The sequence below is a fragment of the Empedobacter sp. 225-1 genome, assembly GCF_030328185.1.
Lineage (GTDB): Bacteria > Bacteroidota > Bacteroidia > Flavobacteriales > Weeksellaceae > Empedobacter > Empedobacter stercoris.
On record NZ_JACALO010000005.1, the window covers coordinates 1 to 57,671 of the forward strand.

General features: G+C 31.8%; 59 protein-coding genes and 1 other RNA gene (1 of these 60 running past the window's edge). 29 read left to right on the forward strand and 31 right to left on the reverse strand.

What is annotated here, in order from left to right:
* Window positions 1-156 precede the first annotated feature (156 nt).
* The gene (locus tag HX088_RS02435; RefSeq protein ID WP_171623231.1) at window positions 157-1,188 is read right to left on the reverse strand and encodes a quinone-dependent dihydroorotate dehydrogenase; all 1,032 of its coding nucleotides are present in this window, start codon (window positions 1,186-1,188) and stop codon (window positions 157-159) included.
* Between the two features lie 137 nt (window positions 1,189-1,325).
* Between HX088_RS02435 and obgE the strand changes: the two genes are divergently transcribed.
* On the forward strand, window positions 1,326-2,312 hold the full coding sequence (obgE, locus tag HX088_RS02440; protein WP_171623232.1) for a GTPase ObgE: 987 nt from the start codon (window positions 1,326-1,328) through the stop codon (window positions 2,310-2,312).
* Window positions 2,313-2,334: 22 nt separating this feature from the next.
* Window positions 2,335-2,655 (forward strand): YbaB/EbfC family nucleoid-associated protein, encoded by a 321-nt coding sequence (locus HX088_RS02445; RefSeq protein WP_038333099.1) that lies wholly within the window; start codon window positions 2,335-2,337, stop codon window positions 2,653-2,655.
* Between the two features lie 34 nt (window positions 2,656-2,689).
* Here the strand turns inward: HX088_RS02445 and HX088_RS02450 are convergent, their stop codons facing one another.
* The 3 genes from HX088_RS02450 to HX088_RS02460 all read right to left on the reverse strand — a co-directional run bounded on the left by HX088_RS02450 (window position 2,690) and on the right by HX088_RS02460 (window position 5,011).
* On the reverse strand, window positions 2,690-3,463 hold the full coding sequence (locus HX088_RS02450; protein ID WP_286483244.1) for a rhomboid family intramembrane serine protease: 774 nt from the start codon (window positions 3,461-3,463) through the stop codon (window positions 2,690-2,692).
* Window positions 3,464-3,536: 73 nt separating this feature from the next.
* Window positions 3,537-4,517, reverse strand: a complete 981-nt coding sequence (locus tag HX088_RS02455; protein ID WP_260542185.1) for an ATP-grasp domain-containing protein — start codon at window positions 4,515-4,517, stop codon at window positions 3,537-3,539.
* Complete coding sequence (locus tag HX088_RS02460; RefSeq protein ID WP_171623235.1) at window positions 4,514-5,011, reverse strand: hypothetical protein; 498 nt, start codon at window positions 5,009-5,011, stop codon at window positions 4,514-4,516. The genes HX088_RS02455 and HX088_RS02460 overlap by 4 nt, the downstream gene beginning before the upstream one ends.
* A gap of 50 nt (window positions 5,012-5,061) precedes the next feature.
* On the opposite strand from HX088_RS02460, the gene HX088_RS02465 reads away from it, so the two are divergent.
* From HX088_RS02465 to rnpB, 3 genes are all read left to right on the forward strand, one after another.
* Window positions 5,062-5,712: an NRDE family protein gene (locus HX088_RS02465; RefSeq protein ID WP_286483245.1), complete on the forward strand. Its 651-nt coding sequence runs from the start codon at window positions 5,062-5,064 to the stop codon at window positions 5,710-5,712.
* 119 nt (window positions 5,713-5,831) lie between these two features.
* Window positions 5,832-8,357, forward strand: coding sequence for an ATP-dependent Clp protease ATP-binding subunit (locus HX088_RS02470; RefSeq protein WP_286483246.1), 2,526 nt, complete (start codon window positions 5,832-5,834; stop codon window positions 8,355-8,357).
* Window positions 8,358-8,440: 83 nt separating this feature from the next.
* Window positions 8,441-8,750: RNase P RNA component class A (gene rnpB / locus HX088_RS02475), an RNA gene on the forward strand.
* Here rnpB and HX088_RS02480 read toward each other — a convergent pair.
* The 7 genes from HX088_RS02480 to HX088_RS02510 form a co-directional block, all read right to left on the reverse strand.
* Window positions 8,748-9,521, reverse strand: a complete 774-nt coding sequence (locus tag HX088_RS02480) for a LuxR C-terminal-related transcriptional regulator (protein WP_171623238.1) — start codon at window positions 9,519-9,521, stop codon at window positions 8,748-8,750. The two genes, rnpB and HX088_RS02480, sit on opposite strands and share 3 nt — an antisense overlap.
* A 186-nt stretch (window positions 9,522-9,707) precedes the next feature.
* Entirely contained in the window at window positions 9,708-10,649 is a 942-nt protein-coding gene (locus HX088_RS02485) for a transketolase family protein (RefSeq protein ID WP_188320221.1), read from the reverse strand.
* Window positions 10,649-11,347 (reverse strand): hypothetical protein, encoded by a 699-nt coding sequence (locus HX088_RS02490; protein ID WP_286483247.1) that lies wholly within the window; start codon window positions 11,345-11,347, stop codon window positions 10,649-10,651. Before HX088_RS02490 ends, HX088_RS02485 begins: the two co-directional genes overlap by 1 nt.
* Window positions 11,348-11,369: 22 nt before the next feature.
* Entirely contained in the window at window positions 11,370-12,851 is a 1,482-nt protein-coding gene (locus tag HX088_RS02495) for a hypothetical protein (protein ID WP_225539771.1), read from the reverse strand.
* A 26-nt stretch (window positions 12,852-12,877) separates the two neighbouring features.
* Window positions 12,878-13,723: a transketolase gene (locus HX088_RS02500; protein ID WP_171623241.1), complete on the reverse strand. Its 846-nt coding sequence runs from the start codon at window positions 13,721-13,723 to the stop codon at window positions 12,878-12,880.
* Between the two features lie 244 nt (window positions 13,724-13,967).
* The gene (locus tag HX088_RS02505) at window positions 13,968-14,210 is read right to left on the reverse strand and encodes a hypothetical protein (RefSeq protein WP_225539772.1); all 243 of its coding nucleotides are present in this window, start codon (window positions 14,208-14,210) and stop codon (window positions 13,968-13,970) included.
* Between the two features lie 3 nt (window positions 14,211-14,213).
* Window positions 14,214-15,743: a sodium:solute symporter gene (locus HX088_RS02510; protein ID WP_260542201.1), complete on the reverse strand. Its 1,530-nt coding sequence runs from the start codon at window positions 15,741-15,743 to the stop codon at window positions 14,214-14,216.
* 109 nt (window positions 15,744-15,852) lie between these two features.
* Here HX088_RS02510 and recR point away from each other — a divergent pair, with 109 nt between their 5' ends.
* Both recR and HX088_RS02520 read left to right on the forward strand, forming a co-directional pair.
* Window positions 15,853-16,467, forward strand: coding sequence for a recombination mediator RecR (recR, locus tag HX088_RS02515; RefSeq protein ID WP_171623245.1), 615 nt, complete (start codon window positions 15,853-15,855; stop codon window positions 16,465-16,467).
* Entirely contained in the window at window positions 16,468-17,544 is a 1,077-nt protein-coding gene (locus HX088_RS02520) for a glycosyltransferase family 2 protein (protein WP_284583291.1), read from the forward strand.
* A 13-nt stretch (window positions 17,545-17,557) separates the two neighbouring features.
* On the opposite strand, the gene HX088_RS02525 is transcribed toward HX088_RS02520, so the two are convergent.
* The 6 genes from HX088_RS02525 to rsfS all read right to left on the reverse strand — a co-directional run bounded on the left by HX088_RS02525 (window position 17,558) and on the right by rsfS (window position 22,533).
* Window positions 17,558-17,812, reverse strand: coding sequence for a hypothetical protein (locus tag HX088_RS02525; RefSeq protein ID WP_286483248.1), 255 nt, complete (start codon window positions 17,810-17,812; stop codon window positions 17,558-17,560).
* Window positions 17,813-17,897: 85 nt separating this feature from the next.
* The gene (locus tag HX088_RS02530) at window positions 17,898-18,548 is read right to left on the reverse strand and encodes a phosphatidylserine decarboxylase family protein (RefSeq protein WP_171623248.1); all 651 of its coding nucleotides are present in this window, start codon (window positions 18,546-18,548) and stop codon (window positions 17,898-17,900) included.
* On the reverse strand, window positions 18,545-19,393 hold the full coding sequence (locus HX088_RS02535) for a phosphatidate cytidylyltransferase (protein WP_260542207.1): 849 nt from the start codon (window positions 19,391-19,393) through the stop codon (window positions 18,545-18,547). Before HX088_RS02535 ends, HX088_RS02530 begins: the two co-directional genes overlap by 4 nt.
* Window positions 19,394-19,395: 2 nt before the next feature.
* Entirely contained in the window at window positions 19,396-20,001 is a 606-nt protein-coding gene (locus HX088_RS02540) for a hypothetical protein (RefSeq protein ID WP_171623250.1), read from the reverse strand.
* A 129-nt stretch (window positions 20,002-20,130) separates the two neighbouring features.
* Entirely contained in the window at window positions 20,131-22,143 is a 2,013-nt protein-coding gene (ftsH, locus tag HX088_RS02545; RefSeq protein ID WP_284583292.1) for an ATP-dependent zinc metalloprotease FtsH, read from the reverse strand.
* 21 nt (window positions 22,144-22,164) lie between these two features.
* Window positions 22,165-22,533: a ribosome silencing factor gene (gene rsfS / locus HX088_RS02550; protein ID WP_171623252.1), complete on the reverse strand. Its 369-nt coding sequence runs from the start codon at window positions 22,531-22,533 to the stop codon at window positions 22,165-22,167.
* Between the two features lie 93 nt (window positions 22,534-22,626).
* On the opposite strand from rsfS, the gene HX088_RS02555 reads away from it, so the two are divergent.
* From HX088_RS02555 to HX088_RS02570, 4 genes are read left to right on the forward strand one after another with little or no spacing between them, the layout of a single operon-like run.
* Window positions 22,627-23,340, forward strand: a complete 714-nt coding sequence (locus HX088_RS02555) for a biotin--[acetyl-CoA-carboxylase] ligase (RefSeq protein ID WP_286483249.1) — start codon at window positions 22,627-22,629, stop codon at window positions 23,338-23,340.
* Window positions 23,341-23,367: 27 nt separating this feature from the next.
* Complete coding sequence (gene idi / locus HX088_RS02560) at window positions 23,368-23,883, forward strand: isopentenyl-diphosphate Delta-isomerase (protein ID WP_171623254.1); 516 nt, start codon at window positions 23,368-23,370, stop codon at window positions 23,881-23,883.
* Window positions 23,884-23,895: 12 nt separating this feature from the next.
* Entirely contained in the window at window positions 23,896-24,306 is a 411-nt protein-coding gene (locus HX088_RS02565) for a 6-pyruvoyl trahydropterin synthase family protein (RefSeq protein WP_286483250.1), read from the forward strand.
* Window positions 24,303-24,755 (forward strand): peroxiredoxin, encoded by a 453-nt coding sequence (locus HX088_RS02570; RefSeq protein ID WP_260542217.1) that lies wholly within the window; start codon window positions 24,303-24,305, stop codon window positions 24,753-24,755. Before HX088_RS02565 ends, HX088_RS02570 begins: the two co-directional genes overlap by 4 nt.
* Before the next feature lie 270 nt (window positions 24,756-25,025).
* Here HX088_RS02570 and HX088_RS02575 read toward each other — a convergent pair whose 3' ends face one another.
* The gene (locus HX088_RS02575; RefSeq protein ID WP_225539779.1) at window positions 25,026-25,337 is read right to left on the reverse strand and encodes a GIY-YIG nuclease family protein; all 312 of its coding nucleotides are present in this window, start codon (window positions 25,335-25,337) and stop codon (window positions 25,026-25,028) included.
* 319 nt (window positions 25,338-25,656) lie between these two features.
* Window positions 25,657-26,331, reverse strand: a complete 675-nt coding sequence (locus HX088_RS02580; RefSeq protein WP_286483251.1) for a YiiX/YebB-like N1pC/P60 family cysteine hydrolase — start codon at window positions 26,329-26,331, stop codon at window positions 25,657-25,659.
* A 43-nt stretch (window positions 26,332-26,374) separates the two neighbouring features.
* Between HX088_RS02580 and HX088_RS02585 the strand changes: the two genes are divergently transcribed.
* Window positions 26,375-26,737: a hypothetical protein gene (locus HX088_RS02585; protein WP_286483252.1), complete on the forward strand. Its 363-nt coding sequence runs from the start codon at window positions 26,375-26,377 to the stop codon at window positions 26,735-26,737.
* Between the two features lie 80 nt (window positions 26,738-26,817).
* The gene (gcvT, locus tag HX088_RS02590; RefSeq protein WP_171623259.1) at window positions 26,818-27,894 is read left to right on the forward strand and encodes a glycine cleavage system aminomethyltransferase GcvT; all 1,077 of its coding nucleotides are present in this window, start codon (window positions 26,818-26,820) and stop codon (window positions 27,892-27,894) included.
* A gap of 81 nt (window positions 27,895-27,975) precedes the next feature.
* Here the strand turns inward: gcvT and HX088_RS02595 are convergent, their stop codons facing one another.
* The 5 genes from HX088_RS02595 to HX088_RS02615 form a co-directional block, all read right to left on the reverse strand.
* A complete protein-coding gene (locus tag HX088_RS02595) occupies window positions 27,976-28,941 on the reverse strand; it encodes a hypothetical protein (RefSeq protein WP_260542223.1) in 966 nt (321 codons plus the stop codon).
* 11 nt (window positions 28,942-28,952) lie between these two features.
* A complete protein-coding gene (locus HX088_RS02600; protein WP_225541200.1) occupies window positions 28,953-29,993 on the reverse strand; it encodes a cytochrome-c peroxidase in 1,041 nt (346 codons plus the stop codon).
* 42 nt (window positions 29,994-30,035) lie between these two features.
* A complete protein-coding gene (locus HX088_RS02605; RefSeq protein WP_286483253.1) occupies window positions 30,036-30,881 on the reverse strand; it encodes an MbnP family protein in 846 nt (281 codons plus the stop codon).
* Between the two features lie 84 nt (window positions 30,882-30,965).
* Complete coding sequence (locus HX088_RS02610; RefSeq protein WP_286483254.1) at window positions 30,966-31,313, reverse strand: hypothetical protein; 348 nt, start codon at window positions 31,311-31,313, stop codon at window positions 30,966-30,968.
* 88 nt (window positions 31,314-31,401) lie between these two features.
* A complete protein-coding gene (locus HX088_RS02615) occupies window positions 31,402-31,770 on the reverse strand; it encodes a hypothetical protein (protein WP_171623434.1) in 369 nt (122 codons plus the stop codon).
* A 449-nt stretch (window positions 31,771-32,219) separates the two neighbouring features.
* Here HX088_RS02615 and HX088_RS02620 point away from each other — a divergent pair, with 449 nt between their 5' ends.
* Window positions 32,220-32,597 carry a GreA/GreB family elongation factor gene (locus HX088_RS02620; protein ID WP_188319103.1) on the forward strand — a complete coding sequence of 126 codons (378 nt, stop codon included), beginning with the start codon at window positions 32,220-32,222 and terminating at the stop codon, window positions 32,595-32,597.
* A gap of 67 nt (window positions 32,598-32,664) precedes the next feature.
* Here HX088_RS02620 and murI read toward each other — a convergent pair whose 3' ends face one another.
* Window positions 32,665-33,474: a glutamate racemase gene (gene murI, locus HX088_RS02625; protein WP_286483255.1), complete on the reverse strand. Its 810-nt coding sequence runs from the start codon at window positions 33,472-33,474 to the stop codon at window positions 32,665-32,667.
* A 212-nt stretch (window positions 33,475-33,686) separates the two neighbouring features.
* Between murI and HX088_RS02630 the strand changes: the two genes are divergently transcribed.
* The 4 genes from HX088_RS02630 to HX088_RS02645 are packed head-to-tail and all read left to right on the forward strand — an operon-like array spanning window position 33,687 to window position 37,748.
* Window positions 33,687-34,259, forward strand: coding sequence for a helix-turn-helix domain-containing protein (locus HX088_RS02630; RefSeq protein ID WP_286483256.1), 573 nt, complete (start codon window positions 33,687-33,689; stop codon window positions 34,257-34,259).
* A 4-nt stretch (window positions 34,260-34,263) separates the two neighbouring features.
* Window positions 34,264-35,088, forward strand: coding sequence for a DUF3347 domain-containing protein (locus HX088_RS02635; RefSeq protein WP_171623438.1), 825 nt, complete (start codon window positions 34,264-34,266; stop codon window positions 35,086-35,088).
* Window positions 35,089-35,094: 6 nt separating this feature from the next.
* Entirely contained in the window at window positions 35,095-35,529 is a 435-nt protein-coding gene (locus HX088_RS02640) for a hypothetical protein (RefSeq protein WP_171623439.1), read from the forward strand.
* A gap of 5 nt (window positions 35,530-35,534) precedes the next feature.
* Window positions 35,535-37,748 carry a multicopper oxidase family protein gene (locus HX088_RS02645; protein ID WP_286483257.1) on the forward strand — a complete coding sequence of 738 codons (2,214 nt, stop codon included), beginning with the start codon at window positions 35,535-35,537 and terminating at the stop codon, window positions 37,746-37,748.
* Window positions 37,749-37,828: 80 nt separating this feature from the next.
* On the opposite strand, the gene HX088_RS02650 is transcribed toward HX088_RS02645, so the two are convergent.
* The gene (locus HX088_RS02650; protein ID WP_284583301.1) at window positions 37,829-38,299 is read right to left on the reverse strand and encodes a copper resistance protein NlpE; all 471 of its coding nucleotides are present in this window, start codon (window positions 38,297-38,299) and stop codon (window positions 37,829-37,831) included.
* A gap of 153 nt (window positions 38,300-38,452) precedes the next feature.
* Here HX088_RS02650 and lipA point away from each other — a divergent pair, with 153 nt between their 5' ends.
* The 5 genes from lipA to HX088_RS02675 all read left to right on the forward strand — a co-directional run bounded on the left by lipA (window position 38,453) and on the right by HX088_RS02675 (window position 43,221).
* A complete protein-coding gene (gene lipA / locus HX088_RS02655; protein ID WP_171623442.1) occupies window positions 38,453-39,322 on the forward strand; it encodes a lipoyl synthase in 870 nt (289 codons plus the stop codon).
* 80 nt (window positions 39,323-39,402) lie between these two features.
* Window positions 39,403-40,191 carry a GLPGLI family protein gene (locus tag HX088_RS02660; protein ID WP_225541206.1) on the forward strand — a complete coding sequence of 263 codons (789 nt, stop codon included), beginning with the start codon at window positions 39,403-39,405 and terminating at the stop codon, window positions 40,189-40,191.
* A gap of 2 nt (window positions 40,192-40,193) precedes the next feature.
* The gene (locus HX088_RS02665; RefSeq protein ID WP_260542239.1) at window positions 40,194-40,952 is read left to right on the forward strand and encodes a GLPGLI family protein; all 759 of its coding nucleotides are present in this window, start codon (window positions 40,194-40,196) and stop codon (window positions 40,950-40,952) included.
* 48 nt (window positions 40,953-41,000) lie between these two features.
* Window positions 41,001-42,263 carry a CinA family nicotinamide mononucleotide deamidase-related protein gene (locus tag HX088_RS02670; RefSeq protein ID WP_286483258.1) on the forward strand — a complete coding sequence of 421 codons (1,263 nt, stop codon included), beginning with the start codon at window positions 41,001-41,003 and terminating at the stop codon, window positions 42,261-42,263.
* A gap of 121 nt (window positions 42,264-42,384) precedes the next feature.
* Window positions 42,385-43,221, forward strand: a complete 837-nt coding sequence (locus HX088_RS02675; protein ID WP_260542241.1) for a hypothetical protein — start codon at window positions 42,385-42,387, stop codon at window positions 43,219-43,221.
* A 65-nt stretch (window positions 43,222-43,286) separates the two neighbouring features.
* Here the strand turns inward: HX088_RS02675 and HX088_RS02680 are convergent, their stop codons facing one another.
* From HX088_RS02680 to HX088_RS02690, 3 genes are all read right to left on the reverse strand, one after another.
* The gene (locus tag HX088_RS02680) at window positions 43,287-44,519 is read right to left on the reverse strand and encodes a DEAD/DEAH box helicase (protein WP_171623446.1); all 1,233 of its coding nucleotides are present in this window, start codon (window positions 44,517-44,519) and stop codon (window positions 43,287-43,289) included.
* A 92-nt stretch (window positions 44,520-44,611) separates the two neighbouring features.
* On the reverse strand, window positions 44,612-45,706 hold the full coding sequence (locus tag HX088_RS02685; RefSeq protein ID WP_260542244.1) for an RluA family pseudouridine synthase: 1,095 nt from the start codon (window positions 45,704-45,706) through the stop codon (window positions 44,612-44,614).
* 9 nt (window positions 45,707-45,715) lie between these two features.
* On the reverse strand, window positions 45,716-46,705 hold the full coding sequence (locus tag HX088_RS02690; RefSeq protein ID WP_225540103.1) for a PASTA domain-containing protein: 990 nt from the start codon (window positions 46,703-46,705) through the stop codon (window positions 45,716-45,718).
* Between the two features lie 70 nt (window positions 46,706-46,775).
* Here HX088_RS02690 and HX088_RS02695 point away from each other — a divergent pair, with 70 nt between their 5' ends.
* The 3 genes from HX088_RS02695 to HX088_RS02705 all read left to right on the forward strand — a co-directional run bounded on the left by HX088_RS02695 (window position 46,776) and on the right by HX088_RS02705 (window position 50,524).
* A complete protein-coding gene (locus HX088_RS02695) occupies window positions 46,776-47,765 on the forward strand; it encodes a D-alanine--D-alanine ligase (RefSeq protein WP_286483259.1) in 990 nt (329 codons plus the stop codon).
* Window positions 47,753-48,214 (forward strand): pantetheine-phosphate adenylyltransferase, encoded by a 462-nt coding sequence (coaD, locus tag HX088_RS02700; RefSeq protein ID WP_171623451.1) that lies wholly within the window; start codon window positions 47,753-47,755, stop codon window positions 48,212-48,214. The genes HX088_RS02695 and coaD overlap by 13 nt, the downstream gene beginning before the upstream one ends.
* Before the next feature lie 111 nt (window positions 48,215-48,325).
* Window positions 48,326-50,524 (forward strand): T9SS type A sorting domain-containing protein, encoded by a 2,199-nt coding sequence (locus HX088_RS02705; protein ID WP_260542249.1) that lies wholly within the window; start codon window positions 48,326-48,328, stop codon window positions 50,522-50,524.
* 57 nt (window positions 50,525-50,581) lie between these two features.
* On the opposite strand, the gene rnhB is transcribed toward HX088_RS02705, so the two are convergent.
* On the reverse strand, window positions 50,582-51,178 hold the full coding sequence (gene rnhB / locus HX088_RS02710) for a ribonuclease HII (RefSeq protein WP_260542251.1): 597 nt from the start codon (window positions 51,176-51,178) through the stop codon (window positions 50,582-50,584).
* Between the two features lie 102 nt (window positions 51,179-51,280).
* Here rnhB and HX088_RS02715 point away from each other — a divergent pair, with 102 nt between their 5' ends.
* From HX088_RS02715 to HX088_RS02725, 3 genes are all read left to right on the forward strand, one after another.
* Window positions 51,281-54,424, forward strand: a complete 3,144-nt coding sequence (locus HX088_RS02715) for a SusC/RagA family TonB-linked outer membrane protein (RefSeq protein WP_260542253.1) — start codon at window positions 51,281-51,283, stop codon at window positions 54,422-54,424.
* Window positions 54,425-54,437: 13 nt separating this feature from the next.
* Complete coding sequence (locus HX088_RS02720) at window positions 54,438-56,036, forward strand: SusD/RagB family nutrient-binding outer membrane lipoprotein (protein ID WP_260542254.1); 1,599 nt, start codon at window positions 54,438-54,440, stop codon at window positions 56,034-56,036.
* A 109-nt stretch (window positions 56,037-56,145) separates the two neighbouring features.
* Window positions 56,146-56,853, forward strand: a complete 708-nt coding sequence (locus HX088_RS02725; protein WP_225541216.1) for a hypothetical protein — start codon at window positions 56,146-56,148, stop codon at window positions 56,851-56,853.
* 70 nt (window positions 56,854-56,923) lie between these two features.
* Here the strand turns inward: HX088_RS02725 and guaB are convergent, their stop codons facing one another.
* Window positions 56,924-57,671, reverse strand: partial view of an IMP dehydrogenase gene (guaB, locus tag HX088_RS02730; RefSeq protein ID WP_286483296.1) — the 3' portion only. The gene runs 713 nt beyond the window's last position; 748 of the gene's 1,461 nt are visible here — the last part of the coding sequence; the start codon falls outside the window, past its right edge; its stop codon occupies window positions 56,924-56,926.

Genomic DNA, 57,671 nt, shown 5'->3' on the forward strand with positions numbered 1-57,671 from the left:
GAATAAAATCGAACTTAAATAAAATGAGCCCGATACAATATCGAACTCATTTTTATAATTATTAATTTTTAATCTGTACAAACTTTTGGGTGCAGTCTAATTGAGAATCCTTTTTTTATTATCAAGTTTAATTTATTTAGTCAAACTTTGTACGAGTTATTTATCTTCAACCAATCCTTTGCAAATATTCTTTACAACAGCAGGACCTTCGTAAATAAAACCTGTGTAAACCTGTAATAAACTTGCACCAGCTTCCAACTTTTCTTTTGCATCTTCGGCTGTATGAATACCGCCAACACCAATAATAGGAAAGGCTTTGTTCGATTTTTCTGAAAGATAACGAATGACTTCTGTCGAACGCTTTTTAAGTGGTTTTCCTGAAACGCCGCCTGTTTCTTTTACAATCTCTGGATCAGAATTTAATCCTTCTCTTGAAATGGTTGTATTAGTAGCTATAACTCCAGCAATTTTAGATTCTAACACGATTTCAATAATATCGTCTAATTGAGAATTGGTCAAATCAGGAGCGATTTTAAGTAAAATAGGCTTTGGTATTTCGTGTTGGTGATTGTATTGTTGCAAATATTTTAAGATGTACAATAAGGGTTCTTTTTCTTGTAAATCCCGTAATCCTGGTGTGTTTGGCGAACTTACGTTCACGACAAAGTAATCAACATAATCAAACAAAGCATTGAAGCATTTCACATAATCATCAACCGCATCTTCGTTTGGAGTGACTTTATTTTTACCAATATTTCCACCAATGATATAACGCTCGCGATGAGGTAATTCTTTTATTTTTTTAACAGCATAGTCAACACCTTTATTATTAAATCCCATTCGATTAATAATTGCTTCATCTTCAACTAAACGAAACATTCGAGGAGCTTCGTTTCCGGGTTGAGGTTTTGGTGTAACGGTCCCAATTTCGATAAAACCAAATCCGAAGTGGTTCAATTCTTCGATGTATTCAGCATTTTTATCAAAACCTGCAGCTAAACCAATTGGATTTTTGAACTTGATTCCAAAAACTTCACGTTCTAAACTTGGATGATTGAATTGATAAAATTTATCTAATAGTTTTCCAACACCAGGAAATGCAACATAATTTTTTAGGTTACGCATAACAAAATGATGCGCATCTTCAGGCTGTAATTGAAATAGAATTTGCTTGACTTGTTTGTACATGCTGCAAAATTAAACATATCCGATAAATATTCAACTCAACTATTCATCAGTTTTACAATATTTTGAAACTTAACAATTAGATTTTAATAAACAAATTAGAAATCGTACTTTTGCAGACTAATTAAAAGAGAGAAAATATGCAATCAAATTTTGTTGACTACGTAAAAATAAATTGTAGAGCCGGACATGGAGGTGCGGGTTCAGCAAGTTTGCATCGCGAAAAATATATTGACAAAGGAGGACCAGATGGTGGAGATGGTGGACGTGGAGGAAACATCACACTTGTAGGAAACTCAAATCTTTGGACATTGTTAGAATTTCGATTTAAAAAACATTTCCGTGCGCAAAATGGTGGTCGAGGAGGTAAATCTCGTTCAACTGGTGCTGATGGTGAAGATATTATTTTGGAAGTTCCGATTGGAACAATTGCCAGAGATGAAGAAGGAAATATTATTGGCGAAGTAACAGAAAATGGACAAAAATTAATTATTGCAAAAGGAGGAAAAGGAGGTTTAGGAAACTGGCATTTCCGTTCTGCAACACGTCAAACACCTCGTTATGCACAACCAGGTATAGAAGGAGATGAACTTTATGTTACATTGGAGTTGAAAATTTTAGCTGATATTGGATTAGTAGGTTTTCCAAATGCTGGTAAATCGACTTTGTTATCGGCTGTCTCGGCTGCAAAACCTAAAATTGCAGATTACGCATTTACAACTTTAACACCTAACTTAGGGATTGTTGATTATCGTAATCACCAGTCATTTATTATGGCAGATATTCCTGGGATTATCGAAGGAGCAGCAGAAGGAAAGGGACTTGGACATCGCTTCTTACGTCATATCGAGCGTAATTCGAATCTCTTGTTTTTGATTCCTGCGGATGCAGAAGATTATAAAAAAGAATATGAAATTCTGTTGAATGAATTGAAAAAATTTAATCCAGAATTATTAGATAAAGGACGTGTTTTAGCTATCTCTAAATCAGATATGTTAGATGATGAATTGGAAGCTGAAATTAGAGCACAATTACCAACTGATATCGAAACAATATTTATTTCGTCAGTTTCTGGAAAAGGAATTACAGAATTGAAAGATTTATTGTGGAAAAAATTACATGAATAATTAATTATTAAAGATAAAAAAAATGTTTGGAAATTTTGGAGACATCATGGGAATGATGGGAAAAATCAATTCATTTAAAGATAAATTTTCTGATTTAAAGAATGAATTAGACGGAGAAATTTTTACAACTACTTCTAACGACGGAAAAGTAAAAATTACCATGTCTAAATTGGCAACAGTAAAAGATATTGAACTTGCTGAAGGAATGGAGAAAGAAGAGATTGAGGATTTATTAGTAATGACGTTAAACAAAGCGTTAGAGCAAGTAAAAACAGAAGCAATCGATAGAGCGAAGAAAACTGCTCAAGAAAACTTACCAAACATTCCTGGAATGCCTTTCTAAAAAGAGATTGATTACAAGATAAAAACCCTGAAAATTAATTTTCAGGGTTTTGTTTTATGTAATAATTTGGATTTTCATCTTCTTCATTCAAAGATTCTAAATATTCTGCTCTCAAACGTTCTTGTTCTTGGTAAACTTCCCATAAATGCTCGGCTTGTGGGTCATAATAATTTTCTTGATCCCATTTCGGAAATTCTTTTTGTGGACCAATTTTTCGAAATAAATAGGCGAAAAACGCACCTGAAATAAATCCGCTCAAATGACCTTCCCATGAGATAGAATTACTACTTGTATCTGTTTTTAGTTGAGGTAAAATTTCTTGCGGAACCATCCCCCAAATCATTCCACCATATAATAAAATAATAATTAATGATATTGCCATCAAACCACGTTCTTTTCGGATAATACCACTAAAAAAGATAAACGAAGCCAATAAATAAACAATAGAACTTGCACCAATATGACAACTTACGTTATCATCTAAAAATGAGGGATTTCCAATAATCCATAAGATTGTTCCTGATAAAATCCAACCAAAGAAAATAACGTAATAGGCCAATCTATCATACATTAACAAGGCGATAAAGCTTAGAAATGCCAATGGAAAAGTATTGCTAATAATGTGTTTCCATCCCGAATGGAAAAATGGTGAAAATAAAATACCTTTCAAGCCTACAAAAGTTCGAGGAATAACACCATAACAACCATCAAAGCTGTATCCATTTTGTTGAAATAGAAAGATAATCCACATGGGGATAAGTAATAATAACGGGATTATAATTGTTTTCTTTGGAAAGGGATACCTCATATAAATGGTTTCGGATGTTGCTTTCAATCTTTATTCCTTTCGAGAAATACTGCCAAAATTGGTTAAATTATGATTAAAATCGTTTGATTAATTCTTTTGCAAGCAATTTCCAATCCGTCCATTTTACACCTAATTGATGATTTTGTATAGCAATGTTATGTTGATAATCTAAATGCTTAATCACTTCTTTATAAGCTTTTATGAGGTTGAATGAAGGATCGTAGATGTGTGTTGCTTCCGAATTAGCTCCATTAACTTCGAGTATGACAAAATTTCCGTTTTGAAAATCTTCTAAACTTTTTGCTTTCAAATCAATTCGCCCATAATAAAATCCATCAATTTTTTGAGCGATTTGATCAATGGTTTCTTCTAATTTTATCGTTTTTAAATATGATCCATCCAAAAATGTAGTTCCACGACTATGATTACCAATAGGCTCTACTAATAATTGTTCACCTTTTGCAAGAATAGAATTTAACTCGTTTTGATAGCGTTTAGTTAAATAATCTTTTCGGTAAAATGCTCTTAAATTTTGATCGATTAATTCTTTTAACGTCGACTTTCCATCGCCTGTAAATGTTAAAAAATCTTTTGCTGTAATCGAAAGTATTTTACCATTTTTTTCTTTTGGTAATCGAACGTAAAATACACCAAATTCAAAATTTGATTGAATATATTCTTGTAAAATTAAATCACGATTATTTTGTTTTAAATAATGATTCCAGTCAAAAATATTTCGAATTAATTCTACTCCAATTCCACGTTCACCAAGATTTGGTTTGGCAATAAAAGGAAAATTAAACGGAAGTTTTTGTGTTGTAAATTCCTCAAAAAAAACAGTTTTTGGTTTGTAATCTTCTTCAATTTGATTCAATAAATCTATTTTCGAATAATCGATAAATCCGCCCCATTTCATTTTTGGATTTACGGAACAAAAGTAAGCTGGTGCACCTGCCTGAAAAATTTTATAAATATACCAAGGTGTTAATGGTCCATAGAATAGCCAGAATGGCCAAAATTCGTATTGTGTCCATTTCGCAATATTTGGTTTCATTTTTCTTGATTTTGAAAAGCAATTGTTGAAGAAGCAATTCCAAAATTTTGTGGAATTTTAAATGTGGGAAAATGAGTTTCAATGGCGATTTTAATCAATGCAAAATGATGAATACTATGATCAAAACAATACATTATTTCACGATAATTTGTGGTATTAATCATAAAATGTTCACCATAATAATTCTGTTTGAGTTGAATAGTTATGTCTAAATCTAAAGCTTCAATTTTAGTTTTTAAATGATTTAAAGTCGTCAAACTTTCAACAACAGAATTTTCTAACGAATGATTACGTTGTCGATCATCATAAGAAATACAACGATTTTCCTGAGCTTGTAGCAAACAAGAGTAAAACTCAATAATATGACGAAAATGTTGACCAACAGAAGCGTTTGAAATAATTTTTAATTCTTGTTGAAAAGACGTATCGTCAAATTGCAAAAGAATTGATTTCATTTCATCAAAAGAATGCGATATAGTTTTCTGAATACTCATAATTCTTTGCAAAGATAAATTTTTACATTTGAACTAAATTGAAAAATGAGATGTGTATAGTCAGTTTTTATAGAAATGATGATGAATTTGTGTTGACCCACAACCGAGACGAAGAAATTAGTCGATCTTCTTCAAATGAAATTGTAGAACAAATACGTTTCGGAAAAACCTATTTTTCGCCTGTTGATGAACGAGCAAAAGGTACTTGGATGTTCTATTCGGAGCAATATGTTGCTTGTATTTTGAATGGTGGAATCGAAAAACCATTACATTTTAAAGAGCAATACAGAGAAAGTAGAGGAATTATTTTATTAGATTTGTTGAAGTATAATACTGTAAAAGAGTTTGTTAATTCGGAAAATTTGTCAGAAATCGCACCTTTTACCATTTTTGTTTTTGAAAGAACAACTAAAAATGCTTACCTTTTGTTTTGGAATGAAAATGAATTGAGTGTAAAAGACGTTTCACAAGAAAAAATTGTAACATGGTGTTCGTCTACTTTATACAGTCCTGAAAGAAGAAATGAAATTGATCAAATTATACAATCAAATTCTACACTTTCTTCAGAAGAAATAATTGATTTACATGATCAATTAAAGATGAATAAAGGCGATTTATACGATTTCTTAGCGACGACCTCTATTTCTCAAATTTTTATGAATTCATTAAGAATTGATATGAAATATTGTCAGCTATTTTGAAATTAATAGACAATAATTCCCTATTTTAGGGATTCATCAAATCATTTCGGACATAGGCATAATTTATGCTATAGTCTACCAGAATAATTATATTTGTTAAAGACAGCTTAAATAATAAAATGAACGATAATTTCTCACAACAAGTAAAAGACGTTATTTCTTACAGTAAGGAAGAAGCGTTGAGATTAGGCCACGACCAAATAGGAACGGAACACCTTCTGTTGGGGATTATTCGCGACGGTGAAGGGAAAGCCATTTCTGTCTTAGAAGCATTAAATGTTGATTTAGACGAAATGCGTCAAAAAATAGAAAACCTAAACCCAGCTAAAGAAACTCCGGTTAATAATATAAAAAATTTGAGTTTGACAAAACAAGCCGAAAGAGCGTTGAAAACCACATTCTTAGAAGCAAAATTGTTTAAAAGTCCGACTGTAAATACAATTCACTTATTATTGTGTATCCTTCGTAATGAAAACGATCCGATTACCAAGTTAATGAATAGGTTAGATATTGATTACAATACAGTAAAGGAAGAATTCAAATTTCAATTTCAAGATGAGGAAATTCAATCTCCTCGTGCAGAAAATCCATCTTTTGATGGAGGGGATTCTGATAGCGATTTTGAACGTGCGTCTACAAGTAAATCAACTTCGAAAAGTAAAACACCTGTTTTAGATAATTTCGGACGAGATTTAACAGCGATAGCACAAGAAGGAAAATTGGATCCTGTTGTTGGGCGTGAAAAAGAAATAGAACGTGTTTCTCAAATTCTTTCTCGTCGCAAAAAGAATAATCCATTGTTAATTGGAGAACCAGGTGTTGGTAAATCTGCAATCGCAGAAGGTTTAGCCTTACGAATTGTACAACGTAAAGTTTCGCGCGTTTTGTTCAACAAACGTGTAGTTACATTAGATTTAGCTTCGTTAGTTGCTGGAACTAAATACCGTGGGCAATTTGAAGAAAGGATGAAAGCCATCATGAATGAATTAGAGAAAAATGATGATATTATTCTTTTCATTGATGAGTTACATACAATTGTTGGAGCAGGAGGAGCTACGGGTTCTTTAGACGCTTCTAACATGTTCAAACCTGCTTTGGCGCGTGGTGAATTACAATGTATTGGAGCAACAACGTTGGACGAATATCGTCAATATATTGAAAAAGATGGTGCATTAGTTCGTCGTTTTCAAAATGTGATGGTTGAACCAACAACTCCAGAAGAAACATTACAGATTTTACATAATATCAAAGATAAGTATGAAGCGCATCATAATGTAAATTATACAGATGAAGCGTTGCAAGCTTGTGTAAATTTGACAACACGTTATATTACAGATCGTTTCTTGCCAGATAAAGCGATTGATGCTTTAGATGAAGCGGGTTCTCGCGTGCATATCAAGAATATAAAAGTTCCTCAAGAAATTTTAGATCTTGAAGCAAAATTAGAAGAAGTTCGCGAAGAGAAAACGAAAGTTGTAAAATCTCAAAAATACGAAGAAGCTGCTCGTTTACGTGATTCAGAGAAACAAATAGAAAGTGATTTGAAACGTGAGCAAGCAAAATGGGTACAAGAATCGAAAGAGAATCGTGAAACAGTTACAGAAGAAAATGTAGCGGAAGTTGTTTCGTTGATGTCTGGCGTTCCTGTACATCGTGTAGCTGAAAAAGAATTGAAAAAATTGGCTCAGATGAATGAGTTAATGAAAGGAAAAGTAATTGGTCAAGATGAAGCGGTAACGAAAGTTGTAAAAGCAATTCAACGTAATCGTGCAGGATTGAAAGATCCGAACAAACCAATTGGTTCATTCATTTTTTTAGGAACTACGGGTGTTGGTAAAACACAATTAGCGAAAGTTTTGGCGAAAGAAATCTTTGATTCGAATGATGCGTTAATTCGTATCGATATGTCAGAATACATGGAGAAATTTGCCGTTTCTCGCTTAGTTGGAGCACCTCCGGGCTACGTTGGTTACGAAGAAGGTGGACAATTGACAGAAGCAGTTCGTCGTAAACCATATGCGGTAATTTTGTTAGATGAGATTGAGAAAGCGCATCCAGATGTATTCAATATCTTGTTACAAATTTTGGATGATGGTCATGTAACAGATAGTTTAGGTCGTAAAGTTGATTTCCGTAATACGATTATCATTTTAACATCTAATATTGGTACAAGACAATTAAAAGATTTTGGTGATGGCGTTGGATTTGGAACTTCATCGAAGAAAGATTCTGCAGATGAACGTGCAAAATCAACAATTGAAACAGCATTAAAACGTGCTTTTGCTCCAGAATTCTTAAATCGTATTGATGATATTATTTTCTTTAATTCATTAACAAAAGAAAATATCATGAAGATTATTGATATTGAGTTAGCAAGTTTAATTGAGCGTCTGACAGCATTAGATTATCATATCGAATTAACTGAAGAAGCGAAAAATTTTATTGCTGACAAAGGTTTTGATAAAGATTACGGTGCTCGTCCATTGAAACGTGCTATTCAGAAATATATTGAAGATCCGATGGCAGAGGAGATTATCAATGCGGTAATAAGTGAAGGTGATCAATTAATCCTTGACTTGAATGAAGCAAAAGATGGTGTTAAAATTTCTGTAAAAGGAAAAACGAAAGAAGAAAAATCAGAATAATTTCTAAGTTTCTATAAAAGAAAGGCTTAAACATTTTTGTTTAAGCCTTTTTTATTTCGGTAACTTTTGCCGTACATTTGTGCTCAGCAAGCCACTTTGTCGCTTCATGTACGTGAAGAGGAAAGTCCGGGCTCCAAAGAGTAAGCATAGCGGGTAACGCCCGTCCGTCGAGAGGCGAGGACAAGTGCAACAGAAAGTATGTACAGTTCGGCTGTAGTGAAACCAGGTAAACTCTATGCGGAGCAATGCCATGTATACCAGTAGTTAAGAGCTACTCGTTCGTTGCTGGGGGGTAGGCAGATTGATGTTTCAGGCAACTGAAACACTAGATAAATGACAAAGCATTTTAAATCATTAAGATGACAGAACCCGGCTTATCGGCTTGCTTTTTTACTTTTTAAAGTAAAGACTAAACAATTCAGATGTATTTGAACAATGGTTTTTCTTCAAAATATTTCTTCGATGCGTATCTATTGTATGTTTACTCAAACCAATAGCATCAGCAATATCTTGGCTTGTATAACCTCTGAACAAATATTCTACAATTTCTTTTTCTTTTTTCGTTAACAATAATGAAGAATCTGTTTTCGGATGAAGCAAGTTACTTAAACCATTTTCGATGTTATAAATTTGCATAGTTGGAATTCCACCAACTTTTATTTGTGTAATATCATTTGCTAAGCAAAAAACACGATTAGGTAATAGATTTTCGCTCAATTCATAAAAAAAATGTTGAAGATGTATTTGATGAATAATTCCTTTTTTATCTATCACACGAAAGTTATACATAAATTTATAATTGACTCTTTCTTCTGGTGTAATTTCTGTGTTAAAATTTGCAATTTTTTGTTGGATATCAATGACGTATTCTAAATCATCAGGATGAACAATTTTCACACAAAGTTCTGCGGTATATTCAGTCGGATGATAACCTAAAATAGATTCAGCTTGTGGAGAAACATACTCGAAAACAGCCGAATTAGGATTGATTACATACATAAAATATTCACCAATAGATAAACTTGCGAATGCTTGTAATGATTCTTCAATCGATTTAAAACGATCTTCCTTTTCTTCTTTATTTCTACAATCAGTATTTTCACTCCAAAGTTGTTTGACGATTGTAGTATATTCTATTAAAGATTTTTGATCAGATTTATTCATAAAATTAGATTTATTGTTTATCCACAATACCGATTGATGAGTATTTTTTGAATAAGCAAGATAACTTATTTTTGCAAGATAAATATATAGTAAAAGCTATTTTTGCTTTTATAACCAACCTAAATAATCTAAAACAATAAAAAAGGAGCTTTTAATAAGCTCCTTTTTTTATTTTATTGAAAGGTATTAAAGTAAAGATTTTACTTTTTCGATTACTGCAGTAGAATCAATACCATATTTTTTCATCAAATCTGAAGGTGTTCCAGATTCACCGAATGTATCATTAACTGCAACAAAAGCTTGTTTTGTTGGTAATTTTTGAGCTAAAACTCGTGCAACAGACTCTCCTAAACCTCCTAAGATATTGTGCTCTTCAGCTGTAACAATTTTACCTGTTTTTTTGACAGAGTTTAAGATTATTTCTTCATCCAAAGGTTTAATAGTATGAATATTGATTACTTCACAAGAGATTCCCTCTTTTTCTAATTCAGCAGCTGCAACCAAAGATTCCCAAACCAAATGTCCAGTAGCAACGATTGTTACATCAGAACCTTCGTTCATTAAAATTCCTTTACCAATTTCAAATTTTTGATCAGCTGGTGTGAAAACTGGAACCGCAGGACGTCCGAAACGCAAGTATACAGGACCTTCATATTCAGCAACAGCAAGTGTAGCCGCTTTTGTTTGATTGTAATCACAAGGATTAATCACAACCATTCCTGGTAACATTTTCATCAAACCAATATCTTCTAAAGTTTGGTGAGTTGCACCATCTTCCCCTAATGTTAAACCAGCATGTGATGCTGCAATTTTTACATTTTTGTTTGAGTAAGCAATAGATTGACGAATTTGGTCGTACACACGTGCTGTAGAAAACTCAGCAAATGTTCCAGTGAAAGGAATTTTACCACCAATTGTTAATCCTGCTGCAATTCCCATCATGTTTGCTTCTGCAATACCAATTTGGAAAAAACGCTCTGGATTTTCTTTGATAAATTGATCCATTTTTAATGAACCAATCAAGTCGGCACATAATGCAACAACGTTTGGGTTAGTTCTCCCTAACTCTGTTAATCCATCTCCAAATCCACTACGTGTATCTTTTTTTTCTGTGTATGTTAAGTCTATCATTGTTTTTGTTTTTTGTATTCGTTTTTGTATTCTTCTACTTCTTTTTTCTCATCAAATTGATACATAAAATCAGTTGGTGAAATCGTTTCGTTTTCGTCAGAATTATTTTTTAACCAATTTTCTAAAGTTTCTACATTTTCTAACACAATATTCTGTCCAACTCGGTACACCAAGCCTTTCAAATTTAATTCAGAATTGATAAACGGAACAGAGTTGATAGTAGATGTTGTATCAATACACATTTCAGTTCCATTATCATTGTCGTTATCTTTTCTAAAAATAGTATAAACTTCGCACAATTGATTTTGAATAGTTTCTTTTTTACCCGTTTTGTTCGCTACATAGTTGTTTCCGAACTCTTGATTAGTTAAACTTGGATGATTGGTAAGAAGAAATTTATTTCCTAATAAATTTTTTGTTCCTTCGAAATCTATTTTAAAAACCTTTGGATTTTCTTCTTCGCTGTAAACAGAATACATGTTTTCGTTTACTTTTAACGAAGCGAAATTTCCCATTGGTGTTCGTGTTATCATCAAATGCGCTTTGTAATCTTTGGTTGATAAAATATCTAAAAAATCTGAATAAAAATCACTTTTGATGCGATATTGTATGACGTTTTCAACTGTATACGTTTGCATTTGAGCAAAAGTAAAACTGGTGAAAAACATTAGAATAAAGCTGATTGATTTTTTCATGATCGATGAGTTTGATAAATAATTAATCCAAAGAATTAAAGAAAGTTGTTAACTTATCTTTGTCTTCTTTTTTCAGTTTATCGAATTTATTTGTAATCTCTAAAACACTTTTTCTCATTGCATCAATTGTTTCAGTTAATCCAACACTTCCGCTTTGATAGATGTACAAATCACATATTTGACCAGCGTAATTGTAAACCAAGTTCCCTAATTCTTTGTCTGTGAAAGCCGGAATTTTAGTTTTTAAATCTTTACAATGTGCTGGTGCAATTTTCAAGTAACTCTGTACATTAGGATTGTCGATTGCTAAATCAATTACACTAATATCAGTCGTTTTGTAAGTCGAAGTGTAAGGATCATAATAATCTGCAATATCTACAGCTTCGTAAGCAGAATCTACCGCATCGGCAGCTTCATCATAAGCTGTTGATACCTCAGTTAATTTAAAGTTTTTTGCATCTTCAAAATACGTTTTGAAAAGGTTGTTTAACTCTTTTACTTCTCCTTTATTAGCTAATTTATTCTTTTTGAATTGCTTAATTAATTGATTCGTAGAGCCCTCTGCTGTTGTAAGTGCAGTTGATCGTTCCAAATCAGGATTGCCATCATAATCAGCATCTGTATAAACTAAATTGTAGTTTAAACCTGCAATAGTCGAAAAAAGTTGATTAACATTATCATTTTCAGATGTTTGATAGGTGTAAAAGTTAATTATAGGATCTTCGTAACGATTGTCTGTGTTGTATGCTGTATAGGTAGAATCTACAACTGTATTAGCGTACAAATCTTCGTAATACGTTTTACTTTTTTCTAATTTTTCGGCGAACTTCTCAATTTCTTTTGCTTGATCAAAAGTTAATTTTGCATTCGCTTTTCCTATTTTATCAACGGTAAAACCAAATGTAGCTTCATCGTTCGTTGTTAAATTAACGAGCAAACCTTTGATATTTTGTTTAGACAGCAGAAAACTAATATTATCAATCGAGTTTTTTTCATCAACACAGATAGAAGTAGTCGTTTCGAAATCATCTTTTTTCGAGATTACTTCGTAATTATTACAGGTATATCCGTTGATTGTTGATGTTTTATTTAGATTAACAACATTGGTAATGTTAGAAAAATAATGATCTTGATAAGGCTTTATTTCCTCTTCATCAATCCCCTCGTAATATGAAGGAAGTTTTATCGAAAGATTATTTTCAAGCGTATTTGCAGTAACATCAAAATATTTATGATCAGTTATTAAGAATGATTCCCTAAAAAAAGTATTCCCTGTACTGTAATAATTTAAGAAATTTTGTGTGTTCTCTGCCGTTCCTAAAACAGCTTCTTTTGATAGATACATCACAAATTGAAAATTATCATTTTGTATGCTGACCAGCTCTTTGTACTCTTCAGGTAAATTAACTTTGTACGTTATTTTTTTGTCAAAAGAAAATGTTTTCTCTTGTCCAAAAGCAGTCAAAGAACAAAGTGCAAGTATAGAATAAACTATTTTTTTCATGGTATTTTGATGATGTTAGATTGTTTTTAGTAATCTTTTAATTCAGTTTCTGGATTTTGCTCTAATGCAGAAGCTAATTGCTCGTCGTTAGGTGCTTTCCCATGCCAAGAATGACTTCCCATCATGTAATCAACACCGTTCCCCATCTCTGTATATAATAAGATAGAAACTGGTTTTCCATTACCTGTTAATGTCTTTGCTTTTTCTAAAATAGCAATAACTTTTTCTAAATTATTCCCCTCTTTTTCTTCCAAAACAATCCATCCAAAAGCTTCTAATTTCGCTTTCAAATCACCCAAAGGCATTACAACATCAGTATCTCCATCTATCTGGCGACCGTTATAATCAATTGTAGCAATTACATTATCCACTTTTTTACCAGCAGCGTACATAAATGCTTCCCAAACTTGCCCTTCTTGCAATTCACCATCACCGTGTAAGGTATAAACTAATTTGTCGTCGTTGTTTAATTTTTTTGCTTGTGCAGCTCCCAATGCAACAGATAATCCTTGTCCCAAAGACCCTGATGCAATACGAATACCTGGCAAACCTTCGTGTGTTGTTGGGTGACCTTGTAAACGTGAATCTAATTTTCTGAATGTAGCCAATTCGCTTACTGGGAAAAACCCTGTACGAGCCAATGTGCTGTAGAAAACTGGTGAAATGTGTCCGTTTGATAAGAAAAATAAATCTTCTCCTTTTCCGTCCATAGAAAAATCTGTCGAATAGCTCATGATTTTACCGTATAATGCAGCAAAATATTCTGCACAACCCAATGATCCACCTGGGTGTCCACTGTTTACGGCATGTACCATTCTCAAAATATCTCTCCTTGTTTGTTGTACTTGTGTTTGAAGTTCTTGAAGTGTCATTGTTTGTTTATAAAAATTTGAACAAAAATAATTCTTTTTTAATCGGCAAAAAAATGATAGGACATAAATCGCTACAAATAGGGGGAATAATCACCAATAAAACTTAAGTTGCGCAAGAGTTAATGAAAACCTGCGCAAGAGTTGATGAACAAGAAGCCTCTCTTTTGTGCTTCTGATTTTATAGGTTATAAATTTTATTCATCATACAAAAAATGGAGAAACCTTTGCTTCTCCATTTTTGTGATTATTCTTCTACGTGCCATTCGCCACGATGTGGTATTAAGGCGTCGCGAACTTGTATCATTTCCGATTCTACGACAACCAAATAAGCAACCGCATATTCGGGTTCTACTTCAACAAATTCTGCAAACGTACTTTGCAATTTTTCTTTTTCTGCGTATTGTTTTAGATGAATGGCGTGATGTTTTGCCGTTGGTATAGCGTCGGGACCATAAAAATCCCAGATTAATTTTAATTTCTTTTCCATTTTTTAATTGATTTCTTTTTGACGATTAGAACTAACAAGCCACAATCCAATAAAAGTTAATAAACCATTTAGTATGATTAATTCAACACCAATTCGATAGTCGCTAAAGTTAATGACTAATTCGTTGATGATATAAGTAAAGACAGGTGCTGAAAGTGCTACTGTAATGATTGCGTATTTTTTGTAAATATTACGTTTGGTTAAAATTCCGAAAGCGAACAAACCTAATAATGGCCCATACGTGTAACCAGCAACTTCCATCACAAGATATACAATAGATTTGTTGTTGATCGCTTTAAAAACCATGATTAAAATAAAAAAAACAACCGTAAAAACTAAGTGAACACGAATACGAATCTTTTTCTTTTCCTTTTCCGATTTTACTTTGTCCTCGTTGATGTTTAATAAATCGACACAATAAGAACTTGTTACTGCTGTTAATGCACCATCGGCAGAAGGAAATAGGGCAGAGATTAAACCGATAATAAAGATAATCGAAATAATCATAGGGAAATGTTCTCCTAAAAGAGAAAGTGCAGGGAACATATCATCACCCATAATATTTTGCCCACCTTGTTGCATAAAGAAACCATCGGCGGTGTAAAAACCACCTTCGCTCATCGCATATAAATACAGTAATCCACCTAAGAAAAGGAATGCTAAATTGACAATTAACAATGTTCCTGCAAAGGTTAACATGTTCTTTTTGGAGTTGTGTAGATTGTCAACCGAAATATTTTTCTGCATCATTTCTTGGTCCAAACCAGTCATTGCAATCGTGATAAACATACCACCCAATATTGTTTTTAGGAAATAAGTTTTCGAGTTTGGGTCAAGATTAATCAAATGGGTGTAGTTCTTGGCTTGCATCATATCGTAAGCTTCGCCAACAGATAAATTAAGGTGCGATAAGATGAACCAAATACAAGCAATCAAACTAATAATCATGAAAGATGTTTGTAAGGTATCTGTAACCACAATTGTTTTTACACCACCTTCGAAGGTGTATAATAATATCATCAATAATAAGACGAATGTTGTTGCCCAAAACGGAATGCCAAGATTATCTAACAAAAAGATTTGTAAGACATTTACTACTAAATACAGGCGAGCAGTAGCACCAATCCCTCTTGAAATAATGAAGAAAACAGATCCCATTTTGTGTGCTTCGACATTGAAACGTTTCCCGAGATAGGTGTAAATTGAGGTTAAATTCATTCGGTAATACAACGGAAGTAAAACTCCGGCTACGATAAAGTAACCAAGGAAAAACCCGATGACCATCATATAATATTCGAATCCTCCGTAAATATATTCCGATCCAGTTAGCTTACCAACCGTACCTGGAACCGAAATAAAAGTAACACCACTAAGACTTGTTCCAATCATACCGAAGGCTACCAACCACCATTTACTTTTCTTGTTTCCGTTAAAGAAAGATTGATTGTCAGAATTTCGGCTGGTATAGTAAGAGATAACTAAAAGTCCTACAAAGTATACGATAACACAAAGTAGTAAAATTGTTGAGTTCATAATTTATTTAGTAAATAAGCCCAAATTTAATATTTTTGAGTTAATGATGACCGATTAATTTTAAGAAGATAATATTGTAAATTTGTCGTCTATAATTTTTTTTGAACGAATGAATTACCCAAGCAAGGTTTTAGAGCGAGCTGTAGAAGAGATGTCAAATTTGCCAGGAATAGGGAAGAGAACTGCATTACGACTTGTTTTACATATGTTAAATCGTCCCAAATCTCAGACAACTGCTTTATCTGAAGCACTTTCTCATCTGGTGAATGATGTGAAGTATTGTCAGCATTGTCATACGATTTCTGATGATGAGGTTTGTGATATATGCAATAATCCTTTACGAGACGAAACAACGATTTGTGTAGTAGAAGATGTGCGTGATGTCATGGCAATTGAAAACACAGGACAATTTAAAGGACAATATCACGTTTTAGGAGGAAAGATTTCTCCAATGGAAGGCATCGGTCCAGGACAATTAAATATTCAAACCTTGGTTGATCGTGTTCAGAATGAGAATGTAAAAGAAATAATTTTTGCCTTAAGTTCGACAATGGAAGGTGACACAACTGTTTTTTATTTGTACCGACAATTAAAGAATACTGAAATTATTTTTTCAGCTATTGCGAGAGGACTTGGTGTTGGTGATGAATTGGAATATGCAGATGAAGCTACATTGGTTCGATCTATTCAGCATCGAATACCGTATTCTGAAAATAAATTTTAAATGAAAGTATCGATAATTATTGTTAGTTATAATGCACCAAAACATTTAGAGCTTTGCCTTGATTCGTGTCAACAAGCTTTACAAAACATAGATGGCGAAATCATTGTAATTGATAATAATTCATCAGAAACAGATTTTACAGTTCTACAAAACCTTTTTCCAGAGGTTAAGTTTCTGCTTCAAAAAGAGAATCATGGTTTTGCAAAAGCGAATAATATAGCTGTTGAAAAGGCTTTGGGTGAATATATTTTGATTCTTAATCCGGATACTGTTCTACCAGAGAATTTGTTTAAACCTTTAATAGAACTTCATCAATCGAAAGAAAAAGTAGGATTTATAGGTGTTCGTTTGATGGATACAAATGGTAATTTTCATCCAGAATCTAAACGAAATATCCCCACAGCAAAAAACTCTTTTTCTAAACTATTTAATCGATTTAATCATTCACAAAAGAATAATTATTACAAATTAGAAGTGGAGGAGTTTGAAACGGCACCTTGCGAAATTTTGGTTGGTGCTTTTATGTTTACTACGAAAAAGATTTACCAACAAATAGGAGGGTTTGATCCACGTTATTTTATGTATGGTGAAGACATCGATTTGTCTTTCAGTGCTGAATTAGCGGGCTATAAAAACTATTATAAAGGAGATATAACCGTTTTACATTATAAAGGAGAAAGTACAAAGCGAGATAAAAAATATTACAAACATTTTTTTGAAGCAATGATGATTTTTTTGGCGAAATACTATAAAAATAATAGGTTGAATTATCAACTTTTACGTTTAGGAATTTCGATTAAATATTTGTTAGAAATCTTGAAATTTTCAATCAATCCATCAAATAATAAACTCAAAGTTGATGTAAATGAGGAAGATTTTTATTGGTTAAATCCTACTTCTGAACTACATTCGTTAACTGAGAATCATATAGTATTAGAAGCAGAGGAGTTTTCTTATCAACAAATATTATCCATTATATCAACAAATAATTCGAATACTCGATCATTTTACATTCGTCCCAAGAATTGCAATTATGTGATTGGAGATGATAAGAAAATTATTAAAATAAATGAATAAAAAAAGCTGAATCTTATTGTTCAGCTTTTAAAGTATCTTTTTTCTCAACTTTCGGAGTTTCTACAGTTTTTGTAGAATCTTTTACTTCCTCTTGTTTTCCTTCAACTACTTCTTCATGTTTTTCATGAGGAGCTTCAGCTTTATGATGCATTTCTTCAGCAGTAGCAGGTTCGTGAACTACAGGAAGTACAGCGTGGTTACCACCAGCTTTAGAGTTACAAGAAGTAGCAAATGCAGCAACAGCTACTAAAAGAATTAATTTTTTCATGACGTACAAAATTTATTGTATGGGTATATGATTAATATATTGTTTTGACAAAATTAGTTAAAAACATTGAGTTCAACTAACTGATTTATTTCAATTGTGCAATTTTCTGAATTCCGCCTTTTGTTTTATCACCAACTTTTACATTGATTTCTGTATCAAGTGGTAAAAAGATATCAACACGTGAACCGAATTTGATAAAACCGTATTCTTTACCAGCAACAGCTGTGTCATTTTCTTTACTATAACAAACAATTCTTCTCGCAACAGCACCAGCAATCTGTCTAAAAAGAATTTTTGTATGGTCAGCATTTTCTACTACAACCGTTGTTCTTTCGTTTAATTCTGATGATTTTGGATGAAAAGCAACTAAAAATTTTCCTGGATGATATTTTGAATAAATGACTTTTCCATTTACTGGATAACGTGTAACGTGTACATTAAGTGGTGTCATGAAAATAGATAATTGAATGCATTTCTGATTCAAAAATTCACTTTCATATACTTCTTCTAATACAACAACTTTTCCGTCTACAGGTGCAATAACGCAGTTTTCAGATGAGTCTGATTCTCGAATTGGATTTCTGAAAAACCAAACGATAAAGCCGTAAAGTATCCATAAAGGCAAGGCAAAATAAAAGCCATAAACAGGGAAAAAGTAATTTAATACTCCTGTAGCGATTGCAAATAAAATTAAGCAACCGATCAAAATTGCTGTTCCTTCTCTGTGAAGTTTCATAAAATATATACGAATAAATAATACAAATAAACAAATGGGACGACAAATATAAAACTATCTAATCGATCTAAAAAACCACCATGACCAGGAATTAAATTGCTACTGTCTTTTACATTGAAAAAACGTTTCAATTTAGACTCTGTTAAATCTCCTACTGGACCTAATGCAGCAACGATTAAACCTATAATCATCCAATTTCCATGTAAGTTATCTCCAAAATAGTTCTGAATCAAAAATCCAGCTATTAACGTAAAAACGATTCCTCCAAAAAATCCTTCCCATGTCTTAGCTCCCGATATTTTTGGTGCTAATTTATGTTTTCCGATTAAGTTTCCTGTCAAATAAGCAAATGTATCACTACACCAAAGTAATAAGAAAACAAAGAAAACTTCGTAATGCATTACCTTTTCGCCTAAAGCATAATCAAAACTTGGTAAGGTTAGTGCGACAGCAAAAGGAGCGATAACGTATGTTAAACCCAAAGTAACTTTTCCAAAATCATTCAATAACTCATTTGTAGATTTGAAAATAACATAAATGCTAAAAACAAATAAAACAGGTATAATGAAATATAAACTTCTTAAGTGAAAATAATAATGGTTAGATGTTTCGAAGGCTTCTAAAAACTCTTTTCCATAATAACCAAAAACAATTAATGCAGCTAACAAAGCTCCTAATTTGTAAAGTTTATTGGTAAGGTTTGTGATTTTAAAGAATTCGTACAAACAAAAAAGTCCGAAAACCATCATTAAGACGATTAACCCTTTTGGATGTATTGTTGTTCCGAAAAATATAATAAGTGCATATATAAGTCCCGAGAAAGCTCTAATTGCTAAATTTTTCATCGCTATTCTTCAACCAACAACAAATAAATATTCTTCGCATTCTGTATATTAGGAAATTTGTGCATGTTTTTCCCGCGAATAGAAGTTATTTTAGATGGAAGGTTGTCTTTTTTTAATGTTCGTAATTTTTGTAATGCCGCCCCAACATTTTCTACTAATTGAGATGGGCGTGCATAGATAATAAAATTTGATGGAAAATCATCTATATTTCTACCACAAGTTTGATGTGCAGATAACATAATACTACCATCAAACGCAATTAAGAATTCGCAATTCAGAAAACTAAGTGTGTAACGCGAGTCACATGGGTTTTCTACATATGGAATCTGATTATTTGTTAACATCTCTTGAAGTTTCGGATCAAGACAAATTAATTCGGTTACATTTTCGTAATTGATGATTTCTTTTAAGTTTTGAAAAGCTTCTTGATTGTTATCACAGAATAAAAAATGACCACCACCAGCGTTGAAGTTTGTAGCAAAAACTTCGTCCATAGAAATTTTGTTTTCAGAAAAATTGGGATGAAATAAATCAATATGATTATCATCGTCAATATTTTCAGATTTCTCTGTCGCTTTTTTAAGTAGGTTTTTAATTGCTTTCCACATGGGAATGTATAATTTTTGTACGGGTTTAATACAAATTTACCCTAAAGGTAATAATTTTTAACAATATAATAAGAAGTAAAAAAAAATCGCCTTAAATAGGCGATTTTTTTTGAAAATTATATGGTTTGATTAAATATCATTTCCAGATTCTGGTTGAACTACTTGTTGCGGTTCAGTTTCGAAAGTTTTTTCATCTTTCTCTTCCATTTGATCTAATTCGCTGACATATTTTCTTGGGCCGAAGATTTCTTCTAAATCTTCTCTGAAAATAACTTCTTTCTCAATTAATTTTTGAGCCAATAAGTCAACTTTATCACGATTAATATCTAAGATTTCTTTTGCTCTTACATATTGCTCTTCAATCATTTTCTTAATTTCCTTGTCAATAACTTGAGCTGTTTGTTCAGAATATGGTTTACTGAATCCGTATTCGTTTTGCCCAGAAGAATCGTAGTACGAAACATTTCCGATTTCTTTATTAAGACCATAAATACTAATCATTGCATTGGCTTGTTTTGTCACTTTTTCTAAGTCGCTTAACGCTCCTGTAGAAATATTACCAAAAACAACTTCTTCCGCAGCACGACCACCCATTGTCATACACATTTCGTCTAACAATTGTTCTGTTGTTGTAATTTGTCTTTCTTCTGGCAAATACCAAGCAGCTCCTAATGAACGTCCACGAGGAACGATAGTTACCTTAACTAAAGGTGCAGCATGTTCTGTTAACCAACCGATTGTTGCGTGACCAGCTTCGTGATAAGCGATACGTTTTTTCTCAGATGGTTTGATTACTTTACTTTTCTTCTCTAAACCGCCGATAATACGGTCTACAGCGTCTAAGAAGTCTTGTTTTTCAACTACTTCTTTATTTTTACGAGCAGCAACTAAAGCTGCTTCGTTACAAACATTGAAAATATCTGCTCCAGAAAACCCTGGTGTTTGTTTCGCTAAAAATTCTATTTCAACATCTTCACCTAATTTTAAAGGACGTAAATGTACCGCGAAGATTTCTTTACGTTCGTTTAATTCAGGTAAATCGACGTGAATAATTCTGTCAAAACGACCTGGGCGCATTAAGGCTTTGTCCAATACATCGGCACGGTTTGTTGCAGCAATCACAATTACGTTAGATTCTGTTCCGAAACCATCCATTTCTGTTAATAATTGGTTTAATGTATTTTCGCGTTCATCATTAGAACCTGTAAAGTTAGATTTTCCACGTGCACGACCAATTGCATCAATCTCATCAATAAAGATAATTGAAGGAGATTTATCTTTTGCATTTTTGAATAAGTCACGTACACGAGATGCACCAACTCCCACAAACATTTCTACGAAATCTGATCCTGATAATGAGAAGAAAGGAACTTTTGCTTCTCCTGCAACAGCTTTTGCTAATAAGGTTTTCCCTGTACCTGGAGGTCCTACTAATAAGGCTCCTTTTGGTATACGTCCACCTAATTTTGTGAATTTATCTGGGTGTTTTAAGAATTCTACAATTTCTTCTATTTCTTCTTTGGCACCTTCTAAACCAGCTACATCATTAAAAGTTGTTTTGATGTGATCATCACCTTCAAACAATTTTGCTTTAGATTTACCCACAGAGAAGATTCCGCCACCTCCGCCAGCAGATCCACCTCCACCCATTCTTCTGAATAGTAAGAAGTAGATTAATCCGAAGAAAATTAATGAAATGAAAAGATTCATAAATAATCCTCCAAAACCGTTTGATACAAGTGTATTAAGTTTTGCAGTTTTATTTGGACTTTTTTCAACATTTTCGTAAAAATCTTTTTCAAAATTTCCAGCATCTGCTACATTAAAAGTGAAGTTTGGAGCTCCTGTTGCAAAAGGATTTAAATTTTCCTTTGTATTTTTGAACTTTTTAAATTCTTCATTATTCAAGGCCTCTTCTGTTAAGTAAACACTTACACGACCTGTTTCTTTTTCTAAATCTGCCTCTTTAACATAGCCTTTTTCTACATAAGTAAGGAATGTAGTACGGTCGATATTTTTAGTAGTTCCGCCTACACCTCCAATATTATCAGAAAATAATAAAAAGGCAATCAGCAATAATCCTATAATACCATATATCCATGTAGGATTAAATCCCGAAGGTTTAAAATTATTTTTTTTCAATTTTTTTGGTTTCAGTTATGATTAATATTCCATTTCGATACGTGTCTCTACAGCATCACCCCAAAGACTTTCGATATCGTAATATTCTCTGTATTCTTTTTGAAAAACATGGACAATAACATTTGTGTAATCCATTAAAACCCATTGGTTATTTTGTCTTCCTTCTACATGAAAAGGTCTTTCTGACATTTCAGATTTTACAGTTCTTTCTATAGAACCTGTTATTGCACTAACTTGAGTGTTAGAATTTCCTGTACAAATAACAAAGTATTGGCAAATTGCATTTTCAATTTCTCGAAGATCCAAAATCGTAATTTCTTCTCCTTTCACATTTGTAATTCCATCAACAATGCTATCTAGCAAGTCTTTTGTATATTGAGTATCTATCATCTTTTATTTTGTAATTCGCAAATTTAGTGAATCCTTATTAAAGTTTAAACTTTTTAAAATAACTTTAACCACTCTTTAAAAATAGTAAAAAAAATGTATTTAATTAGTTTTGATTCTTTGCCTAATACGAACGAGTTCTTGGTCGAATTGTCCAAAAAAGATGCCAATAGTTGGACTGTCATACATGCTAAAAATCAAACAAAAGGAAAAGGTTACGCTGGGAATGAATGGAAAGTTGTGGCAGGAGAAAATTTGACCTTTAGTTTTTTACTGAAAACGGATTATAGTTTTCAAGAGTTAATTTATTTTAATCAATGGGTTTCAAATGTTATTTGTCTATTTTTAAAACAATTTCATCCGAAAACTAACGTAAAATGGCCAAATGATATCATTTTGAAGGATAAAAAAGTTTGTGGAATTTTAATCGAAAATCACCGATCAAATGGAGTGATGAATTCTATAATTGGTATAGGAATTAATGTTAATCAAACTGATTTTAATCACTTACCAAAAGCTACATCAATCTGTAAAGTAACTGACAAAAAATATGACATTGAGGAAATTTTGTCAGATTTAATGCATTTTTTTGAACAAGAATATAGAGACTTAGAACACAAGAATTTCGAAAAAATACATCAAACCTATTTAGATAATTTATTTCGAAAAGATGAATTTTCAACATTTAGAGTAGATGGTGAATTAGTTGAAGGAACCATTTTGGATGTAAATGAGGCAGGAAATTTACTGATTGAGATCAATCAAGAATTAAGAGAATTTAAACACAAAGAAATCGAACTTCTTTTTTAATCCTATTTAAAAGGTTATTTTTGTTACATGAAAGAATTCGTAGTTTTAGTTGATCAAGATGATCAAAAATTAGGATTGATGGAAAAACAACAAGCACATGTCGCAGGTTTGTTACATCGGGCATTTTCTGTTTTTGTATTCAATTCGAAAGGTGAATTGATGATTCAGCAACGAGCTGCAAGTAAATATCATTCGCCTACGTTGTGGACCAATACGTGTTGTAGTCATCCGCGTGATAACGAAACATACGAAGAAGCAGCACATAGACGATTGCAAGAAGAAATGGGGTTTGATTGTGAATTAGAGTATAAATTTAATTTTATTTACAAAGCTCATTTAGAAAACGATTTGATCGAACATGAATTGGACCATGTGTTTATTGGCACATTTGATGAAGACCCAAAATTGAATCCAGAAGAAGTGATGGCTTATCGTTGGGTTGAATTGGATGATTTGAAAAAGGATATGGAAAAAAATCCTCAAAATTATACCGCTTGGTTCAAAATTATTTTTGAACATTACGTTTCGTATATCGAAGAATAAAAATTATACCAGATGAAAGTTACTGTCAACAGAAAAGCACATTTTAACGCTGCCCACCGATTATTTAATAAAAATTGGAGCGAGGAACAAAATTTTGAAGTTTTCGGAAAATGTTCTTATCCCCATTATCACGGACATAATTATGAAATTATTGTTGCGGTGAAAGGTGAAGTTGATCAAGAAACAGGATTTGTAATGAATTTAGATGAATTACGAAAAATCATTGAGGTTGAAGTGGAAGATTATTTAGACCATAAAAATCTGAATGTAGACATCGAAGAATTCAAAAATGTAAATCCAACAGCCGAGAATATTGTGATTTTAATATGGAATAAAATTCGTGCAAAATTAGCTTCAGATTTAGAATTGAAAGTGACTTTATACGAAACTCCGCGTAATTTTGTAGAATATACAGGCGAATGAAAATAGGTGATCACATCCCAACTTTTTCGTTGGAAGATAACAAAGGAAATTGGTTTAATTCGGACGAATTTTTATACAAAAAATATTTTGTCTTGTTTTTTTACCCAATGGATTTTACGCCAATGTGTACCAAAGAAGTGTGTCAATTCCGAGATGTGAATGCAGATTTTAAAGCATTGGATACTGTTGTCGTCGGGATTAATGGACAATCAACATCTTCTCACGAAAAGTTTTATACCAAACATCAACTTAACTTTCCGCTACTTTCTGATAAAGGTGCAAAATTGACAAAGTTATTGGGAATCAAAAAGAAATTAGGACTGATTACGCCACGCGAAACATTTGTCTTTAATAAACAAGGAAAATTAATTAAACATATCGTTTCTAATACAGCAAATCTGCATATAGAAGAAGCAATGAACGCAATAAAAAAAGACCAAGGAAATTAGTTTTCTTGGTCTTTTTGTTTGTATAATTTTTGTCTAATTATAGCACGGTAAATAAAAAAGATTGCCGTACCAATTCCCGAACTAATCAACATGGATTGCATGTCGCTTTTATCGAAAAAATATTTTAGCCCAAATAAGACACAAAAAAATAGAACAGAATAAATGATGTTTTGCTTCATCTGGTAAAAGTAGGGATATTTTCTTTACAACTTCAAGTCTCTATTTTTTGATAGACTAAGAATGATAAGTGAGTTTTTTCATCTATTTCTGTCACTCTGAGCTTGTCGAAGAGTCTTTTTTATTTTTTGATAACTTAGGTAAATTCTCTAATCTATTTTCAATTAAAGTTTCTTTTTTGGCTCTACTCCAGCCTTTTAATTTCTTTTCAAAAATTATTGCTTCATTAACATCTGTAAATTCTTGAGAAAAAACTAATTCAACAGGTCTTCTTGTATAAGTGTAGCAATATAAGTTTATTCCTTCATTATGTTCACCAACTCTTCTATGAAGATTATTAGTAATTCCAGTATAATATGATTTATCAGAACATTTAATTATATACACATAATATAAGTTTTTCATAAGTTAGGTTTTATTCTTCGACAGGCTCAGAATGACAATAATTTTTTCTATTTCTGTCACTCTGAGCTTCTCGAAGAGTTTTTTTATTTTTTTATATAATACCCTTTTTCACTTGTTTTGTTATTTTTGATTATTAAAATATATCCAAGGCAATAAAGAGTTTCATCGCTAGAAATATTCACATCTCTATTTAAAGAATCTCCAACATTATAACCATTTCTATATTTCCAATTCTGATTATTTATGTAAAGGTTGGAATTAAAAAATAGAAATGCGCTACATATAATCAGAAATGTAATTGCTAATATTTTCTTTTTATTCATAATTTCAACTCTCCAATTTTGATTAACTTTTCAGAAGTTGCCAATTGATTTGGATTTGTTCCAGGTTCATCTTGTGGAACTTCTTTTCCTTTTTTACGATAAAAATCTATCCAAAAATCATCAATAATTCCAGTTTCTTTGTTCTTAAAATTCATTGGAATTAATTCAAAAACTTTATCATCACGAAAAGCCCTTTCTACAAAATCTGAACAATATAATTCATCGTCATTCAAAATATACAACCAATTATAAGGTTTTCCTAACATGGTTTTCGCTTTTACAATTGCGTTCGGAATCGTCGATTGGTATTCTTTTTTTAATCGATAAATAACAATTTGATTATTTTTTTCTGTTTGCGAGTTGTAAAAATGATTAATTTCTTCGCGTTGCGATCCGCCCATTGGCGCAGCATGCAAAACAAAAATAGAATCAGTCGTTTTTTCAATTAATCCAACATGATCAAAATTTGTTTGATCCGAAATTTTTGTTGCTCTACTTATTGCACCCGAAAGTTCTTCGGTTAATGCTCCAACAAAGATTAAATCTCCATTTTGGATATTTTTGATGGATACATGCTCTTTTTCTGTCGTAATTTTCGCCTTTGTACAACTATTCATTATCAATGTAAATAGGACTAAAAAGATAGGAAATAAAATGAATATTTTTTTCATTCGGAATGAATTATTACTTTTAAACTACGAATTAACCAAAAAGATGGACTTTAAAAAAATTTTAACCCTATCAATTGTCGTTTTATTGATTTTAGTTGGTATCGCAATTATTATTGGTAGCAATAAAAATCGTCAAGTTTTTTTTGTAAATAGCTTTGACCGACCAATTGAAAATACCATTAATTCTCGTTTGGATACAGATTATTCGTACGAAATTGTAAAAGTAAAAGGAAAAGTAAACGATACTATTTTGATTATTCCTTGCGAAGGTTGTCAACCTAAAAAATTATCAGGTCAGATAAACGAAAAGTTTATGAACAAATTTGGTAAAGGAAAATCAATAATGCGTTTTGAGCCTTATAAAGCAACTAAAGGAGATTTGAAAATTATTCATAAAATTAGATAAACTTAGTATTTAAGAAATTTTCCTAACAATTATTTCCTTATTTTTGGGAGAATTATAAACTTATTCAAAGCAAACAAACAATGAAAGTAACTGCATTAAACCAAAAGCACAAAGATTTAGGTGCGAAAATGGTTCCTTTTGCTGGATATGAAATGCCAGTGCAATACGCAGGTGTTAACCAAGAACACTTTGCGGTTCGCGAAAAAGTTGGTGTTTTTGATGTTTCTCACATGGGACAATTCTTTATCAAAGGAGAGAAATCAACAGAATTATTACAACATTTATTGACGAATGATGTAACGAAAGTTGCGATTGGTCAAGCGCAATATAATGCAATGCCAAACGAAAAAGGAGGTATTGTAGATGATTTGATTATCTATAAAATGTCTGATGACGAATGGTTAGCAGTTGTAAATGCCTCTAATATCGATAAAGATTGGGAATGGATGAACAAGCACAATACGTTTGGAGCTGAGTTAACAAACAAATCAGATGAAATGTCTTTGTTAGCGATTCAAGGACCAAAAGCAATCGAAGCTATGCAAGCGTTAACAGATATCAATTTAGCAGAAATTCCTTTTTATCATTTTGTTGTAGGAAAATTTGCAGGAATTGACAATGTAATAATTTCAGCAACTGGTTATACAGGTTCTGGTGGTTTCGAAATTTATTTCGCAAATGAAGCAGCTAACGAAATGTGGGATAAAGTGATGGAAGCAGGTCAGTCTTTTGATATCGAACCTTGTGGATTGGCATCACGCGATACGTTACGTTTAGAGAAAGGATATTGTTTGTATGGAAATGATATCAACGATGATACAAATCCATTTGAAGCAGGATTAGGTTGGGTGACGAAATTGGATACAAATTTTATCTCTTCGGATATTCTAAGCGCAATAAAAGAAGCTGGAGTGGAGAAGAAGTTGGTTGGATTTAAAATGATTGAAAGAGGAATTCCTCGTCACGATTATAAAGTAGTTGATGATAACGAAAATACAATTGGTATCGTAACTTCTGGAACGCAATCTCCGATGTTGAAACAAGGGATTGGTTTGGCGTATGTTCATACAGATTTCGCGAAAGTTGGTACAACAATTAGAATCCAAATTCGTGATAAAAATGTATTAGCAGAAGTTGTTAAAACACCTTTTGTTTAAATAGAAAATCTTTAAAATAATAAAAGAGCTTTCGAGATATTCGAAAGCTTTTTTTATTAAATCACATTTTTTTATTGGATTTTATTGATTTTTAGATTGAAATAAATTATAATTTAAAAAGAAACCTATTCTGTTTTTCACTTCAATTTCTCCAGAATTTAGATTAGAATGTAAAGGTTGAAAATATTCTATTCCAAAATTTATTTTTTGAACAGCCGCTTCCAATCCTAATTTTACAAATTGAGCATTTCCAGACGAATTAGGAATAGATTCTCCAAATTGTTCATTTTTATTATAAAGTTCGTTTTGGAAACCGATTTTTCCAAGAAACTTATTGTCATTTCTTACTAAAAGATGTTGCAGTTGTATCAATTGATTCCATTGATTTCCGAACTTATATTTGTTCTTATTTTCTCCTTTCAAATTGTAATCTGTGACCAATTGTATAGCCGAATTTTTATACGTTAGTTGATAATTTAAACCAAATTGAGTATCCCAACTTCCTGTACCTAATTGAAAACTTGGATTGGTTGTTTGAGCATTTTTTTGATCGAATTTTGCAATAGGAATTTTAACGCCAACTGCTGCACTTAATCCATGTTTTAATTCGTTCGAGTTCGAATTGGAATTTACAATTTTAACAATCCCCATCATATTCAAATCGCCAATACCAGAAATAGAGGTTGAGTTTTCACCATCTTTTTGATGAAAATGATAAGGGATACTCGCATTGATATCGATTTTAGAATTGATTGGAATTCTCGTCCATAATAAAATGGTATTGAAATGTTGTTTCTGCGTACGTTTAGTAGAAAAAGCATCTTCTTTGGCTTTGTAATATTGATGAAGGTATCGAACACCAATATAGTTTGAATTGATAAGGTTTTCAATTCCATTGGAAGTTGAAGTTGCTGAACAACCGCAAGCATCACAATCTAATTCTAATTCATTAGGAGAAGACACTAAGATAGAATCATTATCTGTATGTGCTAATAATGAAACAGGAAAAATGATTAGAGCTAAAATTAGATTTATATAGACTTTCATTTGAATAGTTTTTAGAATTCTGCATAAGCAGGATTATGAATAAAAGAGTAATCGTTTAATGTTTTTAGAAAAGCAATAATTGCCTTTTTTTCTTGATCGGTCATAGGTATTCCAATTTGACCATTTTGTTTAAGCTGAGGATCCAAATGTTGATTATTTTGTACACCATCCGAGTAGAAGTCCAAAACAGCTTCTAAACTATAGAAACGACCATCATGCATATAAGGTTTAGTCATTTCAATATTACGTAAACTTGGAACCCTAAATTTCATAAAATCAGCAGAATCTAATGTGACGCGATACAACCCTCCATCTTTATGTTGTTTGTTATAATACATTCCAGTATTTCGAAAAGATTCATCCGTTAAAAGAGCACCTTTATGACAACTCGAACATTTTTGTTGAAAGAGTTGTAACCCTTTACCTTCGGTTTCAGTTAAATTTATTTCTTTCCTCAAAAATTGATCGTATCTGGAATCCTTTGAAACCACAGAAGCCATAAATTGTCCTAAAGCACTAAGAATTCGATTGGCATTAATTTGATCATCTCCAAAAGCATTTCTAAACATATTTCGGTAGTTAGCATCATCGGAGAGTTTTTTAATGATTTCGGGGAAAGTGCTATCCATTTCTTCTTCAGCTGTGATAGGTGAAATTGGTTGTTGAGCTAAATCATGAATCACGCCATCCCACATAAACCGATTTAGAAATGCCAAGTTTTGAATAGGTGGAGCATTTCGAATTCCTACTCGATCATCAATTCCATGGCTGACAGGATGCCCGTGATGGGTAAATGCATCTTCCTGAATATGACAAAAAGCGCACGAAATTGTATTGTTTCGAGATAATCGACCTTCATAAAATAATTTTTTCCCTAATGCAACTCCATTTTTAGTGAGTGGATATTTATCCGTATCAAAGGTTAGTTGAGGAAAATAAGAAGGGAATTCTAATTGGTAAGGTTCATCTACAATTTGACCATAATCAATATCATCGTCATTACAACTAAATAAGATGAATATCCCCAGTATAATTGTTATAATTTTATTCATTGTGATAGAATTTAGCGGTGTTTAAAAACACCGCAGTGAACATTATTGATATTGTTGATCGTTGTGTACATGACTAACTCGAAACATCTTTTGCATGTTATCTGTAACCAATTGAGCAAAGTTGGAAGATCCCATTACATTGTTGTTAGATTCATCTAATGTTAATTGATGATCACCACTTAAATACGTATTCAAATTTGCCATAATATGAATAGATGGTTTAATTTTAGAAGTCACTCGCGCAGAAGTTGGTAAATCTAACGTGACTTCTCGGTACAGATCTGGTACATTATTTTTGTAAATATCTCCCATATTTCCTGTATGAGTTAGGAAGAATGTATCAGGTGTATTTTTACCATAAAAACCTTCTATTTTAAAGAAAACATAACCTGCAGCCCAAGCCCAAGTCATTCCATTTTTCTTGGCTTTTTCCCAAAAAGTAGCCTGTCCAGTTTGACCTAATAAATAAGCTTTTTGTGATACACCAAGTCCAAATCGTACTTTAGTGTACTTGTTTTGTGGAATATCATCTAAATTTAAATAAACCACATTTGCTATTGCAGAATCTTGATTAACAACAAAAGCACCTTTATCAGGGTCATTTTTATGGTAATCAAATTCGTTTCCTTTCTCGTCAATTAATGTAACGTTAGAAATAATATATTTTAACATGGTGAATTTATGTTTCTGCCCGTTAGATGAAGTTTGTGTTGTTTGATCTAAAACAATTCCTCCTAAATTATCAAATCCATTTTCAAACTTTAATTGAATTTTACCTGTTTCTGTTGAATTGATTTCAGAGAAATCATCATCGTCTGTATTACAAGAAGTTAATAAAGTAAATAATGCGATAAATGATAAATGGAGAAAATATTTAATTGTTTTCATTTTGATATTTGTTTTAATTTTTTTTAATAAAAATGCTTTCCAAAAACAATCATAGTTTTCAGAGAATAATTAGTGGTATAAAAATTAAACAATAGGAGGTTTTAAATACTCAAAAACCCAATTGATAGAATAGAATGATTGCCAAAAGTACCGATGTTTTATGGTAACGATAAAATCGTTTATAAATGGAATTTCTAAGTATTCGAAATGCAGATAATTTTCCGTAAATCGAATATTTTTAACCAAAAGAGAATCAGCAGGCTGTTCTGTTTCGTTTAATTGCTTAGACAAATAACATTTTCCATTGCATTGCATTTCTGGTCGTTCTTTATTTATACAATATTCTTCAACAATTTTTTCTTGTACACTAAAAAACACAGTGAAAGGAATTAATGAGCGAAAGCCAATTAAAAGCACAAACAATGCAATCATAAAACAATTGAAGCTTTTAACAAATCTTATATGAAATGTCAAATTGATAAAATGTTAATGATAAAAAAATATAATAATCAAGGGTTTTTTAACAAATTGGAGGTTGTAGTTGTTGATCCAATTGATATTGAGTTTCGAAAGCTAATTGAAAAGTAGAAACTCTTTCAGTAGGTTTAATGATATGAAGTATAGGTATTAGTACAGTGGGTTGATATACAAAATAATCAATAGTACGTAAAGAAATTTGAGTTTTATTTGTGTCATTTTGTTCATCATCAATAGTTTTAGAAATCTGTTCTTTTAGGTAGCAAACTCCATTACACATTAATTCTGGACGTTCTATATTAACACAATATTCATTCGAAATCGTTTCATAATTCACCAAATAGTCGATAACCGGTAGCAATGGTCTACACGTTATCAGGACAACAGTAATGATGAATAAGTAAGATTTCAATCGTTTAAAATTTTTATAAAATTAGTTAGTTTTTATTAATTTTAGAATGAACATTATCAGTTTTCCTACAAAATTCACTTTCAATTAATCGGATAAGTGTTGTGTTTTTTATCTCATAAAGAAATCGTAACTTTGAAGTTCATATGATAAAAATTATGGCAAATTATATCGACATATACAGAAGAAACAACCAATCTTGGTTGTTTTTGTCGTTGGCATATTTGCATGATGATACTTTCTTAAGACGCTCGAAAGAGTTTATAAAATAGTCCCTGTCACGACCCAAGACAGGGAACCTCCGTATTTATTTTAATTATCAATTATTTTTCAATTTTCTGAAAGGAGATTTGTATCAAATTATAGTGTTCTAAACTTTAATATCATTTGATAGTTGGGTCTTAAAAGTCGACTTCGAAATATTGAAAAAAAAAAACTAAGAATTTATCACAATGACAACAAATATTATTTTAACAACAGGTGTATACGATTTAATTAAAGACCATTTAAGAAGAAAAAAAGTAACAGCAGAACAGGAAGATATTTTAACGCAAGAATTAAGACATGCAGAGCAAATTCTTCGTCGCGATATGGCTGACAATATTGTTTCTGTTGGGAAAAAAGTAACGATTAAAGAATTGAATTCAAATCAAGAATATCAATTAAACTTCGTAGGTCCAGATAAAGCAAAACCAAAAAAGAATCGTCACTCAATTTTGATGGACGAAGGTTTAGCAACAGTTGGTTATAAAACAGGTGATGTAGTAGAATGGCCAACAATTGATGGAGTAAAAAAATATGAAATTTTAAATGTAGAAACTGTAGCTTAGTTTCTTAATTGAATAGAAAAACCGAGCAACTTTGCTCGGTTTTTTGTTTTATATATTGGAAAAAAAATCAAACTTCTAAATGCGATGCTTTAATAGGTTGACCATAAAAAATAGTCGTATTCGTCTCAAAGTTTTCAGCATTGTCAGTTGTATAAAAGGTTAGCGAACTATTTTTAGAACAATTATTCTCAATTTCTGGATGACGTTTCAAATAATCCATTAATTTATTCGCGACCAATTCTCCTTGCGAAAGAATCGTCACATGATTAGGAACATATGTTTTGATAACTGGTAACAACAAAGGATAATGCGTACATGCTAAAACAATAGTGTCAATTTCTGAAGATTGAGAAAATAAACGTTGAATGTCTTTTTCCACAATATCATGCGCAGCTTTACTGTTAATTTCATTGTTTTCGACCAAAGGAACCCAAAGTGGACATGCGTGTTGAAAAACATCTATTATCGGATGAAATTTATTAATTTCGATTTTATATGATTTAGACAAAACAGTTCCTTGTGTCGCTAAAATTCCAACTTTATTGTTGATCGTATATTCATTTATAGATTCGGTTGTTGGCCGAATAACGCCTAAAACTTTTTTCCCTTCGGGCAAATCATTTTGTTGAATTGTTCTCAACGCTTTGGCGGAAGCTGTGTTGCAAGCTAAAATTACCAAGTTGCAACCTAAGTCAAATAGTTTAAACACACATTCTTTTGTGTATTCATAAACCGTTTCAAACGAACGAATTCCATAAGGAACACGTGCATTGTCACCTAAATAGATATAATCGTATTGAGGCATTTTTTTCTGAATTTCCTTAAAAACAGTTAAACCTCCATAACCAGAGTCAAAAACACCGATTGGTCCTTGCATTTTAGCTTTTTTTATAGAGCACAAAATTACAAAATCTATTCAGCAATTGAAGATAAATTATATCGAGAACAGGTTTTTAATCTAATAGAAAATCATTTTACGAAAATTATATACATCATCTTCCGAATTATATAAATTATAAAGCTAAAAGAAGAACGAAATTTGTAACAGATAAATTGTAGATTTAATAGGACTCACAAAAAATAATTCAAATGGAAAATGTAAATAAATTATTTATAAAAAATATGGTTTGTCATCGCTGTAAAGTGGTGGTTGGACGAATTTTGAAAATGAGTGCAATCGAAGCAAATCATATCGAATTAGGTGAAGTTGAGTTAACAAATCCAATCGATTCTGAAAAATTGAATCAAATAAAAGAAGAGTTAGAAGAAGTTGGTTTTGAATTGATTGATGATAAGAGAAGCAAGTTAATCGAGCAAATTAAAACATTGATTATTCAATTAGTTCATCAAGAAAATAGCGAACTGAAAGTGAATTTATCGGATTTTTTGAGCGAGAAAACATCTGCAGATTATAAATATATTTCCAATCTTTTTTCGGAAATGGAAGGACAAACAATCGAGAAGTATTTTATTCAGCAAAAGATAGAAAAAGTCAAGGAATTGATGGTTTATGACGAATTATCATTGAGCGAAATAGCTTTTCAATTAAACTATTCGAGTGTAGCGCATCTTAGTGCTCAATTTAAAAAAGTAACAGGTTTAACGCCTTCTGTTTTTAAACAGTTGAGTAAGCACAACAGAAAGTCAATTGATAAAATATAAAAGTATGATAAAATATAGTTTGTTTTTAATCGTCAATCTTTTTGCTTTTGTGGTAAATGCGCAAAGCAAAAATCTTGAAACGAAATCATTCGAGGTAAGAAGTAATTGTAATTCAGCTAAGGAATTAATCGAAAATGTAGGAAATCAAAAACGTATTTCGAAAGTATCTTACGACACGACTTCTCAAATCGCCACGATTTCTTATGATCCAACCAAAACAACTTCAAACGAAATTTTAAAGAATATCGCTTTGTCAGGTTTTGATAATTCTGAATATTTTGCTCCAGATGAAGCGTATCTAAAATTAAGACAAGATTGTCAATACCCACGCGATAAAAAAATGGTAATAAATCATCAAGAAATGAATCATGCTGACCAACATCAAGTGAAAAATGAAGTGAATCAAAATCAACTTTCTTTGGTTTTTGATGCATATTTTTTATTAAAAGATGCTTTTGTTGCAGGGAATGCAAATGAAATTTCAACACAAATAACGGCTTTTTCTCAATCAATTTCTAAAGTAGAAATGAGAAAACTTTCGCATGAAACACATATGGTTTGGATGGATGTTTTAAAGGATTTAGAATCCATTTCAAAACAAATTTCTCATGAAAAAAACATTGAAAAACAACGCGAATTGTTTGCGAAATTATCTGAACCAATGTACAAATTAGCTCAAAAAGAAAATTTAGGTTATTCCATTTATTACCAAAATTGTCCCATGTTTAAAGGAGGTTCAAATTGGTTGAGTAAAGATTCATCCATCAAAAATCCTTTTTACGGGAATCAAATGTTAACATGTGGAAGTACAATAGAAACTCTAAAATAGAAACAAATGATAAATATACAATCACTTTTAGGAATCGCTTTTTTATCAACAATAGTTTTGGTTTCTTGTCAAAATAAAGCCGATGAAAATCAAACAGAAATTTCTCCTACCGAACATATAGTTGCTCACCAAGACGTATCGAATCTTGTTGCTTATAATGTAGGAGATAAAGTACCAAATAGTCAAGTTTGTATGGTAAACAACGCTTATATGGGAAAAGATCAGTTCGAAGTGCCTTATGACGGGAAAACATATTACGGTTGTTGTAATATGTGTGTAGAAAGAATTCCAAATGATGAAAGTGCTCGTTCTGCAATTGATCCGTTTACGAATAAAAAAGTTGATAAAGCAAATGCGTATATCGTTTTGAAGGATCAAATGGGAAATGTTGATTATTTTGAGAATGAAGAGAATTATAGAAAGTTTAATCAGATAAAATAAAAGTTATGAGAAAATTTATTTTTATTTCTATTATTGCTTTTTCTATATCTGTTATTGCTCAAAAACGTGTCGAATATGATTTGTATGTACATGATACCATTGTTAATTATTCGGGAAAAGAACGTAAAGCAATTGCAGTAAATGGTCAAATTCCAATGCCAACTTTAGAGTTTACTGAATGCGATACGGCTGTTATTCGTGTACATAATCAATTGAAAGAAGATACCTCGTTGCATTGGCACGGCTTGTGGTTGCCAAATAAGGAAGATGGTGTACCTATGTTAACACAAGACGGAATAAAACCTGGTGAAACGTTTACCTATTCGTTTCCAATTATTCAGAACGGAACACACTGGTATCACAGTCATTCGGGTTATCAAGAACAGATTGGAATGTATGGATCGATGGTGTTGAAAAAACATGCCAACGACCCAACGTTCAGAAAAGGAATTGATGATCTACCTGTTGTTAACGTGATGTTGAGCGAATGGACAGATCTTAATCCAAGAAATATTCAACGAATGTTACACAATGCAAACGATTGGGCAGGAATCAAAAAAGGATCTACGCAAAGTTATGCAGAAGCAATACGAGAAGGTCATTTTGGAACGAAAATCATCAACGAATGGAAGCGTATGCTGGCTATGGATGTGAGTGATGTGTTTTATGATAAATTTTTAATAAACGGAGCAAATGAAAGTCAATTAAAGCAATTTAAAGCTGGCGATAAAGTCCGCCTACGAATTTCGAATGGTGGTGCATCATCTTATTTTTGGTTGCGTTATGCGGGAGGAAAAATTACAGTAGTTGCCAACGACGGAAATGATGTAGAGCCTTTAGACGTAGATCGTTTGATTATTGGTGTTTCCGAAACCTATGATGTGGTTGTGACGATTCCAGAAGAAGGTATTTCATATGAATTTCAAGCAACTTCGGAAGACAGAACAGGTTCAGCTTCGTTATTTCTTGGTGATGGAAAAAAACAACTGATAGAACCACTCCCGAAATTAAAATACTTTGAAGGAATGAAGATGATGAACGATATGATGAACATGGACGGTTCGATGAATGATATGGCTATGAAAATGAGTTTGCAACAAATGGATATGAATACGGTAATGTATCCTGAAATTACAGGCGAATCGAATAAAAAAACTCGAAAAAAGAATAAAGAAAGTGATCATTCTGCTCATGGAAATTCATCTTCAAATATTGTGACCTTAAATTACGGAATGCTAAAAGCTCCTGAAAACACAGAACTTCCAAAAGATGCACCTGTAAAAGAAATGCGTTTTGAATTAACAGGAAATATGAACCGGTATGTATGGAGTATGGACAATAAAGTATTGTCTGAAGTAGATAAAATTCCAGTTAAAAAAGGCGAAATTTTACGCATTACGTTGTACAATAATTCCATGATGCGCCACCCAATGCATTTACATGGTTTCGATTTTCGAGTGATTAATAAAAATGGCGCATATTCACCGTTGAAAAATGTATTGGATATTATGCCAATGGAAACGAATGTAATCGAATTTCAAGCAAATACAGAAGGTGATTGGTTTTTCCATTGTCATATTTTGTATCACATGATGGCAGGAATGAACCGTGTTTTTGAAGTTGGAGATTATCAGAATCCATATATTCACGATCAAGCAAAAATGTATAAAATGTTGCAAATGGATAGCAATATGAAACATTTTATGGCTGAAAATGACTTTGCAACAAATGGTTTAGATGGATCGTTTATGGTACAAGATGCACGTTGGGCACTGACTTCGGAATGGGGAATTGGTTACAAACCTGAACATGGCTACGAAGTGGAAACACATTTGGGAAGATATTTTGGGAAGAATCAGTTTTTACAAGCGTTCATTGGATTTGATTGGAATCAACATCGAACGAAACGTCACAAAGTAGAAAAAAATATTTTTGGACAAAAAACAGCTCGAAATAAAGGTTTATTCAGTGCAGGTTTTGTGTATAAATTACCAATGTTGATTGATTTTCAGACCGAAATTTACCACACAGGAAAAGTGCGTTTACAATTAATGCGCAAAGATATTCCGATTTCAAAACGTGTAAGAGCAGGTTTTATGTGGAATACTGATAAAGAATATATGGGAGAATTAAGTTACATCTTAAATAAAAATATGCACATCCGAACACATTATGACAGCGATATGAAATTTGGTGTAGGATTAAAATTGGTGTATTAGAAGATAATCAAAAACAAAAACGGTAAAGTTTTCTTTTCCGTTTTTTTTTTGATTAAAAAACTTATTAACAATATATCTAACTACTTTTTAGTCAAAATATAATTGTTTGCTAAAGGGCCATCAATTTCCTCGCCTTCTTGCGATAAAACAATTAATTTATTTTCTCCTACTTTGTAAAAATACCTGTTTTTATCTTTTGTATCCAAAAATATTGCGTTGTTATCTGCTGTCCATTCAAACTGTCCTTGCTCTTCAAATGTTGTATTTCCTTTCATGTAGTCAGAAACAATTTTTATTGTTTCATCTTTATTTAAAGTAACAGTTGTTTTAATTCCAGGGCAATCGGCACAAGGTAGTACACCTTCATAAGTTCCTACCCAATCAATAGATGTTTTTGAATTGTGTATATCCGCTATGGTATCATTTTGAATGATTGATGCATTTGAATCACTTATTACTTCTTTTGTATTGTTAATACTTTCTTCTTTTTTTGTTTCGCAGCTCATCATAATAGAAACAGTAAAGAGAGTTAGGATAATCGATTTTTTCATCTGAATATAGTTTTGATTTTCTTGTGTAGTTCAAATAATATTCCAAAAACTGTTAAGAATAAGATATAGATTTTATTTGAAGCATAATCTATTATTTAGGATGTAAAATCTTTCAAAAAAACATTGTAAATTAGCCAATCAGAAAAGTAATGTATGAGTGTTGAGCTATTGCCAGATGGAAGAGTAAAGAAACCTGAATGGTTACGTGTGAAATTACCAACAGGAAAAAAACATCGTGAATTAAGAGGTTTAGTCGATAAATATAAATTGAACACCATTTGCCAAAGTGGAAGTTGTCCAAATATGGGTGAATGTTGGGGTGAAGGAACTGCAACATTTATGATTTTGGGTAATGTATGTACACGTTCTTGTGGATTTTGTGGTGTAAAAACGGGTCGCCCAGAACAAGTAGATTGGGCAGAGCCAGAAAAAGTAGCACGTTCTATTAAATTGATGCAGATCAAACATGCTGTTTTAACGTCTGTAGATCGTGATGATTTAAAGGATATGGGGTCAATTATTTGGGCAGAAACGATACATGCAGTGCGTAGAATAAGTCCAGGAACTACAATGGAAACATTGATTCCTGATTTTCAAGGAATCGAAAAACATATCGATCGTATTGTGGAAGCTGGACCAGAAGTTTTATCTCATAATATGGAGACTGTTCGTCGTTTAACAAGAGAAGTTCGTATACAAGCCAAATATGATCGTTCGTTAGACGTTTTACGTTATGCGAAAGAAGCTGGTCAACGTCGTACAAAGACAGGAATAATGCTTGGTTTAGGAGAGTTTGAAGATGAGGTTTTTGAAACAATTCAGGAAGTAGCAGATGCAAATGTAGATGTAATTACAATTGGACAATATTTGCAACCAACAAAAAAACATTTACCTCTAAAAGAATTTATCACACCAGAACAATTCAAAAAATATGAGGATTTTGCTCGCGGATTAGGATTCCGTCATGTGGAATCTGGACCATTGGTTCGTTCTTCTTACCACGCTGAGAAACATATTTTATAAAAATAATTTAAATTTAATATTTAGAAGAGTTGCAATGATTTGTAACTCTTTTTTTTATTTTTAAAATATAAATTACAATTATGAAAAACTTCTTAACACTAATTATCATTTTTTCAAGTTTTGCGCAAGCGCAAGTTTATGAAGTGAAAGTAAGATTTAAACATCATACAAAGTATACTTCAGAATATATTGAAAAAGTTTTTTCAGATATTAAAAATGAAGAACAAAGAAAATGGAATATTGAACAGAATGAAAATCCAAAACCAATAGATTTTTTAATTTATTCTTCTAAAAATGAGCAAAATTCTGTTGAACAAGAAAAAATTAATAACGATCAAAATTATCAGGGAGAAATTAAAAAATCAGTTGTAGGACTGCCTTTAGGAGTGACATATTCAGATTTTAGATTGAATGAAAATTATAAAGAAGAAGATGTTTACGGTAAAAAATATATTGTCAAAAATCCAATAGAAGAGTTAGTTTGGGAATATTCAAACGAAACAAAAGAAATATTGGGTTATAAAGTTTATAAAGCAACTTCTGATTTTAAAAAATATAAAGTAGAAGCATGGTATACCAAAGAAATTGATTTTGATTTTATGCCGATAAATGTAAAACCAATTGAAGGATTTGTTTTAGAGATGAATTTATTTGTTGAAAGTGAAAAAGTTGGACGAATGGATAATATTATTTGTGTAGAAGCTATTCAACCAAATGTAAAAAAATATAAATTCAAAAATCCTCTTAAAGCTGATAAAGCTTCAAAATTACCTATCGTATCTCAACAAGAAATAGCAAAAATTTATGACGAAGCCAACAAGAAACGTAACGAAATGTATAATAACACTCAAGGAATTGATAAAAAATAAATATGAAAAACTTCTTAACACTAATTATCATCATTTCTAGTTTTGCGCAAGCTCAGTTTTATGAAATAGCATACAAAGTTCAACCTCAAATTCATTTTACAGATAAAGCTTTAGAAAATTTGAAACAATATTATCCAGATCAAAAACAACGTGAAGAATTCTTAGAGTCTGCAAAAAAAATTCCTTCTCAGTTTTATAGTTTTAAGTATAATGAATCACAAAGTCAATCAGAATACATTGATAAAGTAGATAACTCTCAAGAAGCACCGCAAAGCTTTATGGGAATTAGTCCTGATATTGGAGCTAATCCAATTTTTAATTATGAAGACAATTTATATTTTAACGAAGTAGATATGTTTACAGGGAATAAATTCCTTGTTTACGATTCTTTAGAAAAAGTAAATTTTGTAGAAACAGGAAAAACAAAAACTATCCTTGGGATTGAAACGAAAGAAGCGACAGCTAAATATAAAAACTATGATTTAATTGCTTGGTATGCTCCTCAAATTTCTTATTCATATTCACCAGATAAATTTTATGGTACAAAAGGTTTGATTTTAGAATTGCATTATAAATATTTGAGAGATGATATTGAAGTCATGATTTCGTGGAATGCAACGAAGAAAAAAGAATTAAAAAAGTCTCCTGTTTTCAAAATCAATAACAAATTGAAAAAAGTTTCTCAAGCAGAATTTCTTCAAATGATTGAAGATTCAAACCAAATTCAGCGAGAAGCCTATAATCAAGGAGTTGAAAAATAATTATTAAAACACTAAACTTGCTTAACTTTAAGCAAGTTTTTTTATATCATGCAAACAAAAGCAACTTTATTAACGATTGGAGACGAAATCTTAATCGGACAAATTGTCGATACTAATTCAGCATTTATTGCGCAACAATTAAATAAAATAGGAATTGAAGTCGAAGAAATTATTTCAGTTCAAGACGAGTTAAATCATATTATTGAAGCATTTCAAAGGGGAATTTCAACGTCGGATATTGTTATTGTAACAGGAGGTTTAGGACCAACAAAAGATGATAAAACTAAAATGGCTTTATGTCAATTTTTAGAGTGCGAATTGATAAGAGAAGAAAAAGTAATTGAAAATATCATCCATTTATTTGCCACGCGTGGTTATAAAAAAGAATTAAATAACCTCAATCAAGATCAAGCATTGATTCCTGAAAAATCAACATTTATTCAAAATAAATACGGAACTGCACCATGTTTATGGACAACAATTGAAAACAAAGTTTTGATTAATCTTCCTGGTGTTCCATTTGAAATGAAAGGGTTGATGAGAGATGAAATTATTCCTCGTTTAAAAGATAATTTTCAAACAGATATTATTGTGCACCGAGATATTTTAGTCAGTGGAATTCCAGAGAGCGATTTAGCAATTTTAGTTGAAGATTGGGAAAGTCAATTACCAGAATTTATTCATTTAGCTTACTTACCAAATCGTACGTCAATCGATTTACGATTCTCAGCAACTGGAGATGATGAGGTTGTTTTGAGAAATTTGATTCAACAAGAAATTGAGAAATTTAAATTGATTGCAGGGAAATATTTAGTTTCTGAAAATTCTGGGAAAGCGCAACAAGTTTTAGGAGATCTTTTGAAACAAAAAGACTTAACAATTTCGACAGCCGAAAGTTGTACTGGTGGAAATATTTCAACTTTAATTACTTCTGTTTCGGGAAGTTCTTCTTATTTTATTGGTAGTGTTGTTTCGTATGCTACTTCGGTTAAAACTTCTGTTTTAGGTGTTAATCAAAAAGATATTGATCAGCATTCGGTTGTTTCAGAACAAGTCGCAAAGCAAATGGCTTTAGGAGCTTGTAAGGTTTTAAAGACCAATTTAGCTGTTTCAACGACAGGAGTGGCTGGACCAAACAAAGGAAAAGATGACAATGAAGTAGGAACGGTTTGGGTTTCGGTGACAAATGGTCAACAAACCATTAACAAAAAGTATTTTTATCCCTATTTAGATCGTGAAGATTTCATCAAAATTGTTTCTACTAATGCTTTGAATTTGGTGATTCAGTTTGTTAATCAAAATTATCAGTAATCGATTGTTTGATGTTATCATTTTTAATTGATAAACATTTTAAAAACTAATAGTTTATAGTGATGTTTTGATAATTTTATTTTTTGTTTATTTGTAAATGAAGTAATTTAAAATCAAAACTATGACGAAAAATATGTACAAAATGCTATTTGTTTTATCTTTTTTTGGATTATCATTTATTGGACAAGCACAGATATTGAATTCTATTTCAAGAAAATTAGAGGATAAAGCAGATAAATTAATTAATACTAAAAGAAATAAGTCAACTACCGAATCTGTTCAGAATAAAAAAGGTAAAGAGAATTCTACAACTATCCAAAGTGGACCATTTCAAGAAAATTCAGTGATGTCCTATGATTTTGTGAGTGGAAATCAAATCATTTTTGAAGATGATTTTTCAGCAAATTCGGTTGGTAATATGGCAACAAAATGGACAAGTAATGGAATGGGTAGAGTAGAGAATGTTTCTGGTTATCCTGGAAAATGGTTACGTTTATATGACGATAACACTTATAAAATAAAAGAACTTGTTCATATACCTGAAAATTTTACGCTCGAATTTGATGTGGTTGTCTTATCAGATACTTCCAAAGAAATTAATTTGGATTTCGGATTTGATTACGTGAAAGGTGTTACACAACATTATTATATAGGAAGTCGTAATCCGATTAATATCAGAGCATCGTATCGATTTGATAATTTCGAATTTACAAGTAAAGAACTTGATGGAACCAAAAGAAGTAGTGTAGATGCTAATATGTCTTATTTTATCAATAATAAAATGAATGTAAAAATAAGTGTAGAGCAAGATCGTATGAAAACTTATGTAAATAATTATAAGATTTTGGATACTGAAATGGTTAATCCTCAAACTAAAAAATATTTTTATTTAGCATTGGATAATGATAAAAATCCAGCTCAAGTCTACTTAGGTAATTTTAAGATTACTCAATTATAATATTAATTTCTTAATATAGTTATTAAAGAAAAAAATCACTTCATTACGAAGTGATTTTTTTGATGTTATTTTCTTCTCCCTCGATGAGGATTTTTCGGTTTTGTGTCTTTCTTTGGTTTGAAACCTGTGTTTGTTTTTTTGAAATTATTGTTGCTATTGGCATCAGGTAATTTATAAAATTCTTTTGGCGTTTTAATGATAGTAACATAGTTGCCAATTAATTTTTCAATATTTGCCAAATCACCTCTTTCATCAGCAGCACATAATGAGATTGCTTTTCCTTCGCGACCCGCACGACCTGTACGACCAATTCGATGAACATAAGTTTCTGGGACATTAGGCAATTCATAATTGATTACATACGGTAATTGATCAATGTCAATTCCTCGTGCAGCGATATCAGTTGCAATAAGTACTTTTAACTTTTCTTCTTTGAAATTATTCAAAGCTTTTTGACGTGCATTTTGAGATTTATCTCCGTGAATAGCAGCCGAAGGAATTCCAGCTTTTTCCAAATGTCTAACCAAACGATTTGCTCCATGTTTTGTACGCGTAAAGATTAATGTACGCTCTTCAGGATGTTCATTTAAGATATTGACCAAAAGTTTTACTTTCATGTCCTTGTCTACATGGTAAACAAACTGTTCAACCGTTTCAGCAGTCGAAGAAACAGGTGTAACACTTACTTCTTTAGGACGATTTAAAACAGTGTGAGAAAACTTACGAATAGATTTTGGCATAGTAGCCGAGAAAAATAAGGTTTGTCTTTGTTTTGGAATAATTTCGATAATCTTTTTGATCTCATGAACAAATCCCATGTCTAACATACGGTCAGCTTCATCTAAAACAAAAATTTCAATTTGATTGATTTTAAGATGTCCTTGCCCAATCAAATCTAATAAACGACCAGGTGTAGCAATTAAAATATCAACACCATTTTTTATGGCACCGATTTGTGGATTTTGATTTACTCCTCCAAAAATAGCGATATGTTTTAAGGGTAAATGTTTACCATATAACTTAAAACTATCATTGATTTGAATCGCTAATTCACGAGTAGGTGTTAAAATTAATGTTCTAACTTTTCGTCCCTTACTTGGTGTATTCGTTAAGTTTTGTAGAATAGGAATTGCAAACGAAGCTGTTTTTCCTGTTCCTGTTTGTGCGCAACCAATAATATCGTTTCCTTCTAAGACAAGTGGAATAGACTGCTCTTGAATTTCGGTCGGTTCTGTATAACCAGCTTCTTCAATTGCTTTTAAAATTGGTTCGATTATATTTAATTCAGTGAATTTCATTTATTGAAAATTTATTAATCAGTTTTTTTAACTGATTGAATGAGAGATAAAAAGCACTCCAAAGTGAAGTGCTTTTTGATATAGATAGGTAATTAATCTTCTAATTCTTTTGCATGACGATCAATAGGAGTATCGGGTTCCGTTGCATGAACAGAATTTACCGAATAGTTTCTCCAACGATCCAAAATAGTTAAAATATCTGCAGGTAAAGGTGATTCGAACGACATACGTTCTCCTGTTGTCGGATGATCAAATCCTAATGTACGTGCATGTAAAGCTTGACGTGGACATGTGGCGAAACAATTGTCAACAAATTGTTTGTATTTATTGAAGGTTGTTCCTTTTAAAATACGATCTCCACCATAACGAGCATCATTAAATAAAGGATGTCCTAAATGTTTGAAATGTGCACGAATTTGATGCGTACGACCAGTTTCTAATTTACATTCAACTAATGTAACATAAGAAAAATTCTCCATTACTTTATAATGCGTTACGGCATGTTTTCCTTGTTCTCCATCAGGAAAAACGGCCATTTGCATACGATCTTTAAGATGTCGACCGATGTGTCCAGTAATTGTGCCTTCTTGTTCGTTTAGAACTCCCCAAACTAATGCGTTGTACAAACGGTCGGTTGTATGCGCTGCAAATTGCTCGGCTAAACTTGTCATTGCAACTTCCGTTTTTGCAATGACTAAAAGTCCACTTGTATCTTTATCAATACGGTGAACTAAACCAGGACGCTCCATTTGCTCAGACATTGAAGGTAAATTATCAAAATGAAACTTTAAGGCGTTAACCAAAGTTCCTGTATAATTTCCATGTCCAGGATGTACAACCATTCCTGGTTCTTTGTCAATAACAACGACTTGGTCGTCTTCATAAACAATTTTGATTGGAATATCTTCTGCTATAACTTCATTATCACGCGGAGGAGTTTCTAACATAATCTGTATAAAATCTCCAGGTTTTACTTTGTAATTGGATTTTACAGATTCATTGTTAACTAATATATTTCCGTTATCAGCTGCTTGTTGAATTTTATTTCGTGTAGCGTTCTCAATTCTAACCATCAAGAACTTATCTATACGCAATAACGATTGACCTTTGTCAACCGTTATTGAAAAATGCTCGTATAGTTTATTGTCGTCTTCCTCTTGTAAGAAATCTTCTAAATCTTCTGCCATTTATTCTTTCTATTCTATAATAATCTCTTCTGGAGCTTTAGGCGCTTCTATCGGCTTTTGTTGCTCAGGTGTTGGATTATTTTGTTGTTGCTGATTTTGCATGTCTTTGATCTGCTGTTCAGCTTTCTGTGTTATAATATCTCTGTATTGAGAACCGCTAATTGTATCTTCGCCAAAGTTTTTGTACTGAATATCCAATTCTTTTAATTGCGTTCTAATTTTTTCGCGAGGTTCTGTTGATAACCAAATATCAATCGGTTGACCTTGATCGTAAGTGTCTGTAGCAAAAGGGAATTGATATACCACTCTTGCGTTAATTGTATCATTCGAAGCACCAATAAATTTAATTTGACCAATTTCGAAGAAATTATCTTTAATTGATTTCTTCGCTTCAGTCAAAGTTAAATTGACTAAATTAGGCATTCTTACACCAGATAACATTCCACGTCCTAAAACCAAATCAACTGTAGCAAAACGTGGTAATTGTTCTCCAGGTTTCACGATTTTTCCATTGTATAATATTTTTAGAACGGCATCTTTTGCTAAATCTGGTTCGTAAATAATTTTACCAATTTTAAGACCTGAAATTTCTAATTGCGTAAATGCTAAACGTTTTGATTTACCTACTAAATCAGGCAATTCAACTGGACGATATGTTTTAGGATTTGATTTAATAAAAATACGACGCCCTTCTTTTACACGAGATTCTGCTGCTGGATAAAAATCCATAATTGAAAAAGGTTTTGTATTTGGATCAAAACGAGAACTATCTACTTCGTATGTTAAACCAAGTTCTTCTAACTTAGTTGTAGCATCTGTAATATTCATTTTTGATAAATCCGGAACTTCAACAAATTCATTGTGATTTGTATATGAATCTAACCAGACGTTAAAAATAAAATGGTAAAGCCCAAATGACAGCGCTACTACAATAGCTACATTAAGCAAAACTTGTATGATTGATTTTACTCCTTTCATTGAAATGATAAATTGTCGCACAAATATAGTTTAAAAATAATATTTATGATTGATGTCAAAGTTCTATATTTGAATAAATTTTAATTTAAACATGTTAAGAGTAGCAGTTGTAGCAGGTGGATACTCGGACGAAAGTGTAGTTTCGTTGAAAAGTTGCGAGTTGATTTACGCAAGTCTAAATCCAGAAAAGTACGACAGAACAAGGGTTCGAATCTTAAAAGAAGGTTGGTATGCCGAAATTGAAGGCGAGAAATATCCAATCAATAAAGGTGATTTTTCATTTGAAAAAAATGGAAAAAAAATAACATTTGATGTCGTTTTTAATACAATTCATGGTACGCCAGGCGAAGATGGTTATCTACAAGCGTATTTTGAAATGATCGGTTTGGCATATAATGGATGTCCTTTTTATCAATCTGCCTTAACATTTAATAAAAAAGATTGTATTGCAGTATTGAGTAAATATGGAATTCCTCACGCAAAATCTATTTATATTAACAAAGGAGATCAATATGTTGCAAAAGAAATTCTTGACCAAGTAGGCTTACCTTGTTTTGTAAAACCAAATCGTTCAGGTTCAAGTTTAGGAATTTCAAAAGTTTTCAAAGAAGAAGAATTTGAAGCAGCAATGCAAAAAGCTTTTCAAGAAGATAAAGAAGTTTTGGTTGAGTCTTTTTTAGATGGAACAGAAGTTTCTGTAGGTGTATTAAATTACAAAGGAGAAACTATGGTGTTGGGAATTACAGAAATTGTTTCGCACACAGAATTCTTTGATTATGACGCTAAATACAATGGTTTATCAGACGAAATTACGCCTGCGCGTTTAACACCAGAAGTTGAACAACGTGTGCGTGAAGTTGCTGCAAAAGCCTATAAATGCATCAATATGTCTGGTTTTTCTCGTTCTGAATATATTATAGTAAATGGAGAACCGCATTTTATTGAAATGAATACATTACCAGGTTTTTCACCTGCAAGTATTTTTCCTCAGCAAGCTGCTTATGCAGGAATTGCGTTGGAAGATTTGATGGATAGCGAAATCGAAATTGCTTTAAATAGACCTTCGCCATGGACAGAATAGCAGTTTTTCCTGGATCTTTTGATCCAATTACATTAGGGCATTTAGATATTATCGAACGTGCAGTTCCGTTGTTTGACAAAATAATTGTTGCAATTGGAACAAATTCATCTAAAAATTATATGTTTTCACTGGAACAAAGAATTAAGTTTATTGAGGATTCTGTTAGCAGATTTGGAAATGTAGAAGTGATGTCTTATAATGGATTAACAGTTGATTTTTGCGATGAAGTAAATGCTCAGTTTATTTTACGTGGACTTCGCAATCCAGCTGATTTCGAATTTGAGAAAGCAATTGCTCATACCAATCGTGCAATTACAGACCATAACATCGAAACTATTTTCTTATTAACTTCTTCAGGTAAAGCGTACATCAGTTCGAGTATTGTTCGTGATGTGATGAGAAATGGAGGAAAATATGAAATATTGGTTCCTGATGTGGTAAGGATTTAAGAGAATTATTCTATATAAAATAGAAAAGAGTAGATGTTTTTATCTACTCTTTTTTTGTGTTAAAATTTTGAAATTTGATATATTTACCAAAATTAACACAAAATAAAAAATATGAAAAAATTAATTTTATTATTAATTGCATTTGTATTTAGCACTCTTTCATTTGGTCAAGAAAGGCCAATTGCTAAAAAAGTAGATCAAGCTAAATTAACAAGTAGCAGTTTCAAATCCTACAATGTATTTGGAGATAATATACAACAAAAAGGAAATAATTTGTTTGCGGACTTTGCAAAAGGAGTTTCTGTTTTTAATTTAGAAAAAGTTGCATTATCTAATCTATACCAATCAAAACCAAATTCTTTTACATTAGAGGTTCCTTTTGAAGGACGAAAAATTAGCTTAGAATTAGTAAAGAATGAAACCTTGTTTACAGATAATTTTAAAGCAGTTGATCAAAATAACAAACGAATAAATTATCAACCAGGAGTATATTATCAAGGTATAATTGGTGGAGATAAAACTTCTGTGGTAGCGTTATCTGTTTTTAAAGATCAAGTAATTGGTGTGGCTTCTTCTACCGCTTTAGGAGACGTGGTTATTGGTAAATTAAAAGATTCTGAAGAATATGTATCCTATTCGTCTTATAATGTTGAAGCAAAAAATAATGTACAATGTGCAGTTGATCAACTAGAAGAAAATAAAAATTATAAACCATCTTTTGATGCAAAAGTATTGAAAAATACGACAAATGAAATGACAGAAAGATGTGTTCGTGTGTATTATGAAATTGCTTATGCTCCTTATAAACAAAACGGATCTGACGAAACAAAAACATTAGATTGGTTAACAGCTATTCATAATAATATTGCAACACTTTATTCAAACGATTACATAAGAACATCATTGTCTCAAGTAATGATTTGGACAGAACAAGATCCTTACACTGGTAATTATAGTGCTCAGTTAAATAAATTTAGAACTACAAGAACTGATTTTGATGGAGATTTTGCTCACTTGGTTAATTATCCATCATCTACATCTGTTGCCTATTTGGATTCTATGTGCAACAATCAATATCGATATGCATATTCTGGAATCAATATGACGTACAATAATATTCCGGTTTATTCGTGGACTATTATGGCAATGACACATGAAATGGGACATGCCTTAGGTTCGCCACATACACATTCATGTTCTTGGAACGGAGACGGTACTGCAATTGATGGTTGTGCACCAACTTATGATCCTGGTTTAGCAGAGGGTACATGTCCTACTGGTCCAATTCCTTATGCCGATAAAGGTACAATTATGAGTTATTGTCATTTGTTAGGAGGTGTAGGGATTAACTTTTCGAATGGATTTGGTGAACAACCAGGTGCTTTGATTCGTGCAACTGTTGATGGTAAAGTTTGTTTAAGTACAGATTGTAGTATGACTTGTCAACAAACCATAAAATCTGTAAATGGAGTTTTAAATGATTTGAGTATTACCTACACAATAGAAGACGAAGTAGGGACAAAATGGATTTATAAATTTCAAAAAATAGGTGCTCCAGAAGCACAATGGAAAGAAACAACTTCTAAAACTTTAACGTTTGATAACTTAGAAAAAAACGCTTATTACAGAATAGAAGTTGCAAATCAATGTTCTGAAACATCAAATTCATCGACAGTTTCAACAATTATAGAAATTCCTGGAGATTATTGCAACGGAGATTTGTATTACGATTCGGGTGGAGCAAATGGTAATTATTCTCCAAATGAAAATATTGTCAAAATATTCAAACCAGCAATTGAAGGAGAAAAAGTATCCATCACATTCACTGAATTTGATATTGAACCAGCAGGTGATGAAATTTATGATTATATGAGTATATACAATGGAATTGGAACCAGCTCAGGTAAATTATTTGAAAATGGGAATAAACTAAATGGTAATCAGATTCCTGGACCATTTGTTTCAACAGATAATTCTGGAGCTATTACAGTTCGTTTCGTTTCAGATCCTGGATTAGAACTAAAAGGATGGGCTGCCTCTATTAATTGTAATACTTTAGGACTTGCAGATATTAACAATCTCGAATTTAAGATATTCCCTAATCCAACAACAGATTTTGTAAATATTACAACGAAAGAAAATATTGTAAGCTATCAAGTTTATGATATGAATGGAAAATTATTAGTTGGTAAAAATAAATTAGATAAAAAAGAAATTAAAATTAATTTAGAATCTTATCCAAAAGGAATTTATTTATTGAATATACAGACAGATAAAAGAAGTTACACACAAAAAGTAACAAGAAAATAGATACTATTTGAAGCACATTAAAAAAGGATACAATTTATTGTATCCTTTTTTAATTTTTTATAAATCTAAACTCAATTGATCGGGTAATAATTTAAAAGACATCCGATGATACGGTGTAGGACCAAACTCTTTTATCGCTAAACGATGCGCTTTGGTGGGATATCCTTTGTTTTTTTTCCAATCATACATCGGAAATTCATTGTGAATTTTTTCCATGTATTCATCACGATACGTTTTTGCTAAAATAGAGGCAGCTGCAATATTCATATACTTAGCATCTCCTTTTACAATACATTCATGTGGAACATCCTTGTATTTATTGAAACGATTTCCATCAACGATAATAAAATCTTTTCGGCAATTTAATTGGTCTATAGCTCGATGCATAGCTAAAAAACTTGCGTTCAAAATGTTTATCTCATCAATTTCATTCGGCCAAACAATTCCAATTGCCCAATATTTAGCATTTTCTTCTATAAATGTTCTTAAAGAGTTTCTTTTTTTTTCTGATAATTTTTTTGAATCATTAATGGTTTCATTATCAAAATCTTCTCCTAATATTACAGCAGCTGCTACAACTGGACCACTCAAACAACCTCTTCCTGCTTCGTCACAACCAATCTCGTGTTCGTGATTTGATAAAACTTTATCCAATTTTTTATTTTTTTAGCAAATTTAACAGAATTTATTGAAAAAAAGTTTTGTAAATGTTATAGAAATCTTAAGTTTATGAAAGTTTTAAAAATGTTTTAACAAATGAGGAGAAATTTAAAAAACTTGTTTGTATTGGGAGGTCTTCTTTTAGGAGCTTCGTTATATGCACAAGAAAAGACAGTTACAGGTACTGTAACTGATCCAGATGGTTTTCCAGTTGCTGATGCAGTTGTAAAAACAACATCAGGGAAGGAGGCTTATACTGATGAGAATGGAGTGTTTAGTATCGAAGCTAAACAAGGAGATTTGGTTACAGTAGAAGCGGTAGGATTGCCAACTCAAACATTTGCGGTTGGAGCAGGAACAGATTACAAAGTTTCTTTAAAACCTTCTGAAACAGTAGAATTAGAAGGAGCGGTTGTAACCGCATTAGGTATTACACGTGATAAAAGATCTTTAGGGTATGCTTCTCAAGAAGTGAAAGGTGATGTTATTCAAGCAGGTAGAGGTAGTAATGCTTTACAATCATTATCTGGTAATGTTGCTGGAGCACAAATTACTGCACCTTCATCTTTAGGAGGTTCTACACGTATTACGTTAAGAGGTATTGGATCTATTACAGGAGAAAATAGACCTTTAATAGTTATTGATGGTATTCCATTAGCTAATAATAATGTTAATGATACAAATACTCAGCGTGGTGGCGGAGGTCGTGATTATGGTGATGGAGCGTTTGATATTAACCCAGATGACGTAGAGTCTATCAACGTTTTAAAAGGAGGACCTGCATCTGCTTTATACGGTTCTCGTGCTGTGAATGGAGTAATCATGATCAAGACAAAAACTGGTAAAAAAGGTAGAGAAGATATCGTTGTTAATACTGGTGTTGCTTTTGAATCAATTAATCAAATTCCAAGTCTTCAAAATTTATATGGGGGTGGAGCTTCTGATACCTTTGAAACTGTAAATATTGGAGGTAAAGATTATCAAATTGTAGATTATGCTACAGATGAATCTTGGGGACCAAGATTTAACAACCAAGAAGTTTTACAATGGTATGCTTTTGACCCTGAGTTTGCTAGCGATTACATGAAAACAACGTCTTGGAGAGCTTCAAAAAATGACGCTAAATCATTCTTTAATACAGGTGTTGCTTATACTAATAGTGTATCCTTTGCAAAATCATATGAATCAACTAATTTAAGAGTTTCATTATCTAATGTAAATCAAACAGGTATTGTACCTAATTCTACATTAAAGAAAACAACAGCAGGTATTAACTTATCTAATAAATTTAGTGATGTATTTACTGTAACGACTAATTTAACTTATACAAGAACGGATGGTTTTAATAGACCAGAAGTAGGATACGGGGATAACTCAGTTGCTCAAAAAATGTTCCAATGGGGACAAAGACAGTTAGATTATAACAAGTTAAGAGATTATAAATTAGCTAATGGGAATCAGCGTTCTTGGAATAGAACATCTTGGGATGATGGAACTCCTGCATATTCTGATAATCCATATTGGGTAGTGTATGAAAATACATCAAAAGATAAAAGAGATCGTTTTTATGGAAATGTAGAGTTTAAATATGACATCGCACCAGGACTTTATGCCATTGCAAATGTAATGGGAGATACATACGATATGCAAATATCTGAGCGTGTAGCGGTAGGTTCCCAAGCAATGTCTGGATATGGAGAAGACTATTATAAGTTTACTGAAATGAATTATGAAGGGCGTTTACATTTTGATAAAAAATGGGGGGATTTTTCTTTAAATTCATTTGTAGGAGTAAATAGAAGACACAGAACATCAAGTAGATTATCATCCTCAACAAATGGAGGATTAGTTGTCCCTAATTATTATTTTATTACAAATAGTTTAGATAACCCAACAACATCAAATAATAGAGCAACTGTAGAAGTGAATTCTATTTATGGAATGATTTCTTTGGGATATAGGAATATGCTATTCTTAGAAGCAACTGGTCGTAATGATTGGTTTTCAACTTTACCTGTAATAAATAACAGTTACTTTTATCCATCTGTAACAGGGAGTTTTGTGTTTTCTGAAGTATTTAAACCAAGTTGGTTAAATTTTGGTAAAGTAAGAGCTGGGGTTTCGCAAGTATCATCGGATTTAACAGAATTCCAAACAAGAGATGTTTTAGTTTCAAATATAAACTTTAATGGTACACCGACGTTTATTCAATCAAATACTAAGTTAAATCCATTATTAAAACCTGAGATTAAAGATACTTGGGAAGTTGGTTTAGAAGCTTCGATGTTTAATAATCGTTTTGGTTTTGATTTAACTTATTATAATGAAAAACGTACAGATTTATTAGTGCCTATTCAGCACTCATGGTCTACAGGGTATGGATTTAAATGGTTGAATGCAGGAGAAATGACTAATGAAGGTATAGAAGCATTAGTAAATATTGTTCCATTAAGAAATCAAGATTTTGAATGGAGAGTAACTTGGAACTTTGCGAAAAACAATAATAAAGTAGGTAAAGTTTCTGATGAAATGGATTCATATAACTTAACGACAGCTCCTTTTAGTGTACAATTATGGGCATTATCAGGTCAACAATACGGACAGTTAAGAGGAACGGATTATGTTTATGATGATAATGGAAATAAAGTTGTTGATGCAAATGGATTTTATGAAAAATCAGCAGTAACAAACTTAGGATCAATTATTCCAGATTATAACATGGGTATCCGAAATACATTTACATACAAAGGGGTTTCTTTATCTGCATTAATTGATATTCAAAAAGGAGGTAAATTCTTCTCTACTTCACATATGTGGGGAATGTACTCTGGAATGTTAGAAGAAACCGCGGCTAATGGAGTTCGTGAGAATGGAGTTGTTGCAGATGGTGTAATGTGGGATGAAGGAACAAAATCATATGTTAAAAACACAACTGAAGTTTCTGCTTACGATTATTATAAAGCATATTATAATGGTGTAGATAGCCGAAATGTTTTTGATGCAGACTACATCAAATTACGTGAAGTAACTTTATCGTATACTTTCCCTAAAAAATGGGCAGGGCCTTTTGCTAACGTTACTGTATCTGCATTTGGTAGAAACTTAGCTACATGGGGATTAGATAAAAAAGGATTTGATCCTGAAATGGCTTCTTATGGTTCTGGAAATATACAAGGTATTGAAGGAGGGTCTTTACCATCTACAAGAACTTATGGTATGAATCTTAAGTTACAATTCTAAAAATTAAATTATTATGAGAATCAATAAAACAATTATATTATCAGCATTACTAGGAAGTGCTTTATTATCTTCTTGCGATAATGGATTTGAAGAAATGAATATTAGTCCTAATGCACCCGAAAATGCGCCTACATATACAATCTTTCCAATTGCAACTAAAATATTTGTTGATGAAATGAGAGATGGATGGGTGTCTGGACGTATGTTATTGCCTTGGGTACAATATTCAGCACAGAGAAACTATACAGAAGAGGATAAATACGCTTATCGTACGACAACAGGAGATCAAGCATGGAACGCAAGTTATCGATCTTTATCTAACTTAAAAAAGGTAATAAGTATTTGTACAGATCCTGTTTTAGGACCACAACAAGCTGCTTACGGAGATGTTGATACACAGATTGCTGTAGCACGTATTATGATGGCTTACGAATTCTTAGATTTAACAAATTATTTCGGAGATGTTCCATATTGGTCATTAAGTGGTGCAAAGAATCCAGATTTTCAAGCTTTACAAATTGATACATATGCTCAACCTAAATATGTTAAGCAAGAAGTTATCTTTAAAAATTTGTTACAAGAGCTAAAAGAAGCTGAAGCGCAATTGGATATTACTGAAAAGAATGTATTTACAAGTCCTGAAAATAAAATTGGTGACCAAATTTACTTTGGAGAAGCATCTAAATGGAAAAAATTTGCCAACTCTTTACGTTTAAGAATTGCTAACCAAATTAAAGATGTATATCCTGAAGCGAAAGCTGAAATGCAAGATGCTATTGCAAAAGGTGTTTTTACCTCAAATGAAGACAATGCTTTGCAACATTATGGAACATCTGCTGTAGAAGGTTCTCCATTTTGGAGCGAATTTTTTGTAGGAAATAGAAATGACTTCTATGTGAATAATCAGTTAATTAGATTATTAAAAGGACAATCTGGTAATTATGGAGTTGATCCACGTTTACAAAAATATGCTGCACCTTTAGGAACATCAAAAGCTAACGCTGGTTCAGGTAACTATGTAGAAACGGATGATATTACAAAATATCAAGGAATTCCTTATGGATTACCTTCTGATCGTTTATCATCAAATAATCAGGTATCTAAAGTATCTCCATTTTCAAAAACTATTTTCTCTGCAGATTATGCTGAGGTTTTAATGGAATACTCAGAAGTAGAATTCTTGTTATCAGAAGCTAATGGTTGGAACCAAACTAATTATGTGAATGGTGTGATAGCATCTATGCAAAAATGGGGAGTAGATCAAGCTAAAATTGATGCTTATGTAGCTGCATTACCAGCTGCAAATAAAGAAAATGTAATTACTCAAAAGTATATTGCTTTGTATATGCAGCCTCAAACTGCTTGGGTAGAATATAGACGTACAGGATATCCTAATGGTAATATTTTATTATTACCTGGTCAAACTGGATATGAAATAGATGGTACTCCATACGTATTCACTCCATTAGTAGCAGGTATGACTGATATTCCGTATAGGATTTCATATCCATTAGGTGAACAAACTCTTAATACTACAAATTGGAATGAAGCAGTTTCAGCTTATGGTGGAAAGGATCCAATTAATGGAAAATTATGGTGGATGACTAAATAATATAATATCCATTTTCTTTATAAAAGCAGCAAAATTATTTTTGCTGCTTTTTTTATTTTATTGATTTTTAATGAAATAAATTGTATATTGGATAGTAAATATTATGAGTATGTTAAAAATTAAAATATTTTGTTTTTTTGCTTCTTTTTGTTTAGGTGTCAATGCACAACAAAATTTATTAACAGATGGAGTTGATAGAGCTTTAAATGAAAGAATATCCCATCAAATAAGTAATATTCAAAATGAAATTGCTTTAAGAAATAAAGGTGAAGTGATAACTCAATATGAAGGTAGCCAGTATTTTAATCCAAATTTTGAGGATATAGAAATAAAAGGTTTTAATTTAGACTTTTCTAAACTTAGATACAATGCTTATTCAGATGAAATGGAATTTGAAAAAGATGGACAGATTTTTAATTTAACAAAAGTTCCTGAATTGATGATTTATTTTCCTTTAACTCAATATCAATTTCTTAAATATCCAACTAAAAATGGAAAAATTGAAGGGTATTTAGAAGTTTTAGTTTATGATAAAGAAAAATATTCTTTATATAAAAGGAATAAAAAGATTATTACTCACGGAGAATTTAAAAATAATGCAAATAAAGCAAATACAAAATTCTCATTGGTGAATGACAGTGACTTATATTTAATTAGACATAAAGAAGATAAGTTTTATGTTTTTCCTACAAATGAAAAACAACTAAATAAGATTTTTAATAATCCAAATTTAGTAGAATTTGTAATTAAAAATAATTTAAATTTAAGTTTTGAAAAAGATAAGATAAAACTTGTAGATTACTTGAACAAGCTTTAAGATTTATATCAAAAACAAAATAGCAAGCCATGTGGCTTGCTATTTTGTTTTTGATATATGGATAAATCTCTTAATTCGAATAATTAGGAGCTTCTTTTGTAATCACAACATCATGCGGATGAGATTCATTTAAACCTGCACCTGTGATACGAACAAATTTTCCGTTTTCAATTAAATCTTGAATAGTTGGAGTTCCGCAGTATCCCATTCCAGCTCGTAAACCACCACATAATTGGTAAACAACTTCTGCAATAGAACCTTTGTGAGGAACACGACCTTCAATACCTTCTGGAACTAATTTTTTCGCATCGGCTTGGAAATAACGATCTTTAGAACCACGTTTCATTGCAGCTAAAGAACCCATTCCTTGGTAGGCTTTGAATTTACGTCCTTGGAAAATAATTTCTTCTCCTGGTGCTTCATCCGTTCCTGCGAATAAACTTCCTAACATCACCACGTTTGCACCAGCAGCAACTGCTTTTACAATATCACCTGATAATTTGATTCCACCATCTCCAATAATTGATACATTTCTTGTTTTTGCATAAGAATGTACATCATGAATAGCAGAAAGTTGAGGTACTCCAACACCAGCTACAACACGTGTTGTGCAAATAGAACCTGGTCCAACACCAACTTTTAAAGCATTTGCACCAGCATCTATTAATGCTTTTGCAGCTTCGGCAGTTACAATGTTTCCACCTACGATATCTAATCCAGGAAAAGCATTTCTTACTTCAGCGACTTTACTAATTACACCTGCAGAATGTCCATGTGCAGAATCTAAAGCAACGATGTCAACACCTTTATTAACCAAG

Bases quoted from the DNA above. Each gene is read 5' to 3' on its own strand.
- HX088_RS02435 (WP_171623231.1), bottom strand. From the start codon at position 1,188: ATGTACAAACAAGTCAAGCAAATTCTATTTCAATTACAGCCTGAAGAT.
- obgE (WP_171623232.1), top strand. From the start codon at position 1,326: ATGCAATCAAATTTTGTTGACTACGTAAAAATAAATTGTAGAGCCGGA.
- HX088_RS02445 (WP_038333099.1), top strand. From the start codon at position 2,335: ATGTTTGGAAATTTTGGAGACATCATGGGAATGATGGGAAAAATCAAT.
- HX088_RS02450 (WP_286483244.1), bottom strand. From the start codon at position 3,463: ATGAGGTATCCCTTTCCAAAGAAAACAATTATAATCCCGTTATTATTA.
- HX088_RS02455 (WP_260542185.1), bottom strand. From the start codon at position 4,517: ATGAAACCAAATATTGCGAAATGGACACAATACGAATTTTGGCCATTC.
- HX088_RS02460 (WP_171623235.1), bottom strand. From the start codon at position 5,011: ATGAGTATTCAGAAAACTATATCGCATTCTTTTGATGAAATGAAATCA.
- HX088_RS02465 (WP_286483245.1), top strand. From the start codon at position 5,062: ATGTGTATAGTCAGTTTTTATAGAAATGATGATGAATTTGTGTTGACC.
- HX088_RS02470 (WP_286483246.1), top strand. From the start codon at position 5,832: ATGAACGATAATTTCTCACAACAAGTAAAAGACGTTATTTCTTACAGT.
- HX088_RS02480 (WP_171623238.1), bottom strand. From the start codon at position 9,521: ATGAATAAATCTGATCAAAAATCTTTAATAGAATATACTACAATCGTC.
- HX088_RS02490 (WP_286483247.1), bottom strand. From the start codon at position 11,347: ATGAAAAAATCAATCAGCTTTATTCTAATGTTTTTCACCAGTTTTACT.
- HX088_RS02495 (WP_225539771.1), bottom strand. From the start codon at position 12,851: ATGAAAAAAATAGTTTATTCTATACTTGCACTTTGTTCTTTGACTGCT.
- HX088_RS02500 (WP_171623241.1), bottom strand. From the start codon at position 13,723: ATGACACTTCAAGAACTTCAAACACAAGTACAACAAACAAGGAGAGAT.
- HX088_RS02505 (WP_225539772.1), bottom strand. From the start codon at position 14,210: ATGGAAAAGAAATTAAAATTAATCTGGGATTTTTATGGTCCCGACGCT.
- HX088_RS02510 (WP_260542201.1), bottom strand. From the start codon at position 15,743: ATGAACTCAACAATTTTACTACTTTGTGTTATCGTATACTTTGTAGGA.
- recR (WP_171623245.1), top strand. From the start codon at position 15,853: ATGAATTACCCAAGCAAGGTTTTAGAGCGAGCTGTAGAAGAGATGTCA.
- HX088_RS02520 (WP_284583291.1), top strand. From the start codon at position 16,468: ATGAAAGTATCGATAATTATTGTTAGTTATAATGCACCAAAACATTTA.
- HX088_RS02525 (WP_286483248.1), bottom strand. From the start codon at position 17,812: ATGAAAAAATTAATTCTTTTAGTAGCTGTTGCTGCATTTGCTACTTCT.
- HX088_RS02530 (WP_171623248.1), bottom strand. From the start codon at position 18,548: ATGAAACTTCACAGAGAAGGAACAGCAATTTTGATCGGTTGCTTAATT.
- HX088_RS02535 (WP_260542207.1), bottom strand. From the start codon at position 19,393: ATGAAAAATTTAGCAATTAGAGCTTTCTCGGGACTTATATATGCACTT.
- HX088_RS02540 (WP_171623250.1), bottom strand. From the start codon at position 20,001: ATGTGGAAAGCAATTAAAAACCTACTTAAAAAAGCGACAGAGAAATCT.
- rsfS (WP_171623252.1), bottom strand. From the start codon at position 22,533: ATGATAGATACTCAATATACAAAAGACTTGCTAGATAGCATTGTTGAT.
- HX088_RS02555 (WP_286483249.1), top strand. From the start codon at position 22,627: ATGTATTTAATTAGTTTTGATTCTTTGCCTAATACGAACGAGTTCTTG.
- idi (WP_171623254.1), top strand. From the start codon at position 23,368: ATGAAAGAATTCGTAGTTTTAGTTGATCAAGATGATCAAAAATTAGGA.
- HX088_RS02565 (WP_286483250.1), top strand. From the start codon at position 23,896: ATGAAAGTTACTGTCAACAGAAAAGCACATTTTAACGCTGCCCACCGA.
- HX088_RS02570 (WP_260542217.1), top strand. From the start codon at position 24,303: ATGAAAATAGGTGATCACATCCCAACTTTTTCGTTGGAAGATAACAAA.
- HX088_RS02575 (WP_225539779.1), bottom strand. From the start codon at position 25,337: ATGAAAAACTTATATTATGTGTATATAATTAAATGTTCTGATAAATCA.
- HX088_RS02580 (WP_286483251.1), bottom strand. From the start codon at position 26,331: ATGAAAAAAATATTCATTTTATTTCCTATCTTTTTAGTCCTATTTACA.
- HX088_RS02585 (WP_286483252.1), top strand. From the start codon at position 26,375: ATGGACTTTAAAAAAATTTTAACCCTATCAATTGTCGTTTTATTGATT.
- gcvT (WP_171623259.1), top strand. From the start codon at position 26,818: ATGAAAGTAACTGCATTAAACCAAAAGCACAAAGATTTAGGTGCGAAA.
- HX088_RS02595 (WP_260542223.1), bottom strand. From the start codon at position 28,941: ATGAAAGTCTATATAAATCTAATTTTAGCTCTAATCATTTTTCCTGTT.
- HX088_RS02600 (WP_225541200.1), bottom strand. From the start codon at position 29,993: ATGAATAAAATTATAACAATTATACTGGGGATATTCATCTTATTTAGT.
- HX088_RS02605 (WP_286483253.1), bottom strand. From the start codon at position 30,881: ATGAAAACAATTAAATATTTTCTCCATTTATCATTTATCGCATTATTT.
- HX088_RS02610 (WP_286483254.1), bottom strand. From the start codon at position 31,313: ATGATTGCATTGTTTGTGCTTTTAATTGGCTTTCGCTCATTAATTCCT.
- HX088_RS02620 (WP_188319103.1), top strand. From the start codon at position 32,220: ATGACAACAAATATTATTTTAACAACAGGTGTATACGATTTAATTAAA.
- murI (WP_286483255.1), bottom strand. From the start codon at position 33,474: ATGCAAGGACCAATCGGTGTTTTTGACTCTGGTTATGGAGGTTTAACT.
- HX088_RS02630 (WP_286483256.1), top strand. From the start codon at position 33,687: ATGGAAAATGTAAATAAATTATTTATAAAAAATATGGTTTGTCATCGC.
- HX088_RS02635 (WP_171623438.1), top strand. From the start codon at position 34,264: ATGATAAAATATAGTTTGTTTTTAATCGTCAATCTTTTTGCTTTTGTG.
- HX088_RS02640 (WP_171623439.1), top strand. From the start codon at position 35,095: ATGATAAATATACAATCACTTTTAGGAATCGCTTTTTTATCAACAATA.
- HX088_RS02645 (WP_286483257.1), top strand. From the start codon at position 35,535: ATGAGAAAATTTATTTTTATTTCTATTATTGCTTTTTCTATATCTGTT.
- HX088_RS02650 (WP_284583301.1), bottom strand. From the start codon at position 38,299: ATGAAAAAATCGATTATCCTAACTCTCTTTACTGTTTCTATTATGATG.
- lipA (WP_171623442.1), top strand. From the start codon at position 38,453: ATGAGTGTTGAGCTATTGCCAGATGGAAGAGTAAAGAAACCTGAATGG.
- HX088_RS02660 (WP_225541206.1), top strand. From the start codon at position 39,403: ATGAAAAACTTCTTAACACTAATTATCATTTTTTCAAGTTTTGCGCAA.
- HX088_RS02665 (WP_260542239.1), top strand. From the start codon at position 40,194: ATGAAAAACTTCTTAACACTAATTATCATCATTTCTAGTTTTGCGCAA.
- HX088_RS02670 (WP_286483258.1), top strand. From the start codon at position 41,001: ATGCAAACAAAAGCAACTTTATTAACGATTGGAGACGAAATCTTAATC.
- HX088_RS02675 (WP_260542241.1), top strand. From the start codon at position 42,385: ATGACGAAAAATATGTACAAAATGCTATTTGTTTTATCTTTTTTTGGA.
- HX088_RS02680 (WP_171623446.1), bottom strand. From the start codon at position 44,519: ATGAAATTCACTGAATTAAATATAATCGAACCAATTTTAAAAGCAATT.
- HX088_RS02685 (WP_260542244.1), bottom strand. From the start codon at position 45,706: ATGGCAGAAGATTTAGAAGATTTCTTACAAGAGGAAGACGACAATAAA.
- HX088_RS02695 (WP_286483259.1), top strand. From the start codon at position 46,776: ATGTTAAGAGTAGCAGTTGTAGCAGGTGGATACTCGGACGAAAGTGTA.
- coaD (WP_171623451.1), top strand. From the start codon at position 47,753: ATGGACAGAATAGCAGTTTTTCCTGGATCTTTTGATCCAATTACATTA.
- HX088_RS02705 (WP_260542249.1), top strand. From the start codon at position 48,326: ATGAAAAAATTAATTTTATTATTAATTGCATTTGTATTTAGCACTCTT.
- HX088_RS02715 (WP_260542253.1), top strand. From the start codon at position 51,281: ATGAGGAGAAATTTAAAAAACTTGTTTGTATTGGGAGGTCTTCTTTTA.
- HX088_RS02720 (WP_260542254.1), top strand. From the start codon at position 54,438: ATGAGAATCAATAAAACAATTATATTATCAGCATTACTAGGAAGTGCT.
- HX088_RS02725 (WP_225541216.1), top strand. From the start codon at position 56,146: ATGTTAAAAATTAAAATATTTTGTTTTTTTGCTTCTTTTTGTTTAGGT.